This window comes from Nonomuraea sp. NPDC050556 (assembly GCF_044457355.1).
GTDB lineage: Bacteria > Actinomycetota > Actinomycetes > Streptosporangiales > Streptosporangiaceae > Nonomuraea.
Genome location: NZ_JBITGU010000009.1, coordinates 1 through 57671 on the forward strand (window position 1 = coordinate 1; position 57671 = coordinate 57671).

At 65.4% G+C, this 57671-nt stretch carries 52 protein-coding genes (1 of these 52 running past the window's edge); 21 read left to right on the top strand and 31 right to left on the bottom strand.

The annotated features are described in order from the left end of the window. Positions 1-1120 (top strand): thioesterase domain-containing protein (locus ACIBG8_RS53860; protein ID WP_397351228.1); only part of this gene is annotated, 1120 nt, incomplete at its 5' end. Positions 1121-1410: 290 nt separating this feature from the next. Here ACIBG8_RS53860 and ACIBG8_RS53865 read toward each other — a convergent pair. The 3 genes from ACIBG8_RS53865 to ACIBG8_RS53875 all read right to left on the bottom strand — a co-directional run bounded on the left by ACIBG8_RS53865 (position 1411) and on the right by ACIBG8_RS53875 (position 5000). After that, entirely contained in the window at positions 1411-1974 is a 564-nt protein-coding gene (locus ACIBG8_RS53865) for a DUF2637 domain-containing protein (protein ID WP_397351229.1), read from the bottom strand. Continuing rightward, a complete protein-coding gene (locus ACIBG8_RS53870) occupies positions 1967-3793 on the bottom strand; it encodes a recombinase family protein (RefSeq protein WP_397351230.1) in 1827 nt (608 codons plus the stop codon). Before ACIBG8_RS53870 ends, ACIBG8_RS53865 begins: the two co-directional genes overlap by 8 nt. Positions 3794-3974: 181 nt before the next feature. Beyond that, a complete protein-coding gene (locus ACIBG8_RS53875; protein ID WP_397351231.1) occupies positions 3975-5000 on the bottom strand; it encodes a DNA-methyltransferase in 1026 nt (341 codons plus the stop codon). A 301-nt stretch (positions 5001-5301) separates the two neighbouring features. Between ACIBG8_RS53875 and ACIBG8_RS53880 the strand changes: the two genes are divergently transcribed. The 4 genes from ACIBG8_RS53880 (at position 5302) to ACIBG8_RS53895 (ending at position 10788) form a co-directional block, all read left to right on the top strand. Beyond that, positions 5302-6525: a hypothetical protein gene (locus ACIBG8_RS53880; RefSeq protein WP_397351232.1), complete on the top strand. Its 1224-nt coding sequence runs from the start codon at positions 5302-5304 to the stop codon at positions 6523-6525. Positions 6526-6653: 128 nt separating this feature from the next. Further along, positions 6654-8084: a conjugal transfer protein TrbL family protein gene (locus ACIBG8_RS53885; RefSeq protein ID WP_397351233.1), complete on the top strand. Its 1431-nt coding sequence runs from the start codon at positions 6654-6656 to the stop codon at positions 8082-8084. Beyond that, positions 8081-9022 (top strand): PrgI family protein, encoded by a 942-nt coding sequence (locus ACIBG8_RS53890; RefSeq protein ID WP_397351234.1) that lies wholly within the window; start codon positions 8081-8083, stop codon positions 9020-9022. The genes ACIBG8_RS53885 and ACIBG8_RS53890 overlap by 4 nt, the downstream gene beginning before the upstream one ends. Then, entirely contained in the window at positions 9019-10788 is a 1770-nt protein-coding gene (locus tag ACIBG8_RS53895; protein WP_397351235.1) for a VirB4 family type IV secretion system protein, read from the top strand. Before ACIBG8_RS53890 ends, ACIBG8_RS53895 begins: the two co-directional genes overlap by 4 nt. 71 nt (positions 10789-10859) lie before the next feature. Here ACIBG8_RS53895 and ACIBG8_RS53900 read toward each other — a convergent pair whose 3' ends face one another. From ACIBG8_RS53900 to ACIBG8_RS53910, 3 genes are read right to left on the bottom strand one after another with little or no spacing between them, the layout of a single operon-like run. Then, the gene (locus ACIBG8_RS53900) at positions 10860-12611 is read right to left on the bottom strand and encodes a hypothetical protein (protein WP_397351236.1); all 1752 of its coding nucleotides are present in this window, start codon (positions 12609-12611) and stop codon (positions 10860-10862) included. Positions 12612-12655: 44 nt separating this feature from the next. After that, entirely contained in the window at positions 12656-12976 is a 321-nt protein-coding gene (locus ACIBG8_RS53905) for a helix-turn-helix domain-containing protein (protein WP_397351237.1), read from the bottom strand. 25 nt (positions 12977-13001) lie between these two features. Then, positions 13002-14078 (bottom strand): tyrosine-type recombinase/integrase, encoded by a 1077-nt coding sequence (locus tag ACIBG8_RS53910; protein WP_397351238.1) that lies wholly within the window; start codon positions 14076-14078, stop codon positions 13002-13004. Positions 14079-14293: 215 nt separating this feature from the next. Between ACIBG8_RS53910 and ACIBG8_RS53915 the strand changes: the two genes are divergently transcribed. From ACIBG8_RS53915 to ACIBG8_RS53925, 3 genes are read left to right on the top strand one after another with little or no spacing between them, the layout of a single operon-like run. Further along, the gene (locus tag ACIBG8_RS53915; RefSeq protein ID WP_397351239.1) at positions 14294-16633 is read left to right on the top strand and encodes a type IV secretory system conjugative DNA transfer family protein; all 2340 of its coding nucleotides are present in this window, start codon (positions 14294-14296) and stop codon (positions 16631-16633) included. Positions 16634-16645: 12 nt separating this feature from the next. Next, entirely contained in the window at positions 16646-17518 is an 873-nt protein-coding gene (locus ACIBG8_RS53920) for a replication-relaxation family protein (RefSeq protein WP_397351240.1), read from the top strand. Further along, on the top strand, positions 17515-18759 hold the full coding sequence (locus ACIBG8_RS53925; RefSeq protein ID WP_397351241.1) for a C40 family peptidase: 1245 nt from the start codon (positions 17515-17517) through the stop codon (positions 18757-18759). Before ACIBG8_RS53920 ends, ACIBG8_RS53925 begins: the two co-directional genes overlap by 4 nt. A 107-nt stretch (positions 18760-18866) precedes the next feature. Here ACIBG8_RS53925 and ACIBG8_RS53930 read toward each other — a convergent pair whose 3' ends face one another. The 9 genes from ACIBG8_RS53930 to ACIBG8_RS53970 form a co-directional block, all read right to left on the bottom strand. Then, positions 18867-19403: an RICIN domain-containing protein gene (locus ACIBG8_RS53930; protein WP_397351242.1), complete on the bottom strand. Its 537-nt coding sequence runs from the start codon at positions 19401-19403 to the stop codon at positions 18867-18869. 69 nt (positions 19404-19472) lie between these two features. Continuing rightward, complete coding sequence (locus ACIBG8_RS53935; RefSeq protein WP_397351243.1) at positions 19473-19946, bottom strand: hypothetical protein; 474 nt, start codon at positions 19944-19946, stop codon at positions 19473-19475. Positions 19947-20055: 109 nt separating this feature from the next. Next, positions 20056-21066 (bottom strand): DUF932 domain-containing protein, encoded by a 1011-nt coding sequence (locus tag ACIBG8_RS53940; RefSeq protein ID WP_397351244.1) that lies wholly within the window; start codon positions 21064-21066, stop codon positions 20056-20058. Between the two features lie 67 nt (positions 21067-21133). Further along, a complete protein-coding gene (locus ACIBG8_RS53945) occupies positions 21134-22156 on the bottom strand; it encodes a DUF4192 domain-containing protein (protein WP_397351245.1) in 1023 nt (340 codons plus the stop codon). A 63-nt stretch (positions 22157-22219) separates the two neighbouring features. Continuing rightward, positions 22220-22519: a hypothetical protein gene (locus tag ACIBG8_RS53950; RefSeq protein WP_397351246.1), complete on the bottom strand. Its 300-nt coding sequence runs from the start codon at positions 22517-22519 to the stop codon at positions 22220-22222. Between the two features lie 2 nt (positions 22520-22521). After that, entirely contained in the window at positions 22522-22953 is a 432-nt protein-coding gene (locus ACIBG8_RS53955) for a hypothetical protein (RefSeq protein ID WP_397351247.1), read from the bottom strand. A 186-nt stretch (positions 22954-23139) separates the two neighbouring features. Beyond that, positions 23140-23943, bottom strand: a complete 804-nt coding sequence (locus ACIBG8_RS53960) for a hypothetical protein (protein ID WP_397351248.1) — start codon at positions 23941-23943, stop codon at positions 23140-23142. Between the two features lie 386 nt (positions 23944-24329). Then, entirely contained in the window at positions 24330-25052 is a 723-nt protein-coding gene (locus ACIBG8_RS53965) for a 5-formyltetrahydrofolate cyclo-ligase (RefSeq protein ID WP_397351249.1), read from the bottom strand. Further along, complete coding sequence (locus ACIBG8_RS53970) at positions 25049-26407, bottom strand: helix-turn-helix transcriptional regulator (RefSeq protein WP_397351250.1); 1359 nt, start codon at positions 26405-26407, stop codon at positions 25049-25051. Before ACIBG8_RS53970 ends, ACIBG8_RS53965 begins: the two co-directional genes overlap by 4 nt. On the opposite strand from ACIBG8_RS53970, the gene ACIBG8_RS53975 reads away from it, so the two are divergent. The 5 genes from ACIBG8_RS53975 (at position 26344) to ACIBG8_RS53995 (ending at position 31143) form a co-directional block, all read left to right on the top strand. Further along, positions 26344-26763: an ATP-binding protein gene (locus tag ACIBG8_RS53975; protein ID WP_397351251.1), complete on the top strand. Its 420-nt coding sequence runs from the start codon at positions 26344-26346 to the stop codon at positions 26761-26763. The genes ACIBG8_RS53970 and ACIBG8_RS53975 overlap by 64 nt on opposite strands. Beyond that, entirely contained in the window at positions 26760-27467 is a 708-nt protein-coding gene (locus ACIBG8_RS53980; RefSeq protein ID WP_397351252.1) for an SAM-dependent methyltransferase, read from the top strand. The genes ACIBG8_RS53975 and ACIBG8_RS53980 overlap by 4 nt, the downstream gene beginning before the upstream one ends. 101 nt (positions 27468-27568) lie before the next feature. Continuing rightward, complete coding sequence (locus ACIBG8_RS53985; protein ID WP_397351253.1) at positions 27569-27739, top strand: hypothetical protein; 171 nt, start codon at positions 27569-27571, stop codon at positions 27737-27739. A 217-nt stretch (positions 27740-27956) separates the two neighbouring features. Beyond that, positions 27957-30713 carry a phospholipase A2 gene (locus ACIBG8_RS53990; RefSeq protein ID WP_397351254.1) on the top strand — a complete coding sequence of 919 codons (2757 nt, stop codon included), beginning with the start codon at positions 27957-27959 and terminating at the stop codon, positions 30711-30713. A gap of 100 nt (positions 30714-30813) precedes the next feature. After that, positions 30814-31143, top strand: coding sequence for a hypothetical protein (locus tag ACIBG8_RS53995; protein ID WP_397351255.1), 330 nt, complete (start codon positions 30814-30816; stop codon positions 31141-31143). 9 nt (positions 31144-31152) lie between these two features. Here ACIBG8_RS53995 and ACIBG8_RS54000 read toward each other — a convergent pair whose 3' ends face one another. The 11 genes from ACIBG8_RS54000 to ACIBG8_RS54050 are packed head-to-tail and all read right to left on the bottom strand — an operon-like array spanning position 31153 to position 40101. Further along, a complete protein-coding gene (locus tag ACIBG8_RS54000) occupies positions 31153-33492 on the bottom strand; it encodes a tetratricopeptide repeat protein (RefSeq protein ID WP_397351256.1) in 2340 nt (779 codons plus the stop codon). Next, positions 33489-33902 (bottom strand): pilus assembly protein TadG-related protein, encoded by a 414-nt coding sequence (locus tag ACIBG8_RS54005; RefSeq protein ID WP_397351257.1) that lies wholly within the window; start codon positions 33900-33902, stop codon positions 33489-33491. Before ACIBG8_RS54005 ends, ACIBG8_RS54000 begins: the two co-directional genes overlap by 4 nt. Then, positions 33899-34318, bottom strand: a complete 420-nt coding sequence (locus ACIBG8_RS54010; protein WP_397351258.1) for a TadE/TadG family type IV pilus assembly protein — start codon at positions 34316-34318, stop codon at positions 33899-33901. Before ACIBG8_RS54010 ends, ACIBG8_RS54005 begins: the two co-directional genes overlap by 4 nt. After that, a complete protein-coding gene (locus ACIBG8_RS54015) occupies positions 34315-34692 on the bottom strand; it encodes a TadE family protein (RefSeq protein WP_397351259.1) in 378 nt (125 codons plus the stop codon). The genes ACIBG8_RS54010 and ACIBG8_RS54015 overlap by 4 nt, the downstream gene beginning before the upstream one ends. Then, a complete protein-coding gene (locus ACIBG8_RS54020) occupies positions 34689-34868 on the bottom strand; it encodes a hypothetical protein (RefSeq protein WP_397351260.1) in 180 nt (59 codons plus the stop codon). The genes ACIBG8_RS54015 and ACIBG8_RS54020 overlap by 4 nt, the downstream gene beginning before the upstream one ends. A 7-nt stretch (positions 34869-34875) precedes the next feature. Next, positions 34876-35700 carry a type II secretion system F family protein gene (locus ACIBG8_RS54025; RefSeq protein WP_397351261.1) on the bottom strand — a complete coding sequence of 275 codons (825 nt, stop codon included), beginning with the start codon at positions 35698-35700 and terminating at the stop codon, positions 34876-34878. Then, entirely contained in the window at positions 35697-36554 is an 858-nt protein-coding gene (locus ACIBG8_RS54030; RefSeq protein ID WP_397351262.1) for a type II secretion system F family protein, read from the bottom strand. The genes ACIBG8_RS54025 and ACIBG8_RS54030 overlap by 4 nt, the downstream gene beginning before the upstream one ends. Continuing rightward, positions 36551-37876: a CpaF family protein gene (locus tag ACIBG8_RS54035; RefSeq protein ID WP_397351263.1), complete on the bottom strand. Its 1326-nt coding sequence runs from the start codon at positions 37874-37876 to the stop codon at positions 36551-36553. Before ACIBG8_RS54035 ends, ACIBG8_RS54030 begins: the two co-directional genes overlap by 4 nt. Positions 37877-37902: 26 nt before the next feature. Beyond that, positions 37903-38676, bottom strand: a complete 774-nt coding sequence (locus tag ACIBG8_RS54040) for a hypothetical protein (protein ID WP_397351264.1) — start codon at positions 38674-38676, stop codon at positions 37903-37905. After that, positions 38677-39315 (bottom strand): SAF domain-containing protein, encoded by a 639-nt coding sequence (locus ACIBG8_RS54045; RefSeq protein WP_397351265.1) that lies wholly within the window; start codon positions 39313-39315, stop codon positions 38677-38679. It abuts the gene before it with no gap. Continuing rightward, positions 39316-40101, bottom strand: coding sequence for a hypothetical protein (locus tag ACIBG8_RS54050; RefSeq protein WP_397351266.1), 786 nt, complete (start codon positions 40099-40101; stop codon positions 39316-39318). Positions 40102-40428: 327 nt separating this feature from the next. Between ACIBG8_RS54050 and ACIBG8_RS54055 the strand changes: the two genes are divergently transcribed. Further along, positions 40429-41385 (top strand): AAA family ATPase, encoded by a 957-nt coding sequence (locus ACIBG8_RS54055; RefSeq protein WP_397351267.1) that lies wholly within the window; start codon positions 40429-40431, stop codon positions 41383-41385. A 10-nt stretch (positions 41386-41395) separates the two neighbouring features. On the opposite strand, the gene ACIBG8_RS54060 is transcribed toward ACIBG8_RS54055, so the two are convergent. Continuing rightward, positions 41396-42058 carry a class I SAM-dependent methyltransferase gene (locus tag ACIBG8_RS54060; protein ID WP_397351268.1) on the bottom strand — a complete coding sequence of 221 codons (663 nt, stop codon included), beginning with the start codon at positions 42056-42058 and terminating at the stop codon, positions 41396-41398. A 142-nt stretch (positions 42059-42200) separates the two neighbouring features. Next, positions 42201-42659, bottom strand: coding sequence for a glycine-rich domain-containing protein (locus tag ACIBG8_RS54065; protein WP_397351269.1), 459 nt, complete (start codon positions 42657-42659; stop codon positions 42201-42203). A gap of 212 nt (positions 42660-42871) precedes the next feature. Between ACIBG8_RS54065 and ACIBG8_RS54070 the strand changes: the two genes are divergently transcribed. From ACIBG8_RS54070 to ACIBG8_RS54095, 6 genes are all read left to right on the top strand, one after another. After that, entirely contained in the window at positions 42872-44308 is a 1437-nt protein-coding gene (locus ACIBG8_RS54070; RefSeq protein ID WP_397351270.1) for an XRE family transcriptional regulator, read from the top strand. Between the two features lie 1030 nt (positions 44309-45338). Continuing rightward, a complete protein-coding gene (locus tag ACIBG8_RS54075; protein WP_397351271.1) occupies positions 45339-48872 on the top strand; it encodes a DEAD/DEAH box helicase family protein in 3534 nt (1177 codons plus the stop codon). Beyond that, a complete protein-coding gene (locus ACIBG8_RS54080) occupies positions 48869-50218 on the top strand; it encodes a restriction endonuclease subunit S (RefSeq protein ID WP_397351272.1) in 1350 nt (449 codons plus the stop codon). Before ACIBG8_RS54075 ends, ACIBG8_RS54080 begins: the two co-directional genes overlap by 4 nt. Next, positions 50215-51708, top strand: a complete 1494-nt coding sequence (locus tag ACIBG8_RS54085; protein ID WP_397351273.1) for an N-6 DNA methylase — start codon at positions 50215-50217, stop codon at positions 51706-51708. Before ACIBG8_RS54080 ends, ACIBG8_RS54085 begins: the two co-directional genes overlap by 4 nt. Before the next feature lie 57 nt (positions 51709-51765). Next, the gene (locus ACIBG8_RS54090) at positions 51766-53229 is read left to right on the top strand and encodes a class I SAM-dependent DNA methyltransferase (RefSeq protein WP_397351274.1); all 1464 of its coding nucleotides are present in this window, start codon (positions 51766-51768) and stop codon (positions 53227-53229) included. Then, positions 53226-53864, top strand: coding sequence for a hypothetical protein (locus ACIBG8_RS54095; RefSeq protein WP_397351275.1), 639 nt, complete (start codon positions 53226-53228; stop codon positions 53862-53864). Before ACIBG8_RS54090 ends, ACIBG8_RS54095 begins: the two co-directional genes overlap by 4 nt. A 6-nt stretch (positions 53865-53870) precedes the next feature. On the opposite strand, the gene ACIBG8_RS54100 is transcribed toward ACIBG8_RS54095, so the two are convergent. Then, positions 53871-54599: a DUF2637 domain-containing protein gene (locus ACIBG8_RS54100; RefSeq protein WP_397351276.1), complete on the bottom strand. Its 729-nt coding sequence runs from the start codon at positions 54597-54599 to the stop codon at positions 53871-53873. Positions 54600-55092: 493 nt separating this feature from the next. Between ACIBG8_RS54100 and ACIBG8_RS54105 the strand changes: the two genes are divergently transcribed. After that, the gene (locus tag ACIBG8_RS54105; RefSeq protein WP_397351277.1) at positions 55093-56490 is read left to right on the top strand and encodes an IS1634 family transposase; all 1398 of its coding nucleotides are present in this window, start codon (positions 55093-55095) and stop codon (positions 56488-56490) included. A gap of 36 nt (positions 56491-56526) precedes the next feature. Here ACIBG8_RS54105 and ACIBG8_RS54110 read toward each other — a convergent pair whose 3' ends face one another. Next, positions 56527-57519, bottom strand: coding sequence for a recombinase family protein (locus ACIBG8_RS54110; protein WP_397351278.1), 993 nt, complete (start codon positions 57517-57519; stop codon positions 56527-56529). 30 nt (positions 57520-57549) lie between these two features. Then, positions 57550-57671, bottom strand: partial view of a hypothetical protein gene (locus ACIBG8_RS54115; RefSeq protein WP_397351279.1) — the final stretch only. It continues 226 nt past the right edge of the window; 122 of the gene's 348 nt are visible here — the last part of the coding sequence; its start codon lies beyond the right edge, outside the window; the stop codon is at positions 57550-57552.

Here is a 57671-nt window from a genome sequence, read left to right on the forward strand (position 1 = left end):
CGCGGACCTGGCCACCAAGCTACCCGACTACATGGTGCCATCGGCGATCGTATTCCTCGAAGCCCTGCCCCTCACCCCCAACGGCAAACTCGACCACAAAGCACTCCCAGAACCGCAGTTCAGCCGTGGGGAAAGGCGCGTACCACAAACCCCCACCGAGGGGGCGCTTTGCGACCTCTTCGCTGAGGTGCTGGGTGTTCAAGGTGTCGGAGTCGACGACAACTTCTTCGAGCTCGGTGGCCACTCTCTGCTAGCAGCACGACTGGTAACCCGAATCCGCGCCACGCTTAATCACGACTACTCACTTAGAACGCTCTTCGAGGCACCAACACCCGCTCGTATTGCCGAGCTAGCAATACACGGAGTCCATGACAACTCACTCGCTATGATGCTACCCCTGCGGGCCAGCGGAGACCGCAGGACGCTGTTCTGTATACATCCAGCTATTGGCCTTAGCTGGTGCTATGTCGGACTCTTGCCGCATCTCCACCGCGACACACCTATTTTTGGCCTCCAAGCCCAGAGCTTCACTGAGCCGCATGTTGCTCCGAAAGACGTCGACGACCTGGTCACCAACTATCTTGCTGCGATCCGCTCGGTTCAACCGCATGGGCCCTATGCGCTGCTCGGCTGGTCCTTCGGCGGAGTTGTTGCGCATGCCATAGCCATTCGACTCCAGCAGGAGGGTGAGCGCGTCGATTTTCTTGCCATGCTGGATAGCTATCTTCCTTCACACGAATCTCGGCAGGCACCCCTAGACTACGACAATCCGAGAGTTTGGGCAGATCTCGTGGCTTCAATTGGCTTCGACCCCGCCGGTCCAGGAAGTCCGCTTGGTGAGCTTGGAAATGATGGCTTCACTGCGCTGCGTAAAGCCTTCGTCGATGCGTCGAATCTCCGTGCTTCTCACAATCCGGAAACTTTTGAGGGTGACGTCGTATTTTTCTCAGCTGACGGACAACTCGAAAATAATCCCACAGATTGGGCGCCCTATATCACCGGGAGCATCGAGGTCCACAACATCGCCTGTTCGCACGGGTCGATGACGGAACCTGGACCGATGGCTGAAATTGGGCCAATTGTCGCAGCTCGCCTAAATTCACGAATATACACAGAGTAGGAAAGAATTGGATATGGCCTTTCCTGTAGACATAAGAAAGGCCACCGCTCCCCGCGTAGCGATCGAGCATCAACAGAACGGAATGGCTTGTTCCCTATTTCCTCGCAAGATTTACGGGACGCGCCCCAAGGCCACCCTGGCAACGGAATGATCTTGAGGGGAGGTCGCGAGGCTCTTCCCGGATGGCGAGCCGAGTTACAAACACTACGCCCCGACTCCATCTCGCCCGCCCGCGCCACCACGTTCCCTGACCCGACACGACGAGGTGGCAGGATGAGACGATCTCCCCCTTACCCGAGCTCGCCTGTCAGTCCTGCGTTCTTGATCCAGCGACCCCAGCGAGCACTTCTTGAGAACTCCGTCGCGATCGCCTTCCCGGATGGGAGAGCCCCGTCGGGAAGACGATTCGCCTGGGCCCACCGCCAGGCGGACCTATGGAGATCCATGACGTTGTGATCGTGCAGGCGATTGTGGACTGGAGCTGCCCCGTCTTCGCTCTCTACTGGTAGCTCTTCCAGATCAGCGAGCTCCGCTATAGTCCCGTCATCTGTCGAAGTTACTGAGACTCGACGGATCTGCGCCATGAGCAGCTCGTAGCTTCCGATCAGAGCCGCCGAGGGCCACGCGGCGATGACGCGGCCGATCACGCTGGGCTCTGCGACGGCGACGTTCGCTCCAAGGCTGCCCAAGCTGCCGACGATCAAGAGGGTCCAAGCCAGCGCCCCACCCCGGGAGCCGTACCGATTGGCCAGGAGGATGGACATTGACGCAACCACGATGGTCCCATCGACCGCGAGCGGGATGAGCACCGCTGCGAGGTGGTCTTCACCGTGGCGAAGGCAGAGTTCATGCATGTGGCGGAAGGATACGACTCCGGCGATCCCCGCCAAGAGTGCAACGCCTGCGATAGTCGTCGCCTGGATATGCCACACGGAGGACGTCTTGGGAGCCATGGTTACTCCCCATCCAGGCCGATGTCTTCGCAGGCCAGCCGGGCATAGTGTTTTGGTTCAAGTCCCCCCTCGGACACAATTTGGTACATGATCGCCTGAGCTGAGCTCGGGCGATTACTGTTTTCCGGCCCGGGTCGTAGGTCATACGAAGGCCGAGCTGCTCATACACGTCGGCCTTGTCTTGCGGGTCAGCGCTGCGGAGCAGCCTTCTCAGGTCGCCGAGTCGCGTTGCCATGGCGGCGATCTCCTCCTCTGTGAGCCTCTTCGGGATCTTGCTGGTGGCCTGGTCCAGGCGCATCTGTTCGACCTTTCGCTTGGCTTCTGTCTCGGTGATCCAACCGGCGACCACCACGGGATCGGTTCCTGCGTCCAGAGCCGCGCGGTAGCCGGCCAGTTTGCGCTCACACTCGGTGACGGAGTCTCGGGCAGCCTGGACCGCCGCCAACCGGTGATCGTTGGCGAGTTGGGCGTCGGCCATTTCGCGAACCGTGTCTGCGAAATGGGCAGGGTCGAAGGCGGTGGCCAGCCACTCGTCGAGCGGCTCGATGATGAGCTCTTCGCGCACGTAGACCGAGCGAGGGTGTTCCACGCTGTTGGCCTGCGCGTACTCCTTCGGGAACACACACCGATAGTGCGGCTTGCCGTTGTTCCAGCTCCCTTGCATGCGGCGCTCACAGACGCCGCAGAAGAGCAGCCCCTTGAAGATGTAACAACGGGATGTCCGGCGAGGCTTGCGCCCTTCAGCGGCGGTTCTGGGTGCTACGAGTAGTGCTTGAGCCTGCGCGAAGAGCCCCTCTTCGACCAGCGCTTCATGCATGACCTTCTCCGACCAGATCCAGTCCTCCTGATCGTTCCAGCGGAGCTTGGTTACGTGGCCGAGCGCCACATCGTTGACGTCGATCAGGACTTCGTCCTTGTGCTGGCGGTTCCAGACCTGCATCCCTGTGTAACGAGGGTTGAGCAGGATTGCGCGCACCGCGGCCTTGGACCAGGCGATCCCGCTCCGGTGGGAGTTGCGAGCCCGGTCATACGCCGACGGGCACAGGATCCCGTCGCGGGTGAGCCCTTCGGCGATCGCCAGCAACCCTCGACCTGCGACGAACTCCGCGAAGATTCGCCCCACCACAGGTGCTGTGATCGGGTCCGGGTCCAGCCGGTGCAGCCGCTTGCCGTCAGCGGCTTTGGACGGGTTGGGGTGCGGTCCGGCGTCCGCGAGGCGATAGCCGTACGGCGGGCGTCCTCCGAGATAGCGGCCTTCCACCTGGGCCTGTGTCGCCATTGCCGTACGAACCCTGGTCTTGATCCGGTTCCGCTCGCCTCTACTGATCCCGCCGTACATCGACATGATCAGCTCGTGCGCCTCGTTCACCGGGTCGATCGGGCCACCAACCTCCGGCACCCAGAGCTCCACCCCGTAGTGCTCGAACAGCGGGAAGGTCAGGCCGAACTGGTTTCCGTAGAAGGCGCGCTGCGGCTCGCCGACGACGACGGCCGAAAAGGCCCTGTCGGGGTTGGCCAGCTCGCCAAGCAGCAAGGCGGCCTGGGGCCGACGCATCGGCGGGATCGAACGCGACTTGTCCACGTCGAAGAACTCCGCAACGATCCTGCCGCCGCGCGGCACCACGAGTGCTTTGGCGCGGCTGATCTGCCACGCGCGCGATGCCTCGGGATCCTGCCGGTCCTCTGTGGAGCATCGACCCCAGAACGCCAAGTCAATCAACTAGCTCTCCTCTCTGAGTTGCTCGTAGGCCTTGAGCAGGATCCGCAGGAGTGCCGCTGCCGCCCCTGGCGTCAGGCACGGCGGCTCATCCGGTACGGCTACCCGGACCTGCTTCTCGGGCCCTGCAGCGTACGTCTCTGAACCGGATTCGGGAGGCCCTGAGCAGGCCCTTTGTGGCTGTTCAGACACCTTCCGCTTCTTCCGCGCCAAGGTCTGCCGCGGCAGCCACGATGCGTGCCCTTGCAAGATCGCAGAACGCTTCGCTGAGCTCGATGCCGATGAACTGCCGTTCCAGTTGCCGGGCGGCAAGGGCGGTGGTTGCCGCTCCGGCAAAGGGGTCGAGGACGGTGCCGCCGGGGCGGCAGCCGGCGGCAATGGCGCGGAGCGGGATGTCGATGGGGAATGCCGCGAAGTGTGCCGCCTTGAGTGGCCGGGTGGAGATGGACCAGACGTCGCCGGGGTTTCTGCCGTAGGGGTGTGCGGTGGCATGCCGCCGTCCGGTGGGCAGCATGGCCGTGCCATGGTTCTTGCCGCAGAAGGTGTCGTCGTCTGGTTGGTATTTGCCGTCTGGGGGCCAGGGGGTCTTGATGCTGTTGGGCTTGTTGCCGCCGTCGCGGGCGCGGCGGGACAGCGGCCGGTCTCCGGTGTACGGCTCGCGGATGGCGTCCAGGTCGAACCAGTAGCGGCGTTGCTTGACGAGCAGGAAGATCAGCTCGTAGCGGGTGGAGACGCGGTCCAGGATCGATTGCGGCATGGCGTTGGGCTTGTGCCAGACGATGGCGTTGCGCAGGATCCAACCGTCCTGCTGGAGGGCGAAGGCCACTCGCCACGGCATGCCGAGCAGATTCTTCGGGGGCACCTCCAGGCGGGAGCGCGGCCGTATGAGTGGTTGGCGCGTGTTGTGGTCGCTCCCTCGCGCCCAGCCGTCGGAGTTGGCGGCGTAGCAGTCGCCGACGTTGAGCCACAGGGTTCCGTCGTCGGCCAGCACCCTGCGCGCCTCGGAGAAGGTGGCACGGAGGGTCTCGACGTACTCAGTGGGCGTCGCCTCCTGGCCGTACTGACCAGGGATGCCGTAGTCACGGAGGCCGTAGTAGGGCGGGCTGGTGACGATGCAGTCTGCCGCCCCTGCGGGCATCGCGGCGAGTACTGCCTGGGCGTCGCCGAGGTGGAGGGTGGCGTGCCCGTTGGACCAATAGGGGCTGTTCACGGCGCGCACCTCCAGGTGGAGATGGCGTAAGTCGTGGCGTTGATGGTGGTCATCGCCAGTTGGGGCGGGCCTCAGATCCGCAGCGTCCCCGCGAGCCAGTAGCCGCGGATGGCGCATGTTCAGCGGAACAAGCAGCTCTGGCGAGCCTCAAGCGGGGTGACTTTGATCTTTGGCGCCAGAGCTGTGCTCAAGGTCGCTGAAAATGCGTTTGGGCTGCTCAAGGTCACCGCCAGAGGGTCGCCAGAGGTGACTTCTACACCGGGTTGCGAGACAGAAATTCCTCTCGCAGTGGAGCAACCCGATGAGTACCGACCTTCACGAGACGACCGTCACGGATCGCTCGCCGCTGGACGTGGCCGAGCATGTGTTCCAGCTCGTCGCCTGCGCTCCCGGCGGCTTGGCCGTGGACGGCAAGGCGCTCTCCAGCGAGCTGCCGAGACGGCTGATCCTGCTGACGGAGCTGCGCGATCTGCTGACCTCCCGTCGCCTCTCGCACGCCACCCATGACGCCATCTGGCGCGACCTCGTCATCCGCGCCCGGCAGGACGGGGCGCAGTGGCTGGTTGGTGCCGTCGGTGTTGCGGTGCCGGCGCTGCGTGGGATCGCCGGACGTGTCTGCCGGGGTTACGTCGCTGGGGAGCCGGTGGACATCGACACCGAGATCCTCACCGCCTTCCTTGAGGCCGTACGGACGACCGACATCGAACGGCCCAACCTCCTTCCGCGCATGTGCGATGCCGCCTTCCGTGCCGGAGAGCGGGCACGCCAGATTGCTGAGTCGGACGTCGCTCGCAAGATCTTCGACAACGCTTCCAAAGCACCCGCTGCGCCGTGGGGGCATCCGGATCTCGTCCTGGCTGACGCGGTCTCCAAGGGAATCGTGAGCGAGCTGGATGCTGAGCTGATCGGTCGTACGCGGCTGGAGCAGCGCACGCTCGCGGACGTCGCCGGCGAGCTTGGGCTCACCGTTGAGGCGGCCAAGAAGCGGCGGCAGCGGTGCGAGCCGATCCTCGTCGACGCGCTTCTCAAAGGGGAAGTCGAGGCTGCGCTGTCCCTAACGATCACTCCTGCCGCCCCTAGAAGGGTGGAAGAGACTTCCGCGCGGAGCCGGATCACCTCAGATCCGCAGCCCATCACCACCACCGCATCGAAGGGAGGCTGGGGCAGCCCCACCGGCTCCGCGCGGATCCGCTTCATCCACAGCCTGTGGGTGGCGGCAGTCGTTGCCGTAGTCCTCATCTGTACGGCTTCCGCCGTACTAGCAGAAGCGCCAGCGGCAAACGCTGCGGTGCCGAGCGACCTCAACACTGTCTTCGACAACATCCGGAACTGGCTGATCGGCCTGCTTGCCGCTCTTGCCACGCTGATGCTCACGATCGGCGGGCTGCGGTACCTGGTTGCCGGTGGCGATCCGGGCGAGGTTCAGAAGGCCAAGGCGGCACTGAAGGCTGCCGCGTTCGGTTATGGGCTCGCCATCCTGGCGCCGCTGTTCGTGAACGTGCTCAAGCGCATCGTGGGCGCGTGATTGCCATGACCGCTCCCATTTCCGCTCTGGCAATCGGCAAGGTAGTCACGATTGCCGCACGCGCCGTGCCAGTTCCGAACCCCTCGCCGAGCCCGACCGCCCCAGGTTCCGGGTTGCCGTGGGGGTCGGTGCCTCCGGTACCCGGGGTCAGTCTCGGAATCGGGGACTGGATCACCGGTCAGATCAACGCCTGGTTCGCCAACCTCGTCGCGCTGGCGATCAAGCCGCTGCTGGAGGTTCTGGCTTCGACCTTGCTGGCCACTCCGGACTTCTCGGCCAGCGGGCGTGTATTCGACCTGTGGAAGGCGACGGCGGCCATCGCGAACTCCGGGTTCGTGCTGCTCGCCACTATCGGCGCAATCACCGCGATGGGGCACCAGACGGTCCAGACCCGGTATGCGGTCAAGGAGGTCCTGCCGCGGCTCGGCCTGGCCATCCTGGCCGCGAACGCGAGCTTCCTGATCTGCGGCAAGATCGTCGAGGTTGCCAACGCCCTGTCGCAGGCGTTGCTCGGGCAGGGCTTCGATGCCCAGCGTGCGGTGACGTCGATCCGGCTGCTCATCGTGCCGCCGGGCAACAACCAGATCTTCTACATCCTGCTCGCGCTGGTCGCGGTCATCCTGCTGATCCTGCTGCTGGTCACCTTCGTTCTACGAGCGGCGCTGGTGCTACTCCTGGTGGTGTCCGCGCCGCTCGCGATGGCCTGCCACGCGTTGCCGCACACCGACGGGATCGCCCGGTTCTGGTGGCGGGCCTTCGCTGGGTTGCTCCTCATTCAGGTTGCCCAGTCGCTCACGCTAGTGCTGGCCGTACGGATCTTCTTCAACCAGGACGGCCGCGCCCTGCTCGGCGTCGCCCCCACCGGCCAGCTGGTCAACCTGATGCTGGCCATCTGTCTGCTGATCATCCTGGTGCGTATCCCGACGTGGATCTCTCGTCAGATCTTCGTCCAAGGTGGTCGCGGCTCGATGATCACGCGGCTCGTGAAGACAGCCGTGGCCTACAAGCTGGCCGCGCCTGTGCTGAGCGCACTGCACCTCGGCAGAGGAGGAGGGCGCAGTCCGGTCAAACCACGAGCAGTTGTAACCGGCACCGTCATTCCGGGCGCCATCGGTAGTCCCGTCCCCACGGCTACCTTGGCGGCTCTCGGTGGACCTGGACCGGTCAAACACGCACCAGTCGCAGCCCGCAAGCCCGTACGGGCGGAGGACTGGGAACCAGCGCCCGCCAAGCATGCACCGACCGCACCGGCGATCCAGGGCAAGTACCGGCCCACCCCGCGACCGCAGCAACCGGTCAAGCCCACCACTCCGGTCTACGGCTATCCGCGCGAGTCCTACTACGCCAACGGCCCCGCCGGCCTCGGCCAGATGGGCGCCCTCCGCAACAATCCCCGCCTGGCCATCGAGCCACCACGAACCCAGCGGCCCGTTCGGCCGATCGTGCCGCCCAACGCGCCGATCCCGGGACAGATCGAGTGGCCGGAGAATCGCGGCACCCCTCCCAGACGGCCGCCTCGTCCCCGTCCGCGCAAGCCGCGCGGAGGTGACGCCAAATGACCTGGACCGACTCCGTCGCCCGCATCCCCGCCGACGTCGAGCAGCCCGACAAGATCATCGGCTCGTTCACCGCGCGGCAGGCCGCCATCCTCGGCGGCACCGGGCTGCTGCTCTACACCGCCTACATGGCCATCGGCGACCGCGTGCCCCTCGCCGTCTGCGCCGTGATCGCTCTGCCCGTCGCAGTCGTCGGGATCCTCCTGGCGATCGGCCAGCACGACGGCGTCTCCCTCGACCGCTACCTGCTGGCCGCCCTGCGTCACCAGCACGCGCCCAAGCACCTGGTCTCCGTCCCCGAGGACATCCCCATGCCACCCACCTGGATCGCCGCCACCGCCGGACCCCATCCGGCACCGCTCAAACTGCCCGCCCGAGGAGTGGCCGGAGACGGCCTGATCGACCTGGGACCGGACGGCGTCGCCGCCATCGCCGAGGTCTCCACCGTCAGTTTCGCCCTACGTACTCCGGACGAACAGGACGCCCTCGTCGCCGTCTTCGGCCGCTGGCTCAACTCCTTGTCCGGCCCTGCGCAGATCCTCGTCCGCGCCGAACGCGTAGACCTGTCCGAGACGGTCGCCGCGCTGGAGGACAACGCCCGCCAACTCCCCCACCCCGCCCTGGCCGGAGCCGCGCTCGAACACGCCGACTTCCTCGCCGACCTGTCAGCCCGCCACGACCTACTGCGCCGCCAAGTCCTGCTCATCATCCGCGAACCCGCAGTCGGCACCAACGGACGCGACGCCGCAGCAGCCCGAGCCCTACGCCGCCTCGACGAAGCCTCCCGAATCCTGGGCGCCTGCGGCATCACCACCAAGCTCCTGGACGCCCGCGCCGTCGGCTCCCTGCTGGCCACCTGCTTCGACCCGTCCGCTCCGGCCTTGCCCGATGAGGAGATCGCCCTACCCGGTGAGGTCATCAGCCGAGGAGGCCAGTGGTGAAGATCCGACTCCCCCGACGCAACCAGCAGACCGCTAGCGGCTTCGGCCCCGATGTCGTCCAGGTGGAAGCGCGCCGACTTCGCATCGGCGAAGGCGTCTGCGCCACCCTGGCCGTCACCGGCTACCCCCGCGAGGTCGCACCCGGCTGGCTGGAGCCGCTGCTCACCTACCCCGGTCGTCTCGACGTCTCGCTCCACGTCGAACCCGTCCCCTCGCTGGTGGCCACTGACAGGCTGCGCAAGCAACTCGCCCGGCTGGAATCCGGTCTGCGCTCCGACCACGAGCACGGCTGCCTCCTCGACCCCGGCCGCGAAGCCGCCGCCGAGGACGCCCAGGACCTGGCCTCCCGCCTCGCTCGTGGCCAGGCCAAACTGTTCCGCGCCTCGATCTACCTCACAGTGCACGCCACCAGCACCGAGGAACTGGACGACGCCTGTGCCCAAGTACGCGCCCTGGCCGCCTCCCTGCTACTCGACGCTCGCCAGGTTGCGTTCCGCCAGTTGCAGGGGTGGGTCTCCTCCTTGCCTCTGGCGTACGACAACCTCGCCATGCGCCGCACCTTCGACACCCCGGCCCTGGCCTCAGCGTTCCCCTTCACCAGCCCCGACCTGACCACGGAACTCGGCTCCACAGCCGTGCTGTACGGCGCCAACACCTCCAGCGCCTCGCTGGTCGCCTGGGACCGCTTCGCCCAGGACAACCACAACTCGGTGATCCTGGCCCGTTCAGGCAGCGGCAAGAGCTATCTGGCCAAGCTGGAAGCGCTCCGCTCGCTCTATGCAGGCATCGAGGTCGCCGTCATCGACCCCGAAGACGAATACGCCCGGCTCGCGAACGCTGTCGGCGGCGCTTACATTCACCTCGGCGCCCCCAAGGTCCGTCTCAATCCGCTCGATCTGCCACCCAAGAACCAGCGCGGCGACGACCCCCTCACCCGTCGAGCCCTGTTCCTGCACACCCTGATCGCGGTCATGCTCGGCGAACCCCTCGGCAACGCGGGCAAGGCGACACTCGACCACGCCATCCTCGCCACCTACCGCCAAGCCGGAATCACCCAAGACCCCAAGACCTGGAACCGCCGCCCGCCCCTGCTGCGCGACCTCACCAAGGTCCTCAGCGAAGACCCCCAAGGCAAAGACCTAGCCGCCGGACTCGCCCCCTACGTCACCGGAAGCCATCGCCAGCTCTTCGATGGCCCGACGACGACGCGTCCCGACTCCCACCTGATCGTGTTCTCTCTGCGGGATCTGCCTGACGAGCTCAAGGCCGTCGGCACCCTCCTCACGTTGGATGCCGTCTGGCGGCGCGTCTCCGACCCTTTCAACCGCCGTCCCCGCCTGGTCGTGGTCGACGAGGCGTGGTTGCTCATGAAGGACCCCGAGGGTGCCAAGTTCCTGCTGCGCATGGCCAAGGCAGCTCGCAAGCACTGGGCCGGTCTTTCCGTCGTCACTCAGGACGCCGCTGATCTCCTCGGTACGGAGATGGGCCAGGCGATCGTCGCCAACTCCACCACCCAGATCTTGCTCCGTCAGGCACCCCAGGCCATCGACAAGGTCACTGAAGCCTTCCGCCTGTCCGACGGCGAGCGCCAGCTGCTGCTCTCGGCGGAGCGCGGCACCGGACTGCTCACAGCAGGAGTCAGCGGCCAGCGCTGCCCTCTCCAGGTCATCTCCAGCGCCCGCGAACACGACCTCGTCACCGACTTCCCGGGGTTCACGGATTCTGAGGGGTACGACGACGGGAACTCCGGGGGCGAGTCCCTGTGAGGTGGCGTCGTGGATCCCTGGGTTGGCGAACCGGCGGGCATGCGTCGGCCAAGCCAGCAGCCGAAGGCGGGTCAGCTGCCCGGAGCGCGGGCGGGCAGCGTGCGGGGATCGTCGATGCGGTCCAGGGCCGCGGAGTACCGGCAGGAGCCCGCGATCGACAGCCCGAACAGGTCACACAGCGCGCGGACGTCGCCGCCGGTGGCGGTGGCCTCGGCCAGGATGCGGTCCTGGCGGATGAGCTGGCCGGGCATGGTCAGCTGGTGGCGCACCCACCACACGGTGGCCGGGCGCTGGTTGCCGCGGTTGCGCACGTGCAGGAACAGGTGCGGGTTGATCGTGGTGGGCCAGGTCGTGTTGCGGAAGTTCAGGTAGCGGCTCAGGCGCTGGCGGACCGGGTCGGCCAGCAGGATGACCTGGTCGCCGATGTGCAGGCGGCCGTCGCGGATGTCGGTCAGCCGGATCTTGCCGAGCTGGTGGATGCGGACTGCGTGGAAGGCCAGCAGCGCGCTCAGCAGAGCGGTGGCCGGGTTGGTGCTGTCGAGGGCGGCGCGCAGCGCGGCCAGGTCGACCGGGGCCGGGATCGGTTTGTCGGGGGTGGGCGCGCTGATGCGCGCGGTGGGGTTGACGAAGGTCAGCTTGCGGCCTTTGAGGACGCGGAAGATCGAGCGCAGCCCGGTGAGCATGGTGGCGCGTGGCATGCCGCGCGGGGGCAGGACGGCCAGTACGTCGTCGCGTCCGATCTCCCGCAGCGAGGCGTGCCCACTGGCCCAGGTGGTCAGCGCGGGCAAGGCCTCACGCAGCTGAGTGCGGATGGTGGTGTCGGCCCGGGGATGGCAGCGGGGCGGGCTGGCGGAGCCTTCGCGCATGACGGTGAGCCATACCCGCAGCTCGTGGCGCATCGGCTCGGGCAGCGCGGCGGTGTTGACCGCGAACCAGTGCACGATGGCCGGTTCGCGGTCCTCCTGGAGCATCCCGGCCTCGGTCAGCACGTCGGCGACCACGGCGGCGGAGTGTTTGATCCGCGACAGCAGCATCACATCGCTGCGGCGGATGGGCGCGCCGGGAGTGTCCTGAATGCCGAGCATGATCCGGATCGCCCGCTGGATTCTGTCCGCTTTGGCTTTGCTCCAGCCATAGCGGCGGGCATGCTCGCGGACGAACTGGTGGAAAGCCCGCTCCAGCTCCGCGTCCGGCGGCGGCGGGAAGCCGCGGGCGAGCCCGGCTCGCAGGTCCCGGGGCAGCTCGAACAGCACCAACTGGCGATGGGTGACCGGACGCAGCCGGGACATGTCGACCGGGATCGTCTTCTTGCGGTAGGGGCGGCGGCCATGGCCTTGCTGATGCCACATGCCGGAGGCAGCCAGGAACAGCTGCTGGCCGCTGCGGTGCGCCTCGAAGCAGACAGCGCGCAGGCGGCGCCCTTCCCGGTGGGCGAGCATGATGCGGTTCTTGCGACACAGCCGACACAGCCGCTCATCATCCAGGGCGACCTGCAGGCCGCATCCTGCGCAGATGCCGCGCTGGGAGCTGTGTTCGCGCCAGGACTTGCAGCCCGCGCACAACCAGCCATAGGTGCGGGTGACGCCCCAGCCCAGACAGTCGCGACAGGAGTCGACGAGGAAGGAGACGACGCCGCGGCCGTCAGCACCACGGCCGGGGTGCAACAGCCGCCAGGCCGGCGACTTCTCTCCTGGGGCGTGGGTGTGGCAGCGGGCACACAGCCCGGAGGTGTAGTAGTCCCGCCTCGACCCGCAGTAGCGGCACGGCGGCGGGGTCACCGGACCGCCCGGCCAGCACTCGAAACAGCACGGAATCTCCCGCATCGCCGGGGGCCGCAGCCCGCAACTCCGACACATCCGGGGTCCGCTCACAGCGGCGGCGCTGATCGATTGCGGCCCAGCCGCGGCTGCCACGCAGAGTGCCCCTGGCCCGCCGTGGCCTGCTCGGTCCGCGGCTTGCGGGCGGCGACCGCCTCCGGCTCGCAGATCAGCAGCTCGGCCGGGGTGCATGCCAACACCGCGCACAGCACCTCCAGATCGTCCAGCCGGATGGTGGTCGGCGTGCTCGTCCACAGCGCCGACATCTTCCCCGCACTGATCTCCAACCCGGCCTCGGCCAGCATCCTGCGCATCTGGGTGGACTTCCAGATGCCGCGCTCGGCCGCCTTCATCCGCAGGTTCCAGCGCATCGCCGTACTCCTCTCACCGTCCCCGTCACTGTCCCAGCCGCTGCGCGGTCCGCTGGTTGGCCCGCTCCCAGGCGCGCTCGATGTGATCGGCGTGCACATGGATGTATCCGGTCGTGGTCGACAGCCACTCATGGCCGAGCAGTTCCTGGATCGCCTTGAGGTCCATGCCACGCCCATACAGCGACGAGGCGCAGAAATGCCGGAGCGTGTGCGGTGTCAGCCGGGACTGCCAGGACGGCAGCCACCGCGCCACCGCGGCAGCCAGCCCATCACGCAACGCCTGGTCTCCGGCCCGCCCGCACCGGCCGGTCAGCCGATCACGCCGCTCGCTGGGCAACAGCGGCGCCTCCGGATCGGACCAGTCCTGGCCGAACTGGTGGCGCACGTCGCTCAGCCACCACTCCAGCAGCACATCCACCTCGTTGATCGCCGGGATCAGGCGGCTCTTGGGGCCACGGCCCCGGCTGCCCTTGCCGAACCGGACGTGGATCTTCCCGTGCTCTCCCAGGTCACGCCGCCAGTCGCGGATATCGAGCCGGTAGGTTTCGGCGATCCGCAGTCCGGCCCGGCGCCACAACGAGGCGGCCAGATAGTCACGCGCAGCCGGGAGATACTTGCGCGCCCCGGGCAACCACTGCCGCCAGCCGGCGAACAGGCCCTCCACTTCCTCGTCGCTGGGCGGGATGCGCGGTGTCCCGTAGTCGGCCTTGGCCGGCCGGTTGAAGTCATCGATCGGCTGGCTGACCACGCATCCGGTCAGCGCGTGCACATCGCCCTGATAGCGGGTGAGCACGAAGTCGAAGAAGTGGCCGATCGCCCAGGCCTTCTGCTGCACCGTCAGCCGGGCCCGGCCCAGTTCCTTGCGCTGGTGAGCCAGGAAGGCGTCGGCGTCATGCGGCTGAGCGGCCCAGATCGGGCGGCCGATGAACCGGATGAACTCAAACAGCACCGACCGCTCGTTACGGACCGTGCTGTCATGCATCCCGGCCGCGGAGGCGGCCAGCAGGTACTGATCGACGAGTTCCTGCTCGAACTCCTCCAGCTCCTCGACGCTCTGCAGCCGTCGAGCGGTTCCGAGCGACCGCACCACCGCCAGGCCCATCAGGGCTCCCGTTCGCGACCCCCGACGAATCGATGTGAATACCCGAAAGCGTTCGGGAATCCCGACGAACCGTCAAGGTCCCATGCCCAACAGGCATACCGGCCTGCACCTCAGCCCCAGCTCTCACCCATCGAGCTCCACCCGCAGGAACCCCAGGAACTTCCTACAAGCAACCCCCAAGAGCTGGCCGAACTCGACTACGAGGAGGCCGACCTATGATCCACGACCTTCTCGAAGACCCCACCCTGGTCTTCGATTGGCTGATCCCCCTCACTGTGACCGTGTTCGGGGCACAGGTCCTGCTCATCCTGTTGCGCACCTTGGTGGTACAGCTGCGCCAGAGCCACCTCACACGCCGCGCCCGATGCGTGGAGATCCTCGCCCCACCCGTGGCCAACATGCCCGGCGCCGAGGCGCTGTGGGGCAACCTGATCGGCCTGCTCCGTCCCGCCTGGAAGCGCCTGCTGCTCGGCCAACCACATCTGGCCTTCGAGTACGTCTTCGGAGTCGGCGGCATCCGCATCCGGCTCTGGATACCAGGAGCGGTGCCGCAGTATCTGGTGGAACATGCCATCGAGGCAGCGTGGCCGTCAGCCCGTACCTTGATCCACGAATCGGCGCCTCCCGTGCCCATCGACGGGCTGTGCAAGGGCGGCCAGTTCGTTCTCGCCCGCAGCGAGCGACTCCCCATCCGCCACGACCTCAGCACCGATCCCCTGCGAGCGATCAACGGTGCGGCCATCGGGATGCCTGCCTGGCAGCACGCGAGCATCCAGATCCTCGCCCGCCCCGCAACCGGCCGACGGCTGTCCGGAATCCTCCGCGGAAGTGTGCTCGGTCTGGTTCGCGCGCTACTCGACCTGCTGACGCCCGGACCCCTGCATACCCGCGTCCACCCCCACCACCTGCGCCAGCACGCCTCCGACCGCATCGACCGCCTGGAGGAATCGGCCGAAGCGCGAGCGATCCGCGACAAGGCACACCACTCGCGCTACGAGGTCGCGATCCGCTACGCCGTACAGGCTGATCCAGCGGACTCACCTGGATTGACCACCGTCCGTCGCAACGGCATCGAGGGCCGCGCCCACGCCATCGCCGCAGCCTTCGCCCTCTACAGCGGCCACAACCGCCTGGAACGGCGCCGCATGCTCCGGCCAGCCGTACGGCTCGCCTCACGACGGATGGGACGCGGACTCCTCCTGTCGGTCCCCGAGTTGGCCGCCCTCGCGCACCTACCGCTGGACGTCTCCGTCCCCGGCCTACAACGAGCAGGCGCCAACACCGTCCCGCCCTCGCCCTCGATCTCCCGCACCGGCAAAGTGCTCGGTTTCTCCGACTCCGGACGCGAGCGCCCGGTCGCCCTGCGCGTCCCCGACTCCTGCCACCACGTCCATGTCCTCGGCCCCAACGGCACCGGCAAATCCACCCTGCTCGCCCAGATGATCCTCTCCGACATCCACGACGGCCGCGGAGTCGTGGTCATCGAAGCCAAAGGCGACCTGGTCCGCGACCTACTCGGCCTCATGCCGGAAGACATCACCGAGAAGACAGTGCTCATCGACCCCGACGACCACCACCCGCGCCCCTCGCTCAACGTCCTAGGCGGCTCCGACCTGGCCATGGGGGTGGACAACCTCGTCGGCATCTTCCACCAGATCTACGCCGACTACTGGGGACCACGCACCGACGACATCCTGCGCGGCTGCGCCCTCACCCTGGCCCGCAACGGCGGCACCTTGGCCGACATCCCCGAACTGCTGTCCAACCCTGCCTTCCGCCAACGCCAGACCGCCAAGATCGGCGACCCGCTGCTCCGCGGCTTCTGGACCTGGTACTCAGCCCTGTCCGAACAAGCCCAAGCCCACGTCACCGCGCCGATCATGAACAAGCTCCGCGCCTTCCTGCTCCGCCCCTTCGTCCGCGACGTACTCGGCTCAACCACCTCCACCTTCGACCTGAACAACGTCCTGGACGGTGGAATCCTCCTGGTCCGCCTCCCCAAAGGCGTACTCGGCGACGACACCGCCCGCCTGCTCGGCTCGATGATCCTCGCCCAGGTCTGGCAAGCCGCCTCCCGCCGCGCCCGCATCGGCCACCCCCGCCCACCGGCAGCCCTGTACGTCGACGAGTGCCACAACTTCCTCACCCTGCCGCACGCCCTGGCCGACATGCTCGCCGAAGCCCGCGCCTACCGCGTCTCCCTCGTCCTGGCCCACCAGCACCTCGCCCAACTCCCCCGTGAGCTGCGCCAGGCCATCTCCTCCGATGCCCGCAACAAGATCTACTTCTCGCTCTCGCCCGAGGACGCCCGCGAGGTCGAACACCACTTCACGCCCCACCTGACCGCGCACGACCTGGGCAACTTCGACGCCTTCCAAGCAGCCGCCCGCCTCGTCGTGAAAAGCGCCGAAGCGCCGCCCTTCACCCTGCGCACGCGGCCTCTCCCCGAGCCCGATATCGACGTCGCCCGGCGGATCCGGGCTGGCGCCGCACAAGCGCACGGCCGTACGGCCAGCGCCAACACCCCCAAGCCGGACGCCCGGCACACCCTCTGAAGGAGAACACCAATGATCCACTTCACCCCGAAGATGCTCAACCAGCTCGCGATCCGCCTCACCGACCGCGACCGTCACCTGGTCCGCATGCTCCGCGACTACCGCGTCATGACCTCGGCTCAGCTCAGCGAGATGTACTTCGACACCGATGACGCAGCACGCAAGCGCTTGCTCGCCTTGACTCGCATGGGGGTCCTGGAACGCTTCCGCCCCAACCTCCCGCCCGCCATGGGCACCGCCCCGTACCACTACGTGATCGGCGAGACCGGCGCCGCCGTACTCGCCTCAGAAGACGGCGTCGACCTGGCCGATTCCGGCTACCGTCGCGACCGCACGATCGGCATCGCCTTCAACCAGCACCTGGCCCACACAGTCGGCACCAACGGCATCGCAGCCAGCCTGTACGGCTACGCCCGACGCCACCGCGACGCCGAGCTCGTTACCTGGTGGCCGCAGAACCGCTGCTCCACCGAATGGGGTCCGATCGCCCGCCCCGACGCCTTCGCCCGCTGGCGAGAGGACGGCAACAGGATCGACTTCTTCCTGGAGTACGACACGGGCTCCGAGCCCCTGGACCGCGTCGCCCGCAAGCTCGAAGGCTACGCCGAGCTCACCGAGTCCAGCCGCATCATCACCCCGGTCCTGTTCTGGGTCCAGGGCGAGCGAAGAGAGGCCAACCTCCGCAAGAAGCTCAAGCACCATCCAGCCCACATGTTCGTCCCCATCGCCACCGGCCACCCCAGCGCCGGAACCGTGGAAGACGGCGTGGCCGGAGCCCGCTGGCTCCCCTCAGACCACGACGGCAAGCGCATCCGCCTCGCCGAACTCGCCCTCCACTGGCCCGGCCTCGGCCCCCAGCAGCCGCCCAAGGAGGACGAAGAATGATTCTCGAAGCCGGGCTCATCAAGGCCATCGCCGCCGGTGGCGGACTCGTCTCCAGCATCGCCCTGGTCGCCGGAATGGCAGGCGGACACGCCGCCACCACCCAGGCCGACCCCGACAAGCTCGCCTCAGCCGCCTGTTCCTACGTCTCTCCTCGAACGGCCAAGCCGAAAGCCAAGCTCGGCATCACCTCCGAGCAACTCGCCAATGCCGAGGCGATCAGTGAGGCCGCCAGCGACCTCGATCTGCCGAAGCGAGCAGCCGTGATCGGCATCGCCACCGCGCTCCAGGAGTCGTTTCTCAAGAACAGCGCCGTCGGTGACAATGGCAAGGCGTTCGGCCTCTTCCAGCAACACCCCGAACACGGCTGGGGAACCCACGCCCAGGTCACTAACCCGCGCCATGCCGCCAAGAGCTTCTTCACCCGACTGGCGGCGGTGAAGGACTGGGATACGAAGCCCCTCACCGTCGCCGCACAAACCGTCCAACGATCTGCCTTCCCAGACGCCTACGCCAAGCACGAGAAGCGCGCCGAACTCATCGTCGCCGCCCTAGATAGCGCATCTGTGAATCTCTCCGCGAAGGACGCCCGGATCGTCCGAACCGCCCTGGAGACTGGCCTCTCCCTAGGAATCCCGCGATCAGCCATGGTGACCGACGTGATCAGAGGGATCCAGGACGGCGACCTCCCTAGCACACGGCAGAAAGGCGATCCCTCGAAGCTCGCCGAGCAGATCGTCAACAGCGCAGCCGAGAAGCTCTGCGCCGAGCTCTCCAAGAAGATCAGCCAGGTTCTCGACCCGAAGACGCTGGAAGCCATCGGCAAGTCCGGCCGTGGCGCAGTAGCCCTCAAGGAGGCGCTCAAGATGATCGGCGTGCCGTACTCCTGGGGTGGTGGCGGACCCACCGGCCCCAGCTTCGGCATCGGGCGCGGCGCGAGAACCAAGGGCTTCGACTGCTCAGGCCTCGCCGAATACGCCTGGGCCAAGGCAGGCATCAAGGTCGGCGGCCACACCTCCACCCAGTGGAACGCAGGCACGCACATCGCGCGCTCACAGCTCAAGCCGGGCGACCTGATCTTCTTCGCCCACAACCCCAAGGACCCCTCGACCATCCACCACGTGGCGATCAATATCGACGGCAAGCGCTACGTCCACGCGCCCCAGACAGGCAGCACCGTTCAGGTCGGACCGTGGACTGCCACACGAGAAGCGGAGTACGCAGGAGCCGTACGACCTCGGTAGGTCAGGCGTACGCTTTAGATGACCGCTCTCACCTTTCTTGGCTGTTAGGAAGAGCAGTTCTCAGGAGGACCGGCTCGTTCGAGTCGGCCCTCCTGAGCCTTTGGGAGCTACTTGCTCCTCCAGGACTGCTCCCTGGCCGACTGCTTGCATGGCCACTGGATGGCCGTCTTCCCCTTGCGCCGCTCGCCACTTCCAATGGCCAGACACATCCCCGTCGCTCCGTTGGTGAAGCTGGGGCCGCCGTGCTCCTGGGCATAGTCGATCTGGCTGACGGTGCTTCTGGGCCAGTGCCAGCTCTCATCCCACCACTGCTCAGGCCCACCGTTGCAAGGCCATTGAATGGCCGGTTTGGCCTTGCTGGCCTCGCCGCCGCCGATGGCCAGGCACATCCCGGTCGCGGCGTTGATCAGGCGCGAATTGCTCTTGTACCACTGCTGTTCTTTGCCGCCGTTGCAAGGCCATTGGATGGCCGGTTTGGCCTTGCGCCGCTCACCGCTTCCGATCGCCAAGCACATCCCCGTGGCCACGTTCCTGATCGTGAACGATGCGCCCGGAGTTTGCGCGTTGGCCTGGGCAGCGGTGGTGGGAACGGCCAAGGCCGTCGCGACCGCTACTAGCGTCAATATCATCCCTGACGTACGCATGATGTCCCCCCAGATTGTCGATTGGGGAGAAGGTATGAACCCTCGTGTTGAGGATGTGTGCAGGATCGGTTAAGCCGTTGAACGCAGCAGTGTCACGCCTGGCATCGATGCGTCCGGCCTGACTCCAACCGTGATGATCTCGGGGTCATCGAAGATCGGTTCACCGTTTGGCCGACGGGTGTAGGGCACGCGGCCATAGTCCACGCCGCCCTCCCGGTCGAAACTCATCCAGGTGATCGCTTCTTGCTCGCCCTCGCGCAAGGGGTGATTGGACACGGCGCGACTCAGGAACGCATCCGGGGTGATCACCCAGACCTGAGGGACGGCCAGCACCCAGCGCCCTGCGTTGATCTCCTGTGCTCTGGCCGCTGCTCGTGTCTCGAATGCTGCTGCCGATTCGTCGCCTCGGAGGTAGTCGTAATCGGTGAGCGCGAGCAGGGTCTCGCCCTGCATGACGACGATCGCTGGGCATTCGCGCGCCATGATGGCCGTTTCCAACCGGCCGACCACGTCGAAGAGCAGTGCCGCTGTCTCGTCGTTCATCTCGCCCTCCGGAAACAGTGACCGATGAGATCCTGTCACGGCGAGCCCGCGCCGCTCGCTCTTGTGGGGTATGGCTGCCTAGGAGGGGCGGCAGCCGTACCCCTGAGGGTCAGGCACGATCAAGGATCTTCTCCAGGGTGTGGAGGGTTGCCCGGTCGAGGTCGTCGACGCCGCCGGTAACGGCGCGGAGGTAGTTGCGTTCGACGCGTCCGGCACCGCGCACGGTCTGTTCGTGCTGGACGTAGGTGTTGACGGCCTGAAGCACGCCCCACCCGGTTCCCGACCAGGGCGCCACGCGGTTGTCGTAGCGCCACAGCTTGAGCAGGCTGTCTCGCTTGGTTTCGGCGAGCGTGCGAGACCTGCCGACGTCGGCGGGTACGGGGGCGTATTCGTCCAGGAATCTCGACCACTGACCCGGGCTCACGGTGGTCTCACAGAGCTGCTTGACCTGTGCGGTGAAGGCGTCGGCGACCTCGTAGACGATGTTGAGTGCGTCGCGGGCTTCGCCGAGGCGGAGTGTGGAGTGGCGGGAGTGCTTGATCTTGACCTGTTGGCCGCGCTCGGCCAGACCGGCGGCCATGGTGTTGTCGCACACCACGTTCGTCACGGCCCGCTTGAATGTCGTGGCGAGCGAGCCGTCGAAGGAGGTCGCGCCGAACAGGTTCGGGCGGAACTCCACGCCTTCGGGGGTGAGGATGTTCTCCGGCACCTCGACCGATACCCAGGCGACTGCGCCGGAGCGGAGCAGCCCGGCCGAACCGATGGACAGATCATCGTCGAGCAGTCGGCCGATGGTGTCGAGCAGCCATTGGCGGTAGGGGTGTGGTTGGTAGCCGTCGGAGAAGATCCCCATGACGTGGCCGTCGTCGCTGCGGACGATCGCCTGCCGTTCGGGGATCTCGGCCAGCCCGCCGGTCACCGGGTCTTCGACGTAGATCGGGCGGGACAGGGCGTCCCAGCCGAACAGGCGCCGCTCGACGTCGGCGACGGGGATCGCACCGGTGTAGTGGTTCGGCTCGGCGCCCTGGAGGGTGGCGCGGTAGTGCCAGGCGGTACCGCGCTTGTCGGTGAAGCCGATCAGGGTGTTGTCGTTGAGCCATTGCAGGGATTCCTTGGACATCTCTCCTCCAGACATGACGAAGGCGCCGGACAGGGGGTGCCCGGCGCCAGGAACGAACAGGGGTGGATCAGGGAAGAACAGGGCGAGCCTTCTGCGGAGACCCGATGGCCTGTGCGGTGATCTGTTCGAACATGTCGGCGAACTCGACCTCCGCGATCGCCGCCGGGCTGACGTTGTACTCCAGCGCAGCCATGATCAGGTTGGCGAAGCTGTACGTCGGGTCGACGGCCAGAGCCCGTTCGGCGGCCAGGCGGGCCAGGGTGCCGTCTCCGGCGCGCATGGCCAGGAACCCGAGGTTGACCGCCGGAGCCAGGACGTACTCGGGCTCCACCCTGCGCGTGACCTCCTTCCACAGCCGCATGGAGACGTCGTCTCCGTACTCGCTGATGAGGGTCAGCGCGATGTCGCGGACCAGGATGGAGGTCAGCAGCACCCCCAGCCAGGCCAGATCATCCGGCGGGATCGGCCGGTCCGCTCGGACGTGGTCGAAGCACTTCCTGGCGTGCCGGAGTCCTTCGGTGAACCAGCGCGTCGTGTCGAGCTGTGCCTCTGCGCGGGCGCGGGCAGCGACCGTGGCAGTCTTCACCGGTTCCCGTTCTGGCCCGTCGGCGTGGGCGATGATCTGGCAGAGCGCGTCGCGGTCAGGCAGCGCCACCATTCCTGCTGTCACGGCGCTTGCCGCGATGGTGCTGCTGCTCACGTCGTACGGCACGCCGTCCGGTGAGCAGCATTCCGGGTTGGGGCACACATAGGACCAGTACCGGCCGCTCTGGCACCGGATCGCGTCGATGATCTCGACTTCGGCGCTGGTCAGGGCGCTGTAGATCCCGTCCATGACCGGGGTGACCAGCGGGCCGGGACCGTAGCCGATCAGGAACGCGGACGGCATCGCGGAGTCGACCAGCGCATGAGCACAGCAGTGAGCCAGCTCTGGCGCGTCCCCGGGGTCTTCCGGAAGGTCGTAGCGAATCACCCCCTTGACGGCGCGGTCGTCGATCATGACCGCGACCAGGCTGTGGGTGGGGTGGTAGCCCAGCAGGTACGGCACAGCGGCCAGCAGGTCAGCGGGGTTGGTGAGGGTCGGGAACATGGGTGTCCTCCAGACATGAACAAGCCCCGGCGCGCACACGCCGGGGCAAGGGGGGATATGGGGTCAGCAGCGCTCGGAGCGGACGCCGCCGCGCGGCCCGAGGAAGATCCGCATCTCGGGCCAGTCGCCTCCGTCGCGGGAGCGGTACAGGGTGATCTCGCAGTCGTCACCCACGCACGGGGTGAGCACCCGCGACGGCTCCCGGTGCACGAACTCAAAGCGCGTGGTCTGCCAGTAGCCGTGCACGTAGCGCTCGCTCAGCTTGTGCTTGGCGTCCGCGAGGGACGAGAACTCTTCAAGATCGTTGTCCTCTGGAGAGCTGTAGCCGGATCCTCCGTACCAGAGACCGAACCAGCGAGCCATGATCACGTCCCCAATCCAAGGCAGCCCGGTGAGGGGTGATCGCCACCGCAGTAGCCGCACAGGTCGTCCATGGCGAACAGGGACAGATCCTCTGCATGGCTGTCGCGCCAGGTGATCTGCGTGCGCGTGTAGGCGTCGAAGTACTCGGCGTCGGTGTCTCCGGGGCACAGGGTCAGGAAGGCCAGGATCGTGCGCGCGGAGCGGATGAGCTCATCGGTGGTGAGCACGGCGCCCGCGCCCGAGGTGATGTCCTGTGCGCTGAAGATCGTGCGGTTCTTGCTGGAGAGCCGGTAGTGCCAGCGGGTCCGCCCGTCATCGGTACGTCCGGTCGGCCACAGCTCAAGTTGATGTTCTGCGTCGATAGGCCAGGCAGCCAGCAGCCGGGAGGAGATCCTCCAGCCTTGAGGCAACGCCAGGCCGTCCAAGATCGGCATGGGTCCTCCAGTGAGGCGTGCAGGGGTTGGGAGCCGATCGCATGGGCGCGGACGCGATGGCGTGGCGAGAGCGGCGCGTTTCTCGGTCTCATATAAATACGGGCAACCAACCCGCCCAAACGTCCGCTGAACTGCAGAAATACAGAAGAGCCCCGACATGACGCCGGGGCTCTCAGATGGGTTGTGTCAGTCGGTGGCCAGTGCCTCGCCACCCGTGTAGACCATGGCGTTCCGCGTGTCGTCAAGGCGCTCTGAGAGGTCCCTGAGCTCCGCTCTTGCCGCGTCGCGGACCCTGATGACCGCGCGGCGGGAGCCGTACGCGCCGCCGTTCTCTTCCTGCGCCACGGTCGCGAGGATTCCAGCTCTGCCCAGGTCCTCCGCTTGCTCCGCCTTGCTCAGGATCCGACGCAGCGTGGGGAACTCCTGACCGTCGCCGAACGCCTGACGGAAGATCTCCGCGCTGTGCTGAGCGGCGGAGAACGCGACCGCCGCTCGCGCCACGCTTTCGACGTGCGGGAGTCCACGCATGAGCTGTGCGCCCGGTGTCACGTCGATCTGGTCTGGGGGCACGTCCACGCGGTAGCCGTTGCGCGCCGCCGCGTCGCGGACCGCCCAACGCCGGAGGGTCTGGCGCGTGATGGGCATCTCGCCACCGTCGCGCCGTACGTAGATCCATCCTTCGCCGTCTGGGTCTGGCTTACACGTGCTGGTGATGTCGCGGAGACGCTGCGCGAACAGGAGCACCGCATCCTGATTGACGTCGTCTGAGACGTCATCGGTGCCGTAGGGCGCATATCCGCTCTTGACGATGGTCGCGCTGCCATCCATGCGCTTACGGGAACGCGTGGCGTCGACGGTCCGGCAGTAGCCGCGCGACAGCTTGCGGATCTCCGCCCAGTCGTCCGCCGTTACTCGCGCCATGTCCTCCGGCGTGAGCGTCGCGCCGGGCACGTTCGCGGGCACGTACTTTCCGAAGTCGAATTTCGCCATGACCGTTCTCCGATCTCTTCCGACTACCTTTCTTGGCTAATTCAATTAGACCGCAAAAGAGAGATCGAATCAATGGAGTTATGCGGAAAGTTCACGCGTTATCGCAGGCCAAGGGCTATATGACTACAAGAAAGGGGGGCGCCGGCAAATCAAATAGTCTAAATAGAGGGATTGAGAAAAGAATGGCAGATACTATGGAGCCAATGCCTGACTCAAGCGGGGCAGATAGACCGACAATCCCCCTTTATGGATGGGCTCCCCGTACATAAGTCGGAGATGGCAGCTGCCCAGACGGGGGGCTACCACCTGCAGCAATACACGCTCTGGCCCCTCCCACTTAAACAGGCGGCCTAACAGGATACCTAATGGACGACCAATCCGTAGGTCTAGTTGAAGCGCCTCTTCGCGCGCATGCCAAGCACCGGGATTGCGGCGACCTTCTCTGCGGGCATACTCGGCCAGATCAAGCCGCTCGGCCGCCGCGCAGGCGGACACACGATAATGTCCTTCTCCGTGACGATGAGGTCGACGCGAAAGTCATGCCCTGCCTCAGGCAGTGGCTCATCGACAACCTGAAGCGAATGGACAGTTGTCACGATGAGGGTGTTGTCTCCGACCAGGCCGTCCTCAATGAGAAGCGCGACCTCGATGTCTGAATATCCCGCCCCTTTGCCCAGCCGTATCCCTTGGCGGTTGACGGCAACCGACCCGCACACCACGAGGTCGATAGGACGCATGTCCTCGGTGCTCACCAGAGGGCTGTTCGCCGCCGCGGCCCCGCTCGTCGCGGCCTCCGCCGGGGACAACTGTGATCGAGCCGGATCGATCAGATAGAAGGGCTGGAGAGTTGCGATCTTCGGAACGGCCATGTAGAGCAGCTTGTTCTCAGCCAGCGCGCGGGCACGAACAGCTAGTTGCGCAGTGTCCGGATTGGCCTTGATCGTCTCTGCCTGATGCCAGGGTGCGGTCGCCGAGAGCAACTCGGCGGCGCGTTCGGCGCCGATGAAGTCGGGGATGTAGCCGCGGGCGTCGGGGGTAGAGACCCTTGCCTCGATCAGTGCGGACCATACCCGCTCCCTGACGGCGTTCTTCTGTTCGTCGAGGCTCACGTGGTCATCAGCCCGAACAGTCGATCGCTGAGCTCCTGCACCCAGGGCTCATGGCGCCAGGGTGCCAGCTCGCGTCCAGCGGAGAAGGCGATGTTCATGCCGCCCCCGCCGCGGGTCTCCTCGATCAGGTCGATCGCCTGGTGCAGCGTGCCGCAGGCCTCCTCAAGCTTGCCCTGCCTGATGTAGGCCAGGGTGAGGTTCCCGAGGACGATGGACTGCGATTTCTTCCACTGGACCAGGCTCCGAGCGGTCCTCGTCAAGATCTCCTCAGCCTTGCCGTTCACGCCGAGGAACAGGTAGCAGGAGCCGGCCATGCGGTCGAACTGCGACGACGCGAACATCGGCATGGCTTCGTCGTCCGAGCGGATCTGGCCGAAGCTCCCTTCCGCGGCGCTCAGAGCTTTCTCGCAGTCGCGGCGCTGGCCGAGCATGGCGTGGGCCTCACCGACATGAAGGTGCCCGAGGCCAGTCAGGACGTTGCTCGTGGATTTGCTGACGAGCGCTGTCTCGCGGCAGAGGCGGAGCCCTTCGTCGGGATCCTTGGTCCCGTAGAGGGCGACGAAGCCCTTGCGTAGTTGGGCGTGTGCCTCCAGCAAGGGATCAGAGATCTCCCGCGCCGCTGAGATCGCCTGATCGAAGTACCGCAGCGGTACGACGTCGTCACGTCGCTGGGACGCGTCCCAGATGAGCTGGCCCATGAGCGTCGCCGACTCCGCGACGGAGAACGCAAGCGCGCGGCGAATCCGCCCTGTTGGGGCGAAGCCGTAGAGGAGGGTGACCTGGCTGTGGCAGTGGCCAGCAGCCGCGAGGAGCGATGCTGATGGGGCGGTGTCGTACTCCGTGTTGAGGCGCTCAATCTCCTGCGCCAGATGGGCGGCCGTCACGAGGTCAACCGCCGAAGGATTGCGCAGGGTGAAGGCGAGCCGATCAGCGTCGTCGCCCGGTGGAGCCGTGAGGACGTCGTCCAGCTCGTCGAGTGATAGCTGAAGAACCTCGGCCAGCTTGGGACGGTGCCACGCTCTGGGTTCGGTCTCGCCGCACTCCCACCGCACAACCGTTGAACGCTCCACGCCTACGGCGTACGCGAAGCTCTCTTGTGAATATCCAAGCGTTTTGCGGCGTTGCGTTAACCTTTGTCGTCGTTGAGGCACGCTATCGCTCCCACCGTGGAGTCCTAAGTGCAGTATTCCTCGTTTCTGCGCAGGTCGTAGGCCCCAATGCGGCATTGATGCGCCATTCCTGCACGGATCTGCTGTGGAGGAAGTGAGTTCTTCAGCGTTCTCTTCATGGCATGACGAGCAGCCTGTCGAACGACACCCTGTCGCGCTCCTACACGCTGTCACCGGTGGCGGCATCAGTTCCCGCCGCACGAGCCTGGGCACGGCGCATGCTGGTCCGCTGGGAGATACCCCACCTCGCCGAACGCATCGAACTGCTGGTCTCAGAACTGATCACCAACGCGATCAAGCACGCGAAGACCGGTGGCGCCCCCGTCGCGCTCATCCTGCGCTTCGTTGGCGAAACGCTCCGGCTTGAGGTCCACGATCGTGACGCCGAGAACCGGCCCATCCAGCAGAGGCCGATGGCCGAGGCGGTCGGTGGGCACGGGCTGTGGCTGGTCGAGGCCTACTCCGACCGCTGGGGCATAGACCTCACCGAGTACGGCAAGGCGGTCTGGGTCGAGCTGGATGATTGCGGCGCCGCGACATGAGCGAGCACAACGGCACCAACCCGTTCATCGACATTACCAAGCCAAACGAGGCTCGTATCTACGACTACCTCCTGGGCGGCGACGCCCATTACGGAGCCGACAGGGTTGCGGCGGAGGAACTCAAGGTCACCATCCCGCACCTGGTAGAGCGGGTACGGGAGAGCCGCGACTTCTTCCGTCGGGCCGTGAGATACCTCACGCGTACGGCAGGCATCAGGCAGTTCATCGCCGTCGGCGCAGGTCTTCCCACCCAGGACAACATCCATGTAGTCGCCCAATCGATCATCCCTGACGCGCGAGTCATCTACGTGGACGACGACCCCAGCACGGTGACGCACGCCCGCGCCCTACTACTGCGGACGCGTGGCGTACAAGCCGTCCTTGATCGGGATGTCTTTCCTCGCCATCGGGAGGTCCAGGAGCTCATTGACCTGGACCGACCTATGGCGATCTTGCTCATGCACCCTCACGTCGGAGAAACGGCACACATTCGGGAGATCATGGCTCCCGGCAGCTACCTCGCCGCGAGCGGTCCACCTGTCACGTTTCCAGACAGCTGCTTCGCAGGGCTTCACCTAATCGAACCCGGCCTGGTGGATGTCCGGGAATGGCGCCCCGAGTCAACCGGGCGCACGAAGGTGACTCCGCCCCTGCTGCTTGGCGGAGTGGGTCACAAACCGCTCCCATGGGCCGTGGCGGCCTGACCGTGATTCCGCACGAGTGCTTCAGCCCTCACGCCGCACTGCCAACCTCCGAATCCAAGAAGCTGGAGTGGTACACACCGCGGTCAGGTGAGCGTTCCCGCGTGACCAGGTGGACCTGCGATTGCCTCTCACCGGTCTACGAATTCCGCACAGCAGGCGGTCAGTACTTCATCCGGCGCATCGAGGCCAGGTCCGTCACCGAGAGCGTGCGAGCGAGATACCACGATGCCGACGAGCTCTGGGTGGCGCTCCTCGTGGGGCACCTGTACTGAGTGCGGGCAGTCCCCCAGGCCGCGCCAAAACCGCAGGTCCAGCGGTTGAGTTACCTCTCCCTGATGGCGCACCGCCAAGACCTTACCGCGCCCTGAGAGGTGTCGGGCCTGCCGTGACGACTCGATGATCACGCCAGGCGCTCCCTGAACGTTTGCTGTCAATTTCCGTGCTAACTTTGCGTCGCCTTTGTCCGATTTATACCCCTAAGGGTGATTAGTGAAGCCTTCCCGCAGGCTGGCTGCCGCATGCGCACTGGGCGCATTCGCGGTCCTCAACTCAGTGACAGTCGCCAACGCGACACCCACACCTCAGCCCACTTCCTCGACCGATGCGACCTCCAACGGACGCCAGGTCGTCAAGCTGACCGAGACCTCCACGGTCTACAGCGAGAACGGCAAGACCATCACCGAGCTGCACACCTCACCCATCCGGGTGCAGCGCGACGGCCAATGGGCCGACATCGACACCGACCTGATGACTGACGGCGACTCGCTACGGCCCAAGGTGGCCAAGGCCTCCGTCGCCTTCTCCCGCGGCGGGACCGAGCCTTTCGCCAGCATCGGTGCCGAGCCCGGTAAGACTGTGAAGCTTGGTTGGGCCGACAAGCTGCCCCAGCCGGAAATCTCCGGCAACAAGGCCACCTACCGCGGAGTGGTCGGCGAGACGGGCGACCTGGTGGCAACCGCTCTGCCGACCGGCATGCGGTTCGACGTGATCCTGCGCGCCAAGCCGACGCAACCCGTCGAGATCAAGGTGCCGGTGACCGCCGGTGGTGGCCTCGCAGTGACCGGCACCGGTGACCGGCTGAAGGTCACCGATGGCGGCAAGGTGGTGGCCTCTTCGTCCACGCCCAGCATGTGGGACTCGCCTGCGGACAAGGCCAAGAGCGCCGCACCGGGTGTTGGTGACGTCGACAGCGGGGACATCGATGCCTCCCTCACCAGCAGCGCCGGCGGCAAGGTGCTGATCCTCAAGCCGTCGATGGACTTCCTCAACGACCCATCCACGACCTACCCGGTGACCGTGGACCCGTCGGTCACGCTGCCGTTGTCGAATGACACCGACGTGTCGAAGAACTTCGATGGCAACAACAACTCCGGCGGCTATCTGAAGGCCGGAACCGAAGCCGACGGCGATATCGCCCGGACATACCTACGGTTCAACACGACCGGCTTGAAGGTTGTCACCGCTGCCGAACTCAAGCTGAACAACATCGACGCACCCTCCTGCGGACCCAAGGTCGGCGATGGCATCCAGGTGCGACGAGTGACCTCTTCCTGGGATGCCGCCTCTCAGACTTGGGCCCCTCAACCAACCAACGCCACCGACGACGCCGTTACCAACACCGCAGGATGCGCGCCGCTGACGTGGGACATCGCGCCCATCGTCAACAAGTGGGCGGCCGGAACCCCCAACCACGGGCTTGTGCTCCAGTCGCCGACGGAGTCCAAGACAGCCAACTACCGCGTCTTCACCTCCTCGGAGAACACCGACGAAGGTGCATTCGGCCCCACCCTTACCCTTACTTCCGATGAAGTCATCACACCTGGTGAGGGTGACGACCCCGCCGATCCCGGCCCAGCAGACTTCAAGCCCGGCCGACCCGACCCAGATACCGGCTCGTGGATCACCGACGCCACCGACGTGTCCGAAGACGGGCTGCTGATCACCCGCAGCCACTCGGCCGGAGCCCGGATGGATGTCACCCAGGCCAACGAGAAGGTTCTCGGGCCCAACTGGCGGCTTGAGCCGCTGGGCGGCATGCTCGGCAACCGGCTCAAGGACACCAGCGCCAACGGCTACATCGAGGTCGCGCTGTCGTCCGGTACCTCTTCGCTGCGTTACATCGCCGACACCGGCAAGCCCGGCACTTTCGTCGAAGAGGACGGCACCACGGTCGTCAAGAACAGCGACGGGACTTTCACCCAGACCGGCGAACCTGACACCGGCCTGTCGTACACCTGGACCAAGGTCGGCACCGAGTACCTGGTCACCGCCTTGACCGCCAAGGACGGCGGCATCACCACCATCAGCTACGACGCCAAGGGCAGAGTCAGCCAGATGGCAGTCCCTGCCACGCCCATGTCGGCAGAGGAAGCCAGCGCCTCCACCACCCAGGTGTGTACTGCCGCCGGCCCCAAGTGCTCAGCCATCACACTGCGATACGCCACGGCCACCACCGGAACGGCGACCGTGTTCGGCGACTTCTCCGGCCAACTCTCCGACATCACCTACGACGCTGCCGGAGACACTGCGGCGATCGTCGTGAACAAGTACGCCTACGACAACGCAGGTCGTCTACGTGAAGTCCGTAATCTTCGCAAGGGACTCGAGGATGAACCCGCAATCCCGGCAACCACGTACACCTACGACGCCAAGGGCAACATCACCAAGCTGTCCACCCCTGAAAACGGCGCCTGGACCCTCGTCTACGAAGCGGTCGGAAAGCTGAAGTCGGCCACCCCTGCCCCAGCCGCACCGGCCCTACGGGCAAGTACTCCCGCGGGTCCTCCGGGCTACCCGCGCTGCAGATACGCCGCCGACTACATGTGGGGCCTCAAATCCTGCTGGGCGGGCCCGGTGCCGATGGAGTACTTCGGCAAGAAGCTCACCTCCCGATGGAAGCAAACCCCAGGCCGCAAGGCGGTCGTCGGCGTCAACAACGACAAGTGCACTTCCCCGACCGGCAGCAAGCCACCTGGCTTCGATTTCTCCATCGCCTGCGACATGCACGACTTCGGCTATGGGGTCATCTACCTGCGTACCAAAGCCTGGGACATCTCGATGAAGGGTGCTGTGGACGCGGTGTTCTACACCACCATGCGTGACTACACCTGCAACATCGAATCCAACGCCCGCATCAAGCGGGTCACGTGGACCAAGCGGTCATTGTGCCGCGACTGGGCCTACAAGTACTACTACGGCGTCATCAAGGGCGGCGGCTGGAGCATGAAGCACTACTACCAGTACTAACCGTCCAGCGCAGTCCCATGCGGGCCGTACTCTCAGCACGACATGCAAGACAGGGTACGGCCCGCTCCCGATCTACCCTGACGATGAAGGAAGCCCACCTGTGAACCGCCTGAAGCGCCTCGCCAAGAGGATCGGAGCCCTCGGCGCCGTCTGCATCACCTACTTCGTCGTCGTTGTCCTACTGGCGCTTGACGCGCTCCCCCACGCAGGTACCGGTGGCGGGCTTGAGTACCTCCTCATCATGTTCGCCACCGCACCAACAGGGTTCCTTTTCGGTTCGCTCCTGAGGACGATCCCCACCCCTTCCTTCGCGCAAGGGCACACCTGGGATTACGTCTATCTGGGCGTGCTCGTCCTGGCGGGCGCCGTTCAAGCGTTCGGTGTCTGGTTCGCGGTCGATCGCCTCGACCGCAAACGCCGCCAGAAGTAGGCTGTCCGGTCAGTGGCTCTGCGCGAAGACATCGCGCAAACGCCGCTCCGTCAGGGGACTGATCGCGAGACCCAGACCGCGCTGGTGCTTACGGAGCAGGTCCACTGACCGGCGAGCTGCGTCGCGTTGGCCGAGGCGTAGCTGCAGCTCGACGATATTGACGTAGAGCTCCTCCGCTTCAGGGTCAAGTTGGCGGGCTCGTTCGAGGGTGTCCAGAGCCTGTTCTGGATCATCTTCGGCAAGGCGGCTAGCGTACTGACTGAGAAGGTCGGCCTGGGACCTGGTCAAGGGATACCTATGGTCTTCGATCCAGTCCGTCTCCAGGCCACGAGCCAGTTCGCCCTTACACAATGCGGCAGCTCTGGCGAGGGCTGTGGGATCAGCCCCCGCCTGCCCCAGCGCATCATTGAAGTCCCAAAGGTCAACGCCGATGAGCTGGGGATCGATTCGATATGTCGCGCTGTCCTTAGTGGTTGACGCATTGATGAAGGGCGCTCGCCTGACATCGGGACTCACGTAGCCGGTTGCCGTGGCGAGCGCGCTACGTAGGTGCCGGAGAGTGTTGTGTACGTCCTTGCCGGTCTCATCTGGCCAAAGCGCGGTGGTGAGCTGATCGCGCGTGGCACCTTCTCGGTGCAGCGCGAGGTAGACGAGCAGGCTGAGTTGGAGCCAGCTCAGCTCCAAAGGCGCTGATTGATTGCAGATGAGGACGGTAGGCGGACCGAGAATGGACAATCTGACGAGCTCCGGACCAGTCCACTCCGTAGAAACTGCGGGTAGCGATGGCGTCGGATCTACGGGAGGCACCAGGACTCGGAGCGAAGCTGCAGCCTCTTCTTGGGTGATGTGGAAGAGATGTGCACCTTCCAGCTTCTCCGCAAGGCGGCCTTCCGCGTGCTCGACCCGATGGCTCTCGTCGATCCTGCAGCTCGTGCCTCCTGGCCAGTCCCCAAGGACCAGAGCTCCCACCCCTGTGTGCTTGCCCGACATGAGCGGAGCAGTGATCCATTCGTAGACTTCGTCGTCAAGCTCTGTCACCAGAAGTACGGCGGGCAACGGCTCGCCAGGATCACGCTCTCGTAGCTCTTCTATGTCCGCCGCCTCCCGTTCAAGCAGCATTCGACGCCGGGAAAAGTGAGTCTCGTTGAACCGCTTGAGTGCGGCCTCCGGTGTGGTCGTCACCACCAGCCCAGGCAGCTCTGGAGGCTGCTCCAGCAACACTGTCCTGGCTGTGTCAGCACAGATGATGAGCTCGGTGCGGAAGTCGCTGGACTGCCGGAGGATATCCAAGATCAGGTAGCGGACAACGCTGGGCACACCTTCGCCCTGGAGTCCGAGGCCTGGGCCAGCAAGATCGACCTCGATCAGAGAGCCATCGAGCCGTTGGCCGATCGCTGTGTGCGCAGGCACATCAATGGAGTATGCCTCGCGCAGGAGCTCCTCCTCGGGAGGCGGCTCCTTGAACGACTCCCGGAAGGCGTGGCGGAACTCTCTGACCAGCGGCTCCGGTTGGGGCTCCGGTACGACAGCTATCGGTTCAACCGGGCCAGGCAGGGTTCTGCGGCGGCGCCGGAGCAATCGGTTGGCCGCGAACGCGGTGCTGATGCCCGCGACGTAGGCCAGCGCTACCAGCGATCCAGAAGGTAGCTCCACGACGGTGCGCTGGTCCCGCTCCACATGGCTTCTCGGCGAAGGTGAAGGGACGGATGGCCGTGAGGGTTCTTGAGCGGGCTTGTGGGGTTTCTTGATCGGCAGACGTAGTTTCCAGCCTGGGCGGATCAGGTCTGGATCGTGGAAGCGCTGGCCGCCGGGCTGTTTGGAGTGGGCATTGAGTTTCCAGATCCTGGGCCATCGACGTGGATTGCCGAACTTGGCGTCTGCGATGGCCCACAGGGTGTCGCCTTGGCGTACTCGATAGGTCTGATGGTCGTCGGCGTCGCCCAGCGGATGCTGGGGTGCCATGGCGACCACCGGAGGGGCGGCGGTATCGGCCGAGACCGTGGCAGGGACACCGACCACGAGCGACGCCGAGGTGACGAGGTGGGCGACGAGGCGTTGCAGGCCGCCGAGCCCCGGCAAGCCGGGCGCGGCTCCCCTGTTGCGGAACCGAGCACGGATCTCCCCAGCGACGACGACGATGAAGAGCGCCCACGCTCCCCAGAGCAGGAACTCCAGAACGTTGACGATCAGCGTGCCGTTGTCCGGAGCGGTCAACCTGTCGGCGAGCTCCTGAAAGGTAGGCACGTGGTCAGGTAGTGGAGACCCGACCAGGGTGAGCATGGACACGGGGAAGCCCAGAATCAGGGCCAGCAGGGTGGTCCATGCGACAAGCGCGCGGATCCAGTTCATCGGCCTGGCCCTTCGACTCCGGACACGAGGTCCGCTGTGGAGGTGGCCGTCATCGAGACCGATGAGAGCCCCACAAGCGAGAGCAGCCAGGTGGGCTTGGTGACGGTCACTCTGACCCGGATCGATCGTGGGCCCGCGATTCCGGCCGAGCCGCTGTGTCCGCTGGTGGCGAGATACGACTGCGCTGCCCGTACGGCGGCGCCACGGTCGACAGCGGCGTCCGCACCTCGATAGACGGCGGCGCGATCGATCTGGCCGGCACCCGCGCGAGCGGCTTCTTCTGCGATACCGACGGCTTCCCACCCAGCGCGTAGCTTGGCGCCGCCGTCGACAGATAGACCGACGAACAGCATCAGGACGACAATGAAGATGATCGTGTACGGAGTGATAGCGCCCTTGTCCGGTCTCACATGCCCCTCCCGCGATACGGGTCGAGCGGGCTGGCGAATGTGGCCTGGCGCCGCACACTGCCGGGCAATCCGGGGAAGGCGACGTCTTCGAGTGGCACCGTGCAGGTGACCGTCGCCGATACCGTGGCCGGGCTGCCGACGGGACGCCCGAAACCTGCGGTGCTGACCTGGACGGTGACCGACGTGCAGCGGATACCTCTGCTGTTGAGGGAGTCGCGGGCGCTCGCCTGTGCCCGGCTGCTCGCTTCGCCTGCCGTACGGGCGATTGACGCTTGGCGTGCTGCGTCTCGGGCTGCGGCTTCTACTGCGGCGGTGGCGACCGTGATGCGCCCGGCGGCTACTCCCAGCAGGATCACCAGGACGACGGCCGGGATGGCGAGCATTGCTTCGATCGTGGCGCTGCCGCGTTCGTTCATGGCGTGGTGAACCGTTCAATGACTCCTGCGGCTTCTTCGGTGATCTGGATCGAGGGGAGGAAGGGCACGAGCGAGAGTGATCTTCCTTGTACGGTGATCCGGATTGTGGTGGCGTCGCCGCTGCTGGAGGCGCTGATTGAGTGGAGGAAGCCGCCTGCGGTCTGGGAGGCGTAGGTGCGGGCGCCGTCGGCGCCTGCCGTACGGGAAGCTCCGTCTGCTCGGGCGGCGCGCACGCCCTGTTGTGCGGCGGCCAGCGCGACGGATTGGGCGAAGAACAGCAGGCACAGCTGCATGCAGGCCAGGATCGTGAGCATGACGACCGGCAGCGCGATCACCACTTCGGCGCTGACGATCCCGCGGTCGGTGCGGTTCACAGGTTGATCGAGTTCGCCTTCTCGATGATCTTTGCTGTGACGATGCCCATGACCGTGACGGCGACCAGGGCGAGGGCCGCAATAATGATCATCGCTTCGGCGGACATCGCGCCCTTGTCGGTGACCTTGCGGGCCTGGTCGAGACGGTGGCGTAGGAGTGCGAGCCAGTAGTCCATGGGCACCTCAACTCATGATCCGGTAGACGGCGGGGAAACAGACGAGCACCAGGAAGCCGAAGACGGAGATGCCGATCGCGATGGGCATCTCGCTGGTGCGGCTGTTGGCGCGGGCACGGGCGTCGGTGAGCGCGGTCGTACGCATGGACTGGGCCTTGGCAAGCAACGTGGACAGCACTTGGGTGCCCTCAGAACCGGCGTCTTCGGCTATGTCGGCGAGTTCGGTCAGTTCGGGGACTCCGACGCGTTCGCCGAGAGTGGCCAGGCCGCGCCAGGGTTGGTCGCCGGCTCGTTTGGCGTGCTCCAGCACTTGGGCAATCTGGGCGAACACCCAGCCGGAGCAGACGTCGACCGGCGCTTGGAGAGCTTGGGGCGGTCCTGCTCCAGCGGCGCGTTCTAGTGCCACCATGTCCAGGTAGGTAGCCAAGGCGGCGCGGAACTCCTGGCGGCGTTCGCGCGCCTGGGCTCGGGCAGCGTAGTCGGGGACGAAGGCAAACAGGAGGCCGAGCACGACACCAGCGCCTGCTGGCACTGCCCATGGGAGCGGGAGACCGACTGCTGCGCATAGCAGGCTGAGCGGCAGCGGAAGGATCATCCCAAGCAGGAGGAAGCCGATGCGCTGCAGGGTGAAGCGTTCGACGCTGATGCCGAGTAGCGCGAGGTCGTCTCGTGGGACGGGCAGTCGTGCGAGGCGTCCGGTGATTCTCTGCATCCGGGCGGGTGTAGCGGTTCCGTCGAGCCTGGCGAGTGCTGCGTCAAGGCGGGGGCGGCCGGGGAAGAGTTCTGCGATGACGATCATGAGGCCGAGGCCGATGAGCATGCCGCCGATCACGAAGGCCTCCCCGGATCAGTGAGGAAGCGGTGGCCTGGTGCGGCGTTGCCCAGGCGGTGCAGCCACCACAGGGCGATGCCGTAGAAAGCAGCGACGACGGCGAGCACTGTCTGTCCGACGGGCGTACTGAAGGGCGCGGCGTAGGACTGCTGGAAGACCGCGACGGCGGTGAAGGTGATGAAGATACCGATGATCCAGCGGACGGTAGTGCGGTGTTCGGCGCGGGCGGCTTCGACTTCGCGCCGGTCGGAGACGTCCTTGGCGACGAGCTCGGCCAGACGCTGAAGGACTGTACTTGCGCCTTTGCCGCGCCGCCGGGCGACGAGGATGAGCGCGGCGGCGATGCGGTCGCCGATGGGGTCGTTGAGCTCGTCGGCGAATAGACGGAGCGCCTGCTCGGTGGGCATGCGGATGACGCGGAGGCGGCGGGCGAGTGCGGCCACAGGTTCGGCGATCGCGGGCGGGACGTTGCGGGCGGCGCTGTGTTCGAGGGCTTGCTCAAGCGCGCGACCTGCGACGAGCAGGTCCGCCAGGCGGCGGGTCCACAGCTCCAAGGCTTCAAGCTTGCGGATGCGTTCGGTGGCCGCTCTTGCTGATACGACCTTGGGCAGAGTCAGCACACCGATGAAGGCGGCAAAACCTGCGACCGGCCAGCCGGTCAGGACGTACACGGCGATCGTGGCCACGAGGGCAATGGCTATCAGCCGTCGGCTCCGCGCGATGACGCCCTGCCATCGGGAAGGAGGTCGTACCGGATCGTCGGGTGGCCGCCCTGCGAAGCCGACAATGATGCAGCTGATCCCACCCAGGACCGCGATGGCGCTGAGCCCGGCGAGCAGGGCGTTCGTGTTCATCGGACGTCCCAGAGGGCGGCCATCGGGTCGAGCAGTGCGGGGTCGAAGCCGACGGCCTTGAGCTTGGGCAGGCACTGTGGGGTGATGTCCGGTATGGCTCTGCCGCCTGGGCCAGTGGGGCGATACAGATGGTTACGGCTAGGCAGCTCGCTGTCGGCCGGTGGCATGACCTCGAGGACTTCGGAGACGAAGCGGGTATTGGTGTCGGGGTCCATGCGCAGGTGGACGACAAGGTCGATGGTCTCGCCGGTGTTCAGATGGATGACGGCTGGCGGGGTCTGGGCACCTACACCCCGGGTCCACAGCATGACGATGCGGTTGAAGATCTCTTCGGTGCCGTCGGCGTGGATGGTGCACATCGAGCCTGGGTGGCCGGTGTTCATGGCCTCGAACATCGGGACGATCTCGTCGGCGCGCACTTCGCCGACGAAGATGCGCTTGATGTTCTTTCGGAGGGAGTGCGGGATCAGGTCGTTGAGGCCGACCGCGCCGGCGCCTTCTGAGTTGGCCTGCCGTACCTGGAAGGCGATGACGTTCTGGTGGCGGTGCTTGAGCTTGTCGAGGAACAGCTCGTAGTCCGACTCCAGCGTGGCCAGCCGTTCTGCGGGGTCGATCACCGCGGCAAGGGCGCGGAGCAGGGTGGTCTTGCCTGCTGCGGTGCCGCCGGTGATGACGATGTTCAGGCGGGCGAGCACGGCAGCCTTCAGGAAGGCGAGAAGGCTGCGATTGATGGTGCCGAGCTTGAGCAGGTCGTTCAGGGTGACGTCGACGAGGCGGTGGCAGCGGATGCTCGCGCTGGGGCGGGTGGTGACGGCCATGGTGGCGCTGAGCCGTACGCCCACGCCGTCGTCTCCGTCGCCGGGCTTGAGCGCGGTGTTGAGCAGCGGGTTGGCGGCGGAGAACTCGCGGGGGTTGTAGCTCTTGTGCAGCGCCCACATCTGGATCATCTTGATCAGGTCGTCGTCGCTGGTGGCTACAGCCGGGCCGCGTTCGCAGGTGCCGTCGTTGTAGGTGATCCAGACCTCGTCGCAGCCGTTGAGGTCGATGCTCTCCACGCGGCTGTCCTTGATGTACGGCGTGAGCACGCCGAGCTCGAAGCGCTCGTCGACGACGGCTTCCACGAGTCTGCGCTGGGTGCCGAAGCTGATCGGGGTGCCGTCCGAGAGTCGGTTCTGGGACCAGCGTTGGACGCGGGCCTGGACGGCCTGGCGGGCCTCGTCGCGATCCCCCGTGTCTTTGAGGTCGTCGGCGATGGATGCGGTGATCTCCAGGACGGCTTCGCGGAAGGACCGGTCGTCCAGGTCGTTGGTTGCGCTGGGCACGTTTGTCGCTGGAGGGGGCCAGCTACTCATCCGGCCACCACCTCCTGTTCGGGGAGGCTGGCCAGGTGTTGTCGCATTGCGGCGGCTAGGTGGGCGGCGCCGCGCATGAGCGAGGCGCGACGGATGGAGCGCCTGGTGCGCTGTCCGTCGGACAGCACGGCCGCTGACCTCGGGTCGTGCGGGATCTGGGCCAGTATCGGCAGGTCGAAGAGCGCCTCGCTGATCTGCTTGGCGGTGTAATCGCCCTTGCCGACGAGGCACAGCGCGACCGGAACGCTGGTACCGACATATCGGCCGAGGGCGTCGAGGCGGGGGCGAGCGTCCGCGACCTGTCGCAGCGATGGCCGGAGCAGCATGATGGCCAGGTCCGAGGCGGCGATGAGGCGCATCGGGGTGTCCGGGCGTCCGATCTGGCCAAGGTCGAGGACGATGTCCACGCCGCTGTCGGTCGCGGTGGTGAGGACGTCGGCGATGGTGTCCCAGGCACCGTCGAGCTGAACTATGTGCCGTGGGTCTTTCAGCCCGGGGAGTAGGAGCCATTCGCGCGCGTCATGGTCGAGGGAGACGACGTACTCCCACAGGACGGCGGGGTTGGGGTTGTGTGCGAGAGCAAGCGCGAGCTCAAGTAGCCCACCCTTGTGTCCTTCCATCTGTCCGGTCAGGAATCCCTGGAGGACACTGCCGCCCTTGGGGTCGCACTCCGCGAGGAGCGCACGTCCGTCCCAGGCGTAACTGACGGCCAGAGCCGTGGTGGTGACGCCGGGGGCGTTGCCGGGGCTCATGAGCGTGTAGATCGCCACTCATGGCCTCCTCGGGTTGAGCACCAGGGCTACACGGCCTTCGGCAGCCAGTGCGGCGAGGGTCGGTCCGTCCATGTTCTTCACGATGAGGTCGACGACCATCAGCCCGTCGGTGTCGGGACCCTTCGCCTGGTCGACCACACCCTCGATCTTCGGCGGCTTGGCGGTCGGCGTATCCGGGGTGGACACGACCAGAACGAAGTCGCCGGGTCTCAGGCCGCGCGCAGGAAGACGGCTCGGCTTGACCGCGATCGGGACGAGCTGCTGGTCACCGAGCGGGACGAGCTGGTCAGTGACCAGCTTGCGCTGCACCAGCATGCCGCTCACCAGGTCGACCGCGGCGCGCATCCCGATGAGCCGGGGCAGCTCACGCCCAGGAACTGTGGCCACGAGGTCCTCGGCGCCGACCATAGTCGTGGTGACGTCGTTGACGGTGATCGACTGGCCCACGGGCACGTCCCTGGACATCACGACCACTTGCGTGCGATCGCTCAGCTCGTTGACCGTGTGATAGGCCAGCACGCCGCCGCCCGCCACCACAATCACGCCGAACAGCAGCAGACCTCTGCGCCGCTGCCGCGGCTGTGGGGGCAGCTTCGGTACCTGGACGGGTGGAGCGGACAGGGTCTCGCGAGCCATTCAGGCACTCCTCTGGATCAGAGCCTGACCTTCGGCGATACGCAGCAGGAAGGTCGCCGACGTGGTGATCGGTGCGAGCGGTCCTCCCGCTCCCCCGGACCCGACCCAGCTCGCGGTCCAAACCACAGAGACCGTCACCGTGTACTGCGAGCCGGGCAATCCGGCGCTGGACCGGGTGAAGGAGTGCCAGCAGTTGCTCGTCTGACTGTCCGGAGATCTCGACTGGTCGTACGGCGTCCCCGGCCCCTTGCATGAGATCGAGGCTTGGCCGGCGCCGGGGTCGAAGACGAGCGTCGTAGGAGTCGCGGTGACCTCTGCCCAGACAGGCCCAGCAGTGGCGCGCTTGCTGATCGAGCGCCATTGGTCTCGTTCAGCCCAGAAATAGTGGCGAAGCCCCACATAGCCGTCGCGGCCACGAGGTGGGGCGGTGGCGACCGTCGGTGCGGGCGGGGTGAGCTGGCGGAGGGCTTCCTGCATCAGCATATCCGGCGTGATCGTCGGGGCCGCCGGGTCTCCTGGGACGACGCCTTGGAAGACGTTCTGCTGACCTGCTGCTCCGGCGTCGCATTGGATGTAGGTGATCCCGTTGGCGCCAGGGATCGTGTGGCAATTGCTCAGGCTTCCTCCGCCACCGCCGTTCCTCCCCGATCCGGCGGAGCCTGGGCGGCGGCCGTCGTGCGTGCCGTACGCGACCCAGCTGTCACCCCAGCGCGATGCTCCGTTGTCGTCATCAGCGGGTAGCAGGAGTGCGAGCAAGATCTGGCTCATTGCGAGGGCGGCGTGCATGTAGCCCCCTTGATACTCAATCCGGTGAGGCGCCACCGCCCGTCCGAGGACCTCGCCTGGCATCCCGTGAGGGTCAGCGCCACGGCGAGAAGCGCAGCCGATCGCGTTGCGTCTGGACTAATGGTCGCAAACTCCCGCATCTTGACTCCATGCCCTGACTCGATTGCGGAGAGTAGCGTAGGCATGATGCAAACGGAATATCAAGGCTGAGACCAGCAGTTTCTCCGGAGCGTAACCACCCTGGCTGCCATCCATGGGTTTAGCTGGGATCAGGTCGCGGTACTTCCTGCATGCGGTCAACACGATCCGTAATCACAGGAGGTCACCGTGGCCCACGACCAGAAACTCCACGGAGAGCGCCTCACCTCCGATCTGCTCCTACGGACCAAACGCCGACCGCCCAGCGGCGGCTGGCGTCGAGCGGTCTACAAGAGCACCGGCGGAATCATCCACCCCGGCGAGTCATTTACCGAGCTGAAGCGCCGAGAACTGATCGGCAGAGCGCGCACACCAGTGCCAGGCGGCCATCACCGAGTAGCCGTACTGAGCCTCAAGGGCGGCGTCGGCAAGACCACCACGACCGTGGGCCTGGGCTCGATGCTCGCGACCATCCGCGGAGATCGTGTCATCGCCGTCGATGCAAACCCGGACCGCGGAACGCTCGCGGATCGGGTCCGGCTGGAGACACCAGCCAACGTCCGCGACCTGCTTACCGAGCTCCTCCACATGGACAGCCCGCGCTACGCCGACGTACGCGCCTTCACCTCGCAGTCAGTGTCGAGCCGCCTGGAGATCCTGGCCTCCGCCCAAGACCCCGAGGTCTCGGAGTCGTTCAGCGCCAATGACTACCGGGTGGTGGCGCGCCTTCTGGAGCAGTTCTATTCGATCTGCATCACCGACTGTGGTACCGGCCTCCTGCACTCAGCCATGTCAGCGACGTTGGAACTGGCCGACCAGATCGTCCTGGTCACCATTCCCTCTGTGGCTGCCGCCCGCTCGGCCGACGCGACCCTCGATTGGCTGAGCGCGCACGGGCACGCCGACCTCGCCACATCAGCGACGGTCGTCCTCTCCGGCATCCGCCGTACAAGCAAGACGACCGTTGATATGGACGCGCTGCGCAGCCACTTCCGCGACCGCTGCCGAGCGATCGTGGACATCCCCTTCGACACGCACCTGGAGGAAGATGCCGAGCTGGATCTGGATCAGCTAACTCCAGGAATACGTGAGGCGTATCTGGTGCTCGCCGCCACAGTAGGAGACGGCTTCAACGACCGCGCATAATGCGAGTGGATCATGCCTTGCAGGCTTCGACCATCAGGGTGCCGACGTAGTCGGGGGTCGGTGCGGCTTCGTGCCAGGCGCGGACTTCACGGAAGCCGTGTGCGTGAAGCAGCTGCGTCCACACCTCTGGCTCGTACGCCCACCGGTAGATCCAGGTCTGGGGGCCGGTGAAGCCGGCGCCATACATGCCTTGAACCCCGTAGGAGCCCGGCACGGCAGGAGCCTGAGAGAACACCAGCCGACCGCCCGGGTTCAGGCGGTCGTGCACGCGCGGCAGGAGCTGCTCAGGGTCAGTGAACCACAAAGCGCCGAAGACGCTGTAGATGGCGTCCCATGTGCCACCCGCATGGACGAGATAGTCGATCACGTCACCCTGCTCGTAGTGCGCGTTGGGCAAGTGCCCCCACAAGACCTGAGCGTTCTCGACCTGAACCGGTGACAGATCGACACCGGTGGCTTCCACGCCCTTCGTGGCCAACGCGGCAACGGCGTGGCCGCGCCCAAAGCCGAGCTCCAGGGCCGTGGCGGGGTCTCCGAGCAGTTCGTCGCCGGGGCCGTGGCCGTCGTACTGGGTCCAGCCGAACGCGTTCTTGAGCGCTTCCTCCGGAGTGTCGCCGGCGATGCCGTTGGCGTAGTGATCCCAGTAGGCGGTGCAGTCGGTGATCGGCGACATGGGCGTGGCCTCCGGGGAGGGAGGGACAGGACCCGCGTCAAGGTAGCGGCCATGCGACATTGATCACCGGAGAATGTCTGGGACGGCATGCGAAAGGGGCCGGGACGCCCTCGCCGTCCCGGCCCCTTGCTGTCTTGTGTTGCTAGTGGCATTCCGTTCCTGGCGCGCACGGGGTGCACTTGGCGAAGTCGACCTCCCACAGCGGCCGGTCGATCTCGAAGCCGTTGTTGGCGATCACGATGGCCGTCTTCTCCACCGACCCGTCGTACTTGAACTTGATCTCCGGGACGTGGTGCAGGAACTGGCCGCCGAAGTGCTCGGCGCAGAAGTCGGCGTAGTTGCGGGTGTCGAGGATGAACTGGTGCACGCCCATGTCCACCAGCGGTCCGCAGCCGATGCCGAGTCTCTGCCCCCACTTCTCCATCGCCGTGATGAGGTAGGCGACCGCCTGGCCGAAGACGCGCTCAGCCATGACGCGGTCGAAGGGGTGGTCACGGGTGAGCAGCAGGATCTGCCGCTCCCACACCTCAGGCTTGACGAAGGCGCGCGGGTCGCGCCAGCCGGTTGTGGGCGGACTGGTGGTGAGCGTCGCGGTCGTCATGAGGACCTCCTTGACCTGGGCCGCCTCGCCGTTCGCCGGGAGGCTGTCGTGCCCTGGGCCTGCCGCTTCACCGTCCGTCGCGCTCGCAGCACGGATCAATGCCGCGCTCCGGTCGACTCATTGCCGCTGTCATTGCCGCGTCCGGCAATGTTCCGATCGCTCGCTCCGGGTTACGCTCGATTCCCCAGCCACGCTGCTGGAAGGCGGCGCACATGGCACGGATCAGGATCAGCCGCCCGCGACGCGCCGAACTCGCCAGAGCAGCCCAGCAGATCAGGGCGAGCGGGCAGCGCTCCGGCTGGCCGGTCTCCCGAATCGCTGCTGCAATCCTGCACGAGCTCCCTCAGGTGCTGCCGTTGGAGGCGTGGCGGTGGGCCTACGGCTGGTCGCGCAGCCAAGTCGTTGAGCAGGTCGACCGCTTCCACGCCGCTCATCGGCTGGGCAAGCCGGGACTGAACGCCTCCATGCTGTGCCGCTACGAGCACGGCGAGATCACCCCAAGCCCTACCTACGCCGCCGCGCTATGCGACATCTACCAGGCCGCCCCTGCACAACTACAGTTGCTGCCCTCGTGGCACCCGCTACCGATCACTCGGAGCGGGTACGGTGCCCCCACGGCATTGGCAACGAGCGAGAACGGGCGGTTACGGATGACCGACAATCACGCCAGCCGACTGGAAGCCCTCCGCGAGTCCCTCGCGCTCGCCCGCGAATCCGAAGGCCCCGCCGGCGGCCCCCAGACAATCGCCACCCTCCAAGCTGCGATCGCCTACTACGACTCCACCTACTCACGCTGGCCCGCCGCCGTACTAGCCGACGAGGTCCACCAAACCCGCTCCATCGTCGGCCAGATGCTGCGCCACAACCCCGCCGACGATCTGCGCATCGAACTGCTCGCCGGTGCAGGCTGGCTCAGCGCCCTGGTCGGCAACCTGGCCCTCCACCTATCCGACCACGCCGCAGCACAGATCCACCTGGCCACCGCAGCACGACTCGGCACCGTCGCCACCGACCGACGCCTGACCTGCTGGGCACTGGCCGCACAAGCCCGCGTCTCCTACGCCCAACAGCACTACTCCCAAGCACTGACACTCGCCCAACAAGCGCACAGCTACGCAGACCACCCACTACAACGCGCACAAGTCCTCGCCTGGGGCCAACTACGCGCCCTAGCCCATCTCAGCGACGGCCATACCGCCCGCCACATCGCCCGCCAAGCTCAAGACGAGATGACCACCGCAGGCGAAGGCGCCCCAGGCCGATTCGGATTCGACGCAGCCGAACTACTCCTCCACCTGGCCGAAGCAACACTCCTACTCGGCGACTACACAGCCAGCCGCCGCCACGCCACCGCCTCACAAGCCGAGACCACGGTAGGGCGCCCCTCCTGGGCAGCCGCGACCCTGGTTCTCGCACGGGCCGAGGCAGGACGCGGCCAGCCCCAAGACGCTGTCGGATTGGCCTACGAAGTCCTCGATACCGTGCCACCCGAAGGGCTGCGCGATACCTCCCGCCGTCGCCTTGCCGCACTCGACCGGGACCTGAACGCGATCGCCAGCACATCTGTACGCGAATTCCACGACCGCATCATTGCCCTACCCGCTCTCACACCCGCCACAAGCTCCAGCGACGAACCGAACGGCACATAGGGCTCCTAGCTTGCCGACCTCCCAGGTCGAGACCCCTATGCACTCTCGTCAGAGCTGGCCTGGCACGGGCTGCCGGCCGCCGACGTGCTGCCCTGTCTTACTCCCTTTGGAGGCACTGCCGATAGGTCTCTACCCAGGGCTTTCCGGTGGGTCGACACACCAGCACCTCTCGGCCCGCCGAGTCCAGGACCTTCCGGCGGCCCAATGGCGTTTTCAGCGTGATCGGGACGGCGTGATCGATACCGGTTCCAATGCCGACTTCATCTGTTTCCTGGCAGGTCGGGCGGAGGGTCACCTTCACCGTGATGGCAGCGGCCGACTCGACCACCTCGCGCCGCTCGACCGCGGTGCAGGTGCTGCTTCCCCAGCTGGAGCCGGTGGCGTGCAGGGTGAGGGAGGACCGGTCAGGCGACCCCTCGACGGCGCGGACCGGCTCGTCGAAGGGCTCGCCCGCCGAGGCCGCCGAGACCCCGCGCCCAGCAGGCCATGGACCTCTACGCCGCAGCCCCGGAGATCTCCCCTACCCGCCGAGCGATCGCCATGCTCGACCTGGGTACGGCGAAAGCACACCAGCGAGACCTCGACGGCGCATTGTGCCTTATGCTCACCGCCCAGCAGAGCTCGCGACATGCGTCCGCCATCGCCACCCGGAGTCGCGACTTCGGCCGAACCCTTACCACGCTCTTCCCGGATGCCGCCGAGACCAAGGAGTGGCAAGCTCTCTTTCCGGCTATCAGGCGAGAGGAGCCGAGGGGTAGCTGACCGCTGACGGAGCCGAACTGCTCGCAGTCATCTGTAGCATCTATCCGCCCGAGAAGGAGCGACTGGGCGTCCATCCCCTCGAAGGGGGATGTCCTTATGTGTAGTTCCTGCTTACGTGCAGCGCACGACCAAGCTCAACGAACGACATTGGACCCCCCATGCTCCTTTCGCCATAAAGTGGACCTAGTCGGGACAATCAATGGAGCCTGGTGGCTCATACTGACCATGGGTTACCTTGTGGGATTCCAGCGCAGGTGAACGGGGACGGATGAACGCTCGGGTCGAGGAGCTGGCGGCCAAGTCGCCGAACTTCGGTTTCCTGCTGCCGCACGAGCCACTCCTGGTTCTGTACGGCGCGGGCGCGGAGGCGTCCGTCTTCACCGATCCTAATGTGGCGTTGTTCAAGGCCCGACAATTCGGCGAAGTACTCGCCATCGACCTGGTCCGGCGGGGCCGCGTACGGATCGAAGGTGACCGGCAGATCGACCGGCTCCGGGCGCTGGCCAAGGAAGGCTACCTCCACGGCGATGTCGGCAAGGCGTTCGACCACATCCGCGGCGTCGGCAACGACGCCGTCCACAAGAACTTGGCCGCGGACAATAGTCCGGCCGCCCAGCGGACCGCCCTGGAAGCCGTCCAGACCTGTTTCCGGCTCGGTGTCTGGTTCCACCGGCTACTGACCGCCAGGCGTGAGCAGTACGCCTTTGTTCCTCCGCAGCCCCCGGAGACTCCAGCATCGGCTGGAGCAGATGCCTCGGACGTGGCGGCGCTCCGCGCCGACCTGGAGCGCGCGCGTGAGGTTCTGGCCGAAACCCGACTGACCTTCCAGAACAAGGCGTCCGAGGAGCAGGCCCGGCGGGACGCCGAGCGCACGGCCGCGGCGGAGCTGGAGCGGGCACACGCTGCTCAGGCCGAGCTGTCCGCGATGATCGCCGCGATGCGCAGTGAGATGGATGGGCTCCGCCGTCAGTTCGACTCCGCGAAGCGCTCCACCACGCTGGCACAGCGTGAGGAACTGCTGACCAACGCCGAAAACGCCGCTCGGGAACCCTTGACCGAGACCCAGGTCCGTACCCGGCTGGACCAGATGCTCAAGGAGGCGGGCTGGTCAGTCCAGGACGCCGGGGTTGGCCAGGATCTGTGGGCACGGCAAGGCGTCGCTGTACGCGAGGTTACGACAAAGGCCGGCCGGGCCGACTACGTGCTGTACGTCGATCGCAAGCTGGTCGGAGTCATCGAGGCCAAGCGGGAGGGCGCGGACCTCACCGCCGCTGAGGAACAGGCTGACGGCTACGCCACCAGCCTCACCACCGGGCAGCGCCGGGTGGCCTGGCGGGAAGAGCTTCCGTTCCGCTACGCCTCCGACGGCGGCGCGACCCGGTTCCGCAACACCCTGGACCCCGACTCGCGCTCGCGGGATGTCTCCTACTTCCACCGGCCCGAGACGCTGGCCCGCTGGATGCACGCAGCCGATCAGGATCCGCAGGCCCCGACCTACCGGGCTCGGCTTAGGCTACGGCTACCTGAGCTGATCACCGAAGGGCTGCGGCCCGCCCAGATCGAGGCGATCACCGGCCTGGAGAAGTCACTGGCGGCAAACCGGATACGGGCGCTGATCCAGATGGCGACCGGTGCGGGTAAGACTTACACGGCGGCGACCTTCTCCTATCGGCTGCTCAAACACGCTCGGGCCGAGCGGGTGTTGTTCCTGGTGGACCGGAACAATCTGGGAACCCAGGCGCGCAGTGAGTTCGAGAACTACTCCACCCCGGACGACGGGCGGAAGTTCACCGAGCTCTACAACGTGCAACAGCTCACCGGCAGCGACATGCTCGCCTCATCGAAGGTCGTCGTCTCCACCATCCAGCGGCTCTACCAAGTCCTCACCGGACGTCCGGTCACCGAGGACGATGTCCCGTACGATACAGACGATCCGATCGAGGTCGGCTACCAGGCGGAATTCCCACCGGAATCGTTTGATTTGATCGTCGTTGACGAGTGTCACCGTTCGATCTATGGAAAATGGCGCTCAGTCCTGGAGTACTTCGATGCACCCCTTGTCGGGTTGACCGCCACCCCGGTCGCGCAAACCTTCGGCTTCTTCCAGATGAATCTGGTCAGTGAGTACACCTACGAGCAGGCCGTCGCAGACAACGTCAACGTCGACTTCGAGGTCTACCGGATCAAGACTGAGATCTCCGAGTCAGGCGCACTGATCGAAGCCGGGACGACAGTGCCGGTCCGTGAACGCAAGACTCGCCGCCAGCGCTACATGGACCTCGATGACGATTTTCAGTACGGCGGGCGTGACGTCGGAGTGCGGGTGATGAGCAAGGGACAGCTCAAGACGGTCATCGAGACGTTCCGCGACCGGCTCAACACTGAAATCTTCCCGGAGCGGGCGAAAATCAAGCCGGAGAACCGGATGGTCCCAAAGACCTTGATTTTCGCGAAGAACGACGAGCACGCTGAGGAGATCGTCCAGACCGTCCGAGACGCCTTCGGCCGAGGCAATGACTTCTGCCAGAAGATCACACATAAGGCCCGCAAACCACAAGAGTTGCTCGCCGCATTCCGCAACTCCGCGCAACTCCGCATCGCCGTCACCGTGGACATGATCGCCACAGGGACCGACGTCAAAGCTCTGGAATGCCTCATCTTTCTGCGGGATGTGAAGAGCTGGTCATATTTTGAACAGATGAAGGGACGCGGGGCTCGAACTATCCCCCTCGCCGAGTTCCAGACGGTCACTCCAGATATCGGAGAGAAGACCCGTTTCGTGATCGTCGACGCCGTCGGCGTCACCGAGAACCCCAAGGTCGATGCGGCCCCACTGAACCGGGACGAGACCAAGCGCGAGAGCCTGGAAAAGCTGCTCCGCAAGACCGCCACCGGCGAATGCGACGAGGCAGAGGTCTCCACGCTGGCCTCCCGGCTCTCGCGCCTGGACAAAGACCTCAACAACCGTCCCCAGGAGAAAGCTGAAATCGAGAAAATCGCCGGACAGTCTCTCCGTTCGATCGTCCGGGGAATGATCGACGCGGTATCTGTCGAGGCGCAGGAAGAGGCCAAGGCGCGCGGCGGGGACCGGGCCGTCGCGGAGTTGCTGCGCAAATCCATCGAGCCCCTGGAGCGCAACGCGGAGTTGCGTAAGCGGCTCCTGGAGATCCGCCGTGCCATGGACATCCTCTATGACGAGGTCAACCCAGATCAGCTCACCCACGCGGGCGCGGTAGTCGACACCGAAGAGGCGAAGTCCACAGTCACGAGTTGGCGTGAGTACCTCGTCGAGAACCGCGACGAAATCGCCGCCTGGCACGCCGCCTATGCCCAGCGGGACAAGAAAGCCCGCGAGATCTTCGAGGACCTCAAGGCCATCGCCGCCCGGATCGAGCGACCCCCGCGGAGATGGACTCCGGACAAGCTCTGGAAGGCTTACGAGCGGGCAGGCTTGGCTGCATCGCGCGATGGCGCGAAGTCCGGAGTTGCCGACCTCGTCTCGCTGATCCGCTTCGAGCTCGGGGTAGACGACGAGCCCCGGCCCTACTCCTCCGTGATCGAAGAACGATTCCGGAACTGGCTGATGCGCCAGGAACAGGCCGGAAGCCACTTCACGGACAATCAGCTCTGGTGGCTGGAGAACATCGCCCAGACCACCGCAATGACGGTACGCTTCGACACTGCCGACCTGGACCACGTTCCGTTCAGTAGCCGCGGCGGCACCGATGGTTTCCTCGCCGCCTTCGGCGATGATCGTGCCGTGACCATCATCGATAATCTGGATCAGGAACTGACCGCATGAGCGAACTCCCCACCGGCTGGATTCGAGCCACACTCGCCGAGCTTGGAGTGGAAGCTCAGCCGGGGTTTGCCAGCGGCAAGCATAATAGTGATGGCAATGGAATCGTTCATCTGCGCCCGATGAACGTAACCAGAGACGGAAAGATCGACCTCAGCGACGTCCGATACGTGGCCGACGAGTCCGATAGACGCGTCACCGCCGGAGACGTGTTGTTTAACAATACCAACAGTCCTGAGCTAGTTGGAAAGACCGCTCTCATAACCAGTGACGAACCACTGGCGTTCTCTAATCATATGACTCGACTGCGAACTCCTGCGGGAATTCGATCCGACTTCCTTGCCATTCAGATCCACTGGCTATGGATACAGGGATATTTCAAGAAGGTCCTCAATAACCACGTAAATCAGGCAAGCGTTGCCACAAGGAAACTTCTGGAAACCCCGGTCGACATTCCACCACTGGCCGAGCAGCAACTAATAGTCACCGTCCTGGAAGAGCACCTCGCTCGCTTTGATACTGGCATTTCATCAATGAATGAGGTTTCCAGACTTCAAGCCGCCTGGGAAAATTCACTTCTAGCAACGGCGACTGTCAAAAACCCCAAATCGATTGATTGGGACATCGTTCCGATTGGCGATATTGCAACAGTATCGACAGGAGCCACCCCGCTCAGGTCCCGCAGGGATTACTACGAAAACGGCACCATCCCGTGGGCAACTAGCTCACTGGTGAATAGCACCTACATTGATGCGACAGAGCAGTTCATTACAGAAAAAGCACTATCTGAAACATCAGTGAAACTATTTCCCCCAGGAACCCTTCTCGTGGCAATGTACGGCGAGGGTCGAACCCGGGGTAGATGTTCCGAGCTGAGAATTAACTCCACAACAAACCAGGCGTGCGCAGCAATTCAGCTCCGCCGAGAGTATGATTTCCTTCGCCCTTGGGTGAAACTCATACTAGACGCAAAATATGAGCAGAACCGCAAATTGGCCTCAGGCGGTGTGCAGCCAAATCTAAATCTCGGGTTGATTCGCAATATCGAAATCCCTCTTCCTTCGCCCAGTGAACGAAGCAAAATTCTCGCAGAAATTTACCATCTACGCAGCATGTCAGCGCAACTGCGTGAAGTAGTCAAAGGCCTGAATAGGCGTGCAGTTCGACTCCATCAGGAGCTGCTACGAGCAGCGTTCTCCGGCCGTCTCGTCCCACAGGACCCAGACGACGAGCCAGCTTCAGTGTTGCTGGACCGGATACAGACGGAAAACGCCGCTAAGCCGAAGGTTGGTCGCGTGAGCCGTGCGAAGAAAAAGAGCGTTGCAACACAGGGGGATCTGTTTTCATGAGCGTCGCAGCCGAGGAACTCGATCCGCGGGGGCTGGTCAACCGGCTGTGGAGCTACTGTGAGCTACTCCGACACAGCGGGGTTTCCACGCTGGACTATGTCGAGCAGCTCACCTATCTGCTGTTCCTGAAAATGGCCCATGAGCGGGCCACCCGGCGGATCAACCCGGAACGGATCATTCCTGCCGGCCTCGATTGGCCGAGCCTGGTACATGAGGACGGCGACGCTCTCCTCGACCAGTACGAGACGATCCTCGCTGACCTGGCCCGGCAGAAGGGCATGCTGGGGTCCATCTTCAAGGGCGCCAAGAACAAGATTCAGGAACCGGCGGTGTTGGAGCGGCTGGTCAAGGATCTGATCAACAAGCATCACTGGTCGAGCGAAGACACCGACGTCAAGGGTGACGCGTACGAAGGCCTGCTACAGCGAGGCGCGGAGGACCGCAAGACCGGGGCGGGGCAGTATTTCACGCCGCGCCCGGTCATCAACACGATGGTCGAGTGCGTTCAGCCGGGTCCGACTGACACGGTCTTCGACCCGGCCTGCGGGACCGGTGGCTTCCTCATCGCGGCCTACGCACATATCGTGAAGCAGCATGCCGCGCAGCTCGACAGCGCTCAGCGACGCAAGCTGATGAGCGGTGGCATCTGGGGGGTAGAACTCGTTCGTGAGACTGCCCGGCTCGCCTCGATGAACATGCTGCTACACGGCCTCGGCCTGCCCAACGATGAAGAGCAACTCGTCGAGGTCCGTGACTCGCTCGCGAAGTCACCAACCAGGTTCGCCAGTGTGGTGCTGGCCAATCCGCCTTTCGGAGTCGGAACGGTCACCGGAGAGAACTACGCAAAAGCCCGCCCTGAACTATGGACGGAGACGACCAACAAGCAACTCAACTTCGTCCAGCACATCTACACCACAATGAAGATGCATGGGCGAGCCGCCGTGGTCCTCCCGGACAACGTGCTCTTCGAGTCGGGGTCCGGTGAGACGATCCGCCGGGAGCTACTTGCGCGGTGTGACGTACACACGCTGCTACGGCTCCCGACCGGCATCTTCTACGCCGGTGGCGTCAAGGCCAACGTCATCTTCTTCGACAAGAAACCGCCGCGCACGGATGGCTCCCCCGCGACAAAACAGCTCTGGGTCTACGACTTCCGGACCGATCAGCACTTCACCATGAAGCAGCGTCCGCTGAAGCAAGAGCACTTCGATGACTTCCTCAAGTGCTACCGGCCCGGAGAGCGTCACGACACCCGGATGGAGACCGAGCGGTTCAAAGCGTTCGACTACGCCGAGCTGATCTCCCGCGACAAGGTCAACCTGGACCTTACATTCATGCGCGACAGCACCGCTGACGTGCACGAAGAGCCAGATGTGATCGCCCAGGAGATCGTGGATGAGCTGGAGATCGCGCTGGCCGAATTCACCGCGATCACCGAGTCTCTGAAGGCGCTAAAGTCTTCTCGTGAGGATCCCGACATGTCGGCTTAGTCACGACATGAACTCGTCAACTCCATCCCGTTTTGGGCTATTCGGGAGGGAGTTGTAGTGCCATCATCCCGAGAGCTCTTCGATCCACTCTGGAAATTCTGGGAGCAGGAGCTCCGAGCGGCGTCGGCGGGCCTCTCCGTGCTGAACTACACGCAGCTCTTGACCTATCTGCTCTTCCTGAAGCTCGACCATGAGCGCAGCCTCCGGCCGGGCGACTTCGCGGTTCGGGTGGTCTCAGAGGGACTCGACTGGCCGTCGCTGACCTCCAAGTCAGGCGACGCCCTGGTCGTGCACCTCAAGAAAGTGCTCCAGGAGTGTGGAAAGAAGGAACTGAGAGAGGACGGGCGTCCCGATCCACGAATGCGGATCAAGCGGACAATCTTTGGCAGCGCGGAACTTTCAATCAACAACCCGGCGAAGCTCGCCGAGCTGATCAAAGATCAGATCGACCTCCGCACCTGGCGCTCGGTTCCGGCCAAGAGCCTCCAGGGCATGTACGCCCTGTTCATGGAGAAGATTGACGCCGCCTCCAATGGAGGCTTTCAGATCGGATCCGGACAGACGCTGACTCCGTTTGCCCTCAACTCCGCCGTAGTCGACTGTCTCCGACCGACCCCGGAGGACACGATCTTCGACCCTGCCTGCGGCACAGGTTCTCTTCTCGTCGCAGCGTATGAGGCGATGGCTGCGGTAGGGATGAGCTTCCCCCGGGAAGCGATCACCGGAATCGACCTGGCCCCGGCGATGTGTCGGTTCGCCACGATGAACATTCTGCTAGCCACGGGGATGCGCTTCGACGATCCTCCCCCGATTCGGGAGGCGGACGCCCTTGCCTCTCCCGAGCGTGGTATGCCAACAGTCGTGGTATGTAACCCGCCGTTCACCAGCACCGCACCCCTGCCGGACGGCCGGAGCGACTTCATGGTCGCCACCTCCGCCTACCAACTGAGCTTCCTTCAGCACATCGTGCTAGCACTCCCCATCGGCGGCCGTGCGGCGGTCGTGGTCCCGGACAACATCCTGTTCGGTGGTGGTGGTGAGCTGACCGTGCGGAAGTGGTTGCTCCAGCAGTGCGACGTGCACACTCTGCTCCGACTCCCGACCGGAATCTTCACCAGGGGAGGCGTGAAGACCAACGTTCTCTTCTTCACGAAGGCCGCTCCGCGTAACGACAGCGCACCGGCGACCAAGGAAGTCTGGATCTACGACCTCCGGACTGGGCAGAGCTTCTCCGCGAAGCAGAACCCGCTGAAGCGGGCGCATCTGGATGACTTCGTGGCGCACTACCACGCCGACCAGCGCGAGCAGACCGAACGATTCAAGGTGTTCAGCCACGCCGACCTGCTGGAGCGGGACCTCAACCTGGACATCACCTGGCCCATCGGCGAAACGGACGAGCTACTCTCTCCGAAGCGGATCGCCCAGGAGATCGTCGGCGAACTCGGTGTGGCGCTCGAAGCCTTCTCCGCCCTGGCCGAGAGCCTCCCCGATGACGCCTCGGACCAGGATGACGCGCAGTGAGCACTCCGGAATTCAAAGAGTTCACGACGAACATCGACTATGCCCGGAAGCTGATCGTCGGCGGCAGGGCACTCGAAGGGCTCCACGGTCTCTCCGCTGTTGTGAACTATGGCGACCTGACCAGTGCTGATCCCGCTGATCTGTACCGCGCCGCGTGGAGTCAGGCCGTTGCCGCCCTCGACCACTGGATGCACCAGGCACTCATCAATCGGATCATCCGGCTGACCAACGACTCAGGCAACACCCGCCCTCGACATTTGAACCAAATCAAGATCCCATTCGAAGTCGCGGAGCAGATGCACGACAGCACGATCGAGAGCGTCCTCCGCAAGTTCCTCCGAGAGGAACTAAGCCGCACGTCATACCAATCGCCTCGGCGGATCACCGAGGGGCTGCAGCTCGTGACAGGAGACACCCCCTCAGCGATTTGGAACAAGATCGGAGACCGAATCGGGCAGAGCGCCGATGCGGTCAAAGACCGTCAAGACCAGATAGTCAATCGCCGGAACCGGATTGCTCACCACGCCGATCTCGACCAGGGCGGGAACCGTGTCTCAATGTCGGCGGCAGAGGCTGAAGCGACAGTCCAGTGGATCAACGACATCGCCGGTGCCATCTCCCATCTCCTCAGATGACTCGTATCAGCCGAGGTCTCCGGCGAGTCCCGCATTCTTGATCCAACGCCCCCACCGGGCGCTGCGCTCGAACTGCTCGGCGATGTTCTTCCCTGATGGCAACGCACCATCAGACCCGCGATTGATCTGCGCCCACTGCCACGCCGCCCGATGCAGTTCGGTGATCTCCTCATCCCGCAACCGAAGCCGTCCAGGCTCCGCGTCCCGAACCTCAGCGACGTCCACTCCCTCGACCAACTCTTCTACGGCTTCCCGCGACTCTGCGCTCACCGCGACCCGGCGCACCTGCGCCATCAACAGCTCGTAGCTCCCGATCAACGCCGCCGACGGCCACGCCGCGATGATCCGGCCGACCGCGCTCGGCTCCGCGACCGCGATGTTCGCCCCGAGGCTGGCCAGGCTGCCGACAATCAGCAACGTCCAGGCGAGCGTTCCGCCGCGCGACCCGTACCGACTGGCCAGGAGGATCGACATCGAGGCGACCACGATGGTGCCGTCCACGGCGAGAGGGATGAGCACCGCTGCCAGGGGGTCTTCACCGTGGCGAAGGCAGAGTTCGTGCATGTGCCGGAAGGAGACGACCGCGGCGATCGCCGCGAGGAGCGATTGTGGTCCGCTGGATCCGGCGTAGGGTGAGAGGAGAGGGTTCCAAACGAAATCACCGCCCCTGACCAGGAAGAACGAGCCTGGTGGATGCGGTGAACATGGTGTACGTATCGAGAGTGTCTCGGACACAGGATTACCCCATAAGCTCGCGTTCCGCAGCTAATCCCGGTTCTGGGGCATGACCGGGGGTGAACGCGCAGCTCAGCGGCATGTGGCCTGGCGGAATTCGCGAAAACCCCTAGTGACACGATTTCCGTGAAAATGTGGTCACGAACAGCAACTGGGCTGCTACGGTCTGGCGGCATGTTCGTCAAGACAGCCAGCCGCAAGAACAAGGACGGCACCGTGGTGCGCTACCTGCAGCTGGCGCACAACGAGTGGGACCCGCTCACCAAGACGTCTAAGACGAAGGTGCTGCACAGCTTCGGCCGCGAGGACCAACTGGATCGCGCCGCCGTGGAACGACTGGTCACCTCGTTATGCCGACTGCTGGCCCCCCCAGCGCGCCGCCATCATCCGCAACCCCGGCGAGCTGACCTACCTCGGCTCGATCGCCTACGGCGGGCCGTACCTGCTGGATCAGCTCTGGCGGCACCTGCACGTCGATCAGATCATGACGGGCATGCTGGCCCGCACCCGGCGCGGCGCCTACACCGAGCGGGTGCTGTTCGCGCTGGTCGCCAACCGCACCCTGGACCCCAGCTCGAAACTGGCTGCCTCGCACTGGGTGGGCAGCAGCGCCCACATCGACGGCTTGACCAGCTGCAGCGACGATGCCTGCTACCGGGCAATGGACTGGCTGCACGAGGTGGTCGACGCCATCGAGAAGAAGGTCTTCGACCAAGTCGCCACCCTCCTCAATCTCGAAGTTGACCTGTTGTTCTTCGACACCACCAGCACCTACTTCGAGATCGACGAACCCGATGAGCTGCTGGATCGCGACGAGCGCGGCCACCCGGTGCCCGGCGGCAACGATGCCGAGGCCACCACAGCGGCGCAGCGCAAGGCCTTCCGCGCCTTCGGCAAGTCCAAGGACCACCGCGATGACCTCCCGCAGATCGTCATCGGGCTGGCCGTCACCCGCGACGGCATCCCGGTGCGGGTGTGGTGCTGGCCCGGCGGCACCGGCGATTCGGAACTGATCCGCCAGGCCAAGACCGACATGCGGGACTGGACGCTCGCGAAGATCGTGTGGGTGGGTGATCGCGGGTTCGCTTCGGAGAAGAACCGCCGCTACCTGCGCACCGGCGACCATCACTACATCCTCGGAGAGAAGCTGCGCTCGGGCTCGGCCGAGGCCAAGACGGCGCTGTCGCGGCAGGGCCGCTACACCGAGGTGGCCGACAACCTGAAGGTCAAAGAGGTTCGCATCAGCCAGAGCGATCGGTTCGTCAGCTGCTTCAACCCCGAGGCCGCAGCGCGCGATGCCGCCATCCGCGAGCGCATGCTCACCCTGCTCGGCGAGCTGATCGAGGGCACCGACAGCTGGAAGGTCAGCAAACGCGCCGAGCTACGCGGGGTGATCTCCACAAAGCCCGGCCTGAATCGCTACCTGCGCGTCACCGCCGGCGGGCTGCTCCGCATCGATGCGGCCCGGATCAAGACCGAGGCCAATCTGGATGGCAAGTACCTGCTGCGCTGCAGCGACCCGCACATGAGCGCCGAAGATATCGCGCTGGGCTACAAGCAGCTGTGGCAGGTGGAGCGCGGCTGGCGCGATCTAAAGCAGATCATCGATCTGCGGCCCGTCTACCACCGGCTCGAACAACGCATCCGCGCCCACGTCACCCTGTGCTGGCTGGCGCTCCTGCTGATCCGCATCATCGAGACCAGCACCGGCACCACCTGGCCACGCATCCGCACCGAGTTCGAGCACTTGACCCTGGCCACCTTCACCGGCCCTACCGGCACCTTCGCCCAGACCGCCGAGCTGTCCAAACCCCAACGAGACATTCTGGCCAAGCTCGACATTCCTGTCCCCAAGAAGATCGTCGAAGCCACACCCGCCACAGGCAGCTGACCAGGCATAACACCCGCGGCCTAGTGACACGCCGCATCAGCGCGTCCACACATGTTCTCCCAGCCCAAGCCCCAGATCCGTGTGCCTTTCCTCAGACACATCTGCGGAACACAAGATAAGGAGCTCGTTCCCAGGAACGAGCTCCTTTGTGCTGATACGGCAGATTCCTCTGTCACACACGACGACCTGACCCTTCGCCCGTAACACCGCGATCAGCGGCTCAGGCTGACGGTCCCCGAACAGCGCGGCTAGGACGCGATCCTCACGGACGTAGAAGAACTTCGTGCTCCCCGATGATTGGCGCCGGGCACTGGTGTGACCGTGACGGCACCGATAGCCGGGCCGGTCGTTCACCCAATGCGCATCCATCCGCCGCAGACACACAGCGCACCGCAGCAGCCCGGCCAGCAGATAGACCCGCGTACTCCCATCCCTGGTCGGACGCGCCGCCCGAATCGCCTGAGCGGCGACGAAATCCTCATCACTCACCAGCGCCGGATGGGACCTCTTCTGCGAGACCACCCAGCCCCGCTGTCCACACCGGTCCCAGATCTGGCGGCCGGTGTAGCGAGGGTTCTCCAGGATCGCGGCGACCGTGCGCAGCAACCACGCCTCCCCCGAGCGATGTGGGTTCCTCTCCCGGTCCACGTTCGACGGGCACGGCACGCCACGTTCGTTCAACGAACGAGCGATCGACGCCACGCTCACCCCGCACAGCCGCTGGGCGAAGCTCCATCGCGCATAAGGAGCCGTCGCCGGGTCGGGTTCCAGCTTCTGGAGCCTCCGCCCCCAGCGAGCATGGGCACCATTCGGATGCGGTCCGGCATCCACCAGGCGATAGCCGTACGGCGGGCGGCCTCCCAGAAACCGGCCCTGAACGGCGGCCTGTGCGCGCATCGCGGCCCGCGTCCTGAACCGGGAACGCAGTACCTCCCGCTCAGATTGGCCACCCAACAGCAGCATCAGCGCCTGATGCGCCGGCTTCGCGGGCTCAACCGGACCGCGCGTTTCCGGCAGCCAGAGCTGCACCCCATAGATCTCCAGCAGCGGAAGCAGCCGCTAAAGCTGATCGCCGGCGAAGGCCCGTTCATACTCACCGACCACAATCGCATCGAAACCGCGCATCGGGTCAACGAGCGCCGCGAGAAGGGACGCCGCTTGCGCCCTGGCCATCCACTCCT

Excerpts from the sequence above, each read along its gene's own strand:
- ACIBG8_RS53865 (WP_397351229.1), bottom strand. The coding sequence starts at position 1,974 with ATGCATGAACTCTGCCTTCGCCACGGTGAAGACCACCTCGCAGCGGTG.
- ACIBG8_RS53880 (WP_397351232.1), top strand. The coding sequence starts at position 5,302 with ATGAGTACCGACCTTCACGAGACGACCGTCACGGATCGCTCGCCGCTG.
- ACIBG8_RS53890 (WP_397351234.1), top strand. The coding sequence starts at position 8,081 with ATGACCTGGACCGACTCCGTCGCCCGCATCCCCGCCGACGTCGAGCAG.
- ACIBG8_RS53900 (WP_397351236.1), bottom strand. The coding sequence starts at position 12,611 with ATGCGGGAGATTCCGTGCTGTTTCGAGTGCTGGCCGGGCGGTCCGGTG.
- ACIBG8_RS53905 (WP_397351237.1), bottom strand. The coding sequence starts at position 12,976 with ATGCGCTGGAACCTGCGGATGAAGGCGGCCGAGCGCGGCATCTGGAAG.
- ACIBG8_RS53910 (WP_397351238.1), bottom strand. The coding sequence starts at position 14,078 with ATGGGCCTGGCGGTGGTGCGGTCGCTCGGAACCGCTCGACGGCTGCAG.
- ACIBG8_RS53915 (WP_397351239.1), top strand. The coding sequence starts at position 14,294 with ATGATCCACGACCTTCTCGAAGACCCCACCCTGGTCTTCGATTGGCTG.
- ACIBG8_RS53920 (WP_397351240.1), top strand. The coding sequence starts at position 16,646 with ATGATCCACTTCACCCCGAAGATGCTCAACCAGCTCGCGATCCGCCTC.
- ACIBG8_RS53925 (WP_397351241.1), top strand. The coding sequence starts at position 17,515 with ATGATTCTCGAAGCCGGGCTCATCAAGGCCATCGCCGCCGGTGGCGGA.
- ACIBG8_RS53930 (WP_397351242.1), bottom strand. The coding sequence starts at position 19,403 with ATGCGTACGTCAGGGATGATATTGACGCTAGTAGCGGTCGCGACGGCC.
- ACIBG8_RS53935 (WP_397351243.1), bottom strand. The coding sequence starts at position 19,946 with ATGAACGACGAGACAGCGGCACTGCTCTTCGACGTGGTCGGCCGGTTG.
- ACIBG8_RS53940 (WP_397351244.1), bottom strand. The coding sequence starts at position 21,066 with ATGTCCAAGGAATCCCTGCAATGGCTCAACGACAACACCCTGATCGGC.
- ACIBG8_RS53945 (WP_397351245.1), bottom strand. The coding sequence starts at position 22,156 with ATGTTCCCGACCCTCACCAACCCCGCTGACCTGCTGGCCGCTGTGCCG.
- ACIBG8_RS53950 (WP_397351246.1), bottom strand. The coding sequence starts at position 22,519 with ATGGCTCGCTGGTTCGGTCTCTGGTACGGAGGATCCGGCTACAGCTCT.
- ACIBG8_RS53955 (WP_397351247.1), bottom strand. The coding sequence starts at position 22,953 with ATGCCGATCTTGGACGGCCTGGCGTTGCCTCAAGGCTGGAGGATCTCC.
- ACIBG8_RS53960 (WP_397351248.1), bottom strand. The coding sequence starts at position 23,943 with ATGGCGAAATTCGACTTCGGAAAGTACGTGCCCGCGAACGTGCCCGGC.
- ACIBG8_RS53975 (WP_397351251.1), top strand. The coding sequence starts at position 26,344 with ATGACGAGCAGCCTGTCGAACGACACCCTGTCGCGCTCCTACACGCTG.
- ACIBG8_RS53970 (WP_397351250.1), bottom strand. The coding sequence starts at position 26,407 with ATGCCGCCACCGGTGACAGCGTGTAGGAGCGCGACAGGGTGTCGTTCG.
- ACIBG8_RS53980 (WP_397351252.1), top strand. The coding sequence starts at position 26,760 with ATGAGCGAGCACAACGGCACCAACCCGTTCATCGACATTACCAAGCCA.
- ACIBG8_RS54000 (WP_397351256.1), bottom strand. The coding sequence starts at position 33,492 with ATGAACTGGATCCGCGCGCTTGTCGCATGGACCACCCTGCTGGCCCTG.
- ACIBG8_RS54010 (WP_397351258.1), bottom strand. The coding sequence starts at position 34,318 with ATGAACGAACGCGGCAGCGCCACGATCGAAGCAATGCTCGCCATCCCG.
- ACIBG8_RS54020 (WP_397351260.1), bottom strand. The coding sequence starts at position 34,868 with ATGGACTACTGGCTCGCACTCCTACGCCACCGTCTCGACCAGGCCCGC.
- ACIBG8_RS54030 (WP_397351262.1), bottom strand. The coding sequence starts at position 36,554 with ATGAACACGAACGCCCTGCTCGCCGGGCTCAGCGCCATCGCGGTCCTG.
- ACIBG8_RS54045 (WP_397351265.1), bottom strand. The coding sequence starts at position 39,315 with ATGGCTCGCGAGACCCTGTCCGCTCCACCCGTCCAGGTACCGAAGCTG.
- ACIBG8_RS54050 (WP_397351266.1), bottom strand. The coding sequence starts at position 40,101 with ATGCACGCCGCCCTCGCAATGAGCCAGATCTTGCTCGCACTCCTGCTA.
- ACIBG8_RS54060 (WP_397351268.1), bottom strand. The coding sequence starts at position 42,058 with ATGTCGCCGATCACCGACTGCACCGCCTACTGGGATCACTACGCCAAC.
- ACIBG8_RS54065 (WP_397351269.1), bottom strand. The coding sequence starts at position 42,659 with ATGACGACCGCGACGCTCACCACCAGTCCGCCCACAACCGGCTGGCGC.
- ACIBG8_RS54070 (WP_397351270.1), top strand. The coding sequence starts at position 42,872 with ATGGCACGGATCAGGATCAGCCGCCCGCGACGCGCCGAACTCGCCAGA.
- ACIBG8_RS54075 (WP_397351271.1), top strand. The coding sequence starts at position 45,339 with ATGAACGCTCGGGTCGAGGAGCTGGCGGCCAAGTCGCCGAACTTCGGT.
- ACIBG8_RS54080 (WP_397351272.1), top strand. The coding sequence starts at position 48,869 with ATGAGCGAACTCCCCACCGGCTGGATTCGAGCCACACTCGCCGAGCTT.
- ACIBG8_RS54085 (WP_397351273.1), top strand. The coding sequence starts at position 50,215 with ATGAGCGTCGCAGCCGAGGAACTCGATCCGCGGGGGCTGGTCAACCGG.
- ACIBG8_RS54105 (WP_397351277.1), top strand. The coding sequence starts at position 55,093 with ATGCTGGCCCGCACCCGGCGCGGCGCCTACACCGAGCGGGTGCTGTTC.